Here is a 49,935-nt window from a genome sequence, read left to right on the forward strand (position 1 = left end):
GTCAGGAGTCAGGAGTCAGGAGTCAGGAGTCAGGAGTCAGGAGTCAGGAGTCAGGAGTCAGGAGTCAGGAGTCAGGATATTAAAATAAAAAACAAAACAAAGGACATTGAGTGATTTTGATAGGGAACGATAGTAAACTATCAAAATCGTACCGAAATGACCGACTCAGTTTCTTGTGCGATCTCTCCAAATATTGATGGAAGATGTTACAACTAGAAATAGAGTACTACTCTAATTTAGAGTGTTACTCTATTTTGAATATCCAATCTCAAAAAATGACACCCACTTTACCAACCGTATATATAAGGTGGGGAAACTCATTCCTATAGAAGTGGTAGACCACCTCATTAGTACCGAAGAAGGCTAGACGAGTTTTGGCAATGAAGGGATCATGACCCAACTCAAAACCTCTGGACTGTTTGAAATTGTAGGTCCTGAAAAAAAGGCATTACAAAAATGGAACATCGAAACGGAGATGAAACGTGCTCGTAAAGAAGAACGTATAGTTGTTGCTAAGAGAATGAAAAAGAAAGGCTATGATACTGCTACCATAAAAGAACTTACTAGATTGAGTGTTACTGCTATTGGGAAGTTGTAGGTTTTTAATCTAAATAAGACAATAATAATTTATGATAAAAATAAAATACCTTGTCTATTAATATGTCTAGAAAGTTTTGATTGTATTTCTGATAAAAGCTGTTGTCTTGCTCTAAACAGAGGTTTTATGTATTTAATATTATTTAAGTTTATTGATGTAAAAAAGTATCTAAAATTTAATATGATTATATATTTTTCTCCGTTCAAATCAAAAATAGGAGAAATAAATATTGCTTCAGATTTATCATCAATATAATCTAAAAATTCAGATTTAATCAACATCCCTTTTACACATCTATTATATTCATTTTTACCTTGTACATAATCGCATAATGGAGTAACTGTACAATAAATCCTTTTCCAGTTTTTTCTAATATCACCCCGAATATTTTTAGCTTTCCTATCTATTAGTTTAGAAATTTCTCGATTTGTTTTATCACTAATTTCTGCCTCGGAAAGTTCATTTTTTATATGTTTTCTATCTATCGAATTATTTAATAAATCTTTGAAAATACTTTCTGTTTTGGGATTAACATCTTCAATTATTGCTCCTGAATATTCTATAGGCTCTGATGTTCCGTTCAATAATAATTTACTATTAATTGTATATATATTATCAGAAAGAATTTTTTCACTTATGGGTAGATCTTTCGGTTCTCTAATTTCAGTTGTGTTTATAGTATGTTCTATCGTATCATTTAAAACAATATTCAAAGCATTAAAACTACTTTTAAGTTTACTTTCAGGTACTTGTTTTTTATAAGATTTACCTGAATAACTACTTCCCAATTTATTTACTATAAAATTTGCATTATCTGTCCAATCTTCAAATTCATGATAAGAGCTAAAAACCTCCTGTAAAGTCAAATCTGTAGAAAGATGAATTTGATTTTCCCATTGTAATAAATAACTATGAACAGGATCTTCATCTATTAAATGTGTTACTTTTTCAAAAAGTTTTTCAAGATTTTCTTCGGAATTTTCAGTTTCTGAACCATCATAATTAAAAAAATCTGATTTATTAGCTGAAGTAAAACCTATTGGTTTTCTATCCTTTAAATCATTATTAAAAATATCTTTTATTAAATCATCATATTCATCATCATTTCTACTCCAATAAATTATAACATAAGGGAAGTTTTTTGGTGAAATAACTCTTCGTAATACTGGTATTAATCTTGATTTTAAAACTTTATCTTGGTGTTTTGAATCATCTATTAAATTAATATCTAAAAAGAGTATTCTTATATCATTATAATTTTCACCTTCAATTGGCAAATATTTAGGATCACCAGAAAAATATGTGTGTGGTTTTTGATTTTTTGATAAAATATTGATTAATGGTTGAGCTTGATGAATCTGATCATCTATTATTGCTATTCTTCCATTTACTGGTATACTCATAAATTTTATTTTTTAAATGAAAGCACAACTGTTGCTCCATTTATATATTCTTCAGGGATAATAAAATCATTCATTTCGGGAAATAATAATTTACCTTTTTGAGCTTCCATTATTTCACTTGTTATATGGAGTCCCAATCCCATTCCTCCAGATTTTGCTGAAACAAATGGTTCTGTAATATCATCTGTTGGAATTAAAAAACCAGTTCCATTATCAGATATTAATAGATTAATAAATTTATCATCTTCTATAACATTAATATAGATTTTCTTATTAAAATCAACATCATTATCAATTGCTTTGATACATTTCTGTTCTAACCAATGAATAGAATTATCAATTAAATTCATTAGACTTCCTATTAAAAGGTTTTTTGCAATCTTAATATTCTTATTTCCGTTATAATTTTTAAATTCTTTTATTATTTCAATATTGTGTGAACTTAATCTATATTCGACATTAAATAAAGCTTGTTCAATTACTTCTATTATATTCTCTTCCGTTTTACTTGATTTCCTTATTATTTCAGCATATCCATCTATCAATGATGATAAATGCATTACTAATTTTAAAGCTCTATCAGAACCTTTTTCTTTTATAAGAACTTTTTTTACCTCATATAATATTTTCTCAACTTCATGAACAACAACAGACATGCTTAGACCTGCTCCTGCAGCTTTCAATAAGTTATCACTTACTTTTTTAAAATCAGATTCAATCTTTACTAAATATTTAACTATTCGTGTTTTTACAACTGAATCTTTTACTTTATCTTCTACATATGATTTAGCTTCACCTAAAGTACTCATTAAAGGAGCTGATTTAGGTGTAGGTCCATAAAATTCTTTTAACCTCTTTTTATCATTATATCTTAATGTCTCTATTATATCTAATGAATGAAGTATAGAATTTTTAAAAGCTCTATATGCATTATTTTCTACGAAACCTTCACGATTAGTTTTTTCTTTTAAATCATTACTATCTTTTCTATCTATATATACAGCTCCCAATATTAGATTATTACTAACCGCTTTTGTAGGTTGTTGAAATCTTCTAAAATCCAATCCTAACCAATCATTTTCTGGTTCTCCATAGTCATACACTCGTAATCCATCCCTAAACACTTTCACACCACCATTCGATTTCAAATAACTTTTAAATCCTCTCTTATCTGAAACACCAAGTTTTAAAACAAATGAATCTAAATCAAAAATATACCCTTCAAAAACGACTTTCCCAATTTCAAAATCGGATAGTGAAAAGTATTCTTCCTTATTTTTTTCATTTTTAAATCTCAATTTTTTAAGGGTTTGTACAATTTTTTCATTTTCATTAATCTCTCTGGGAAATAATTTTGTCATGGTTTCCCAAGGGGTGAAATTGTATTCAAAATTAGAAATAGCACTACCTTCAATAATTATCTTAAACTTAAAAAGTGAATAATCTTTAATATCTTTCCATTTCAATAATCCATCAAACCATCTTGGTTTGTCTAAAATATCAAATGTTGGATTAAATGAATCATCAGTTTTAAAAGGGGAAGATAAAGCTGTTATTGATCTTTTTACTTCTCTAGCAATTCCCCTTCCCCAAGTTTTTCTTAAATTACTTATTGTAATACTTGTACCTGTTTTACCATTTTTAAAAATATTAGGTTTATCCCTTTCAATAATCTTAATTGGAACATCTTCTAAATATTTATAATTATTAAAATCTGTCCAGTCTATTCTAACATAGACTTCCTGAGAATTTTCTGCCTTAGTAGTCAGTTCAATTTTATTTCCTAATTTATGTACACCAAATCTTCCAATTCCTTTTTCTCCAATAGGCAATCGATTATATTTTGGCGATGCTATTAAGTTTTCTATTTGCTTAGTTTTAAAATCACTTCCTGGTTCTAACCAAACATTTTCTACAGTATCTGCTGACATTCCAAAACCATCATCTTCTATAATAATGATTCCCTGTTCTGGATCGTCAACATTCTCCATATAAATATTTACTTTGTTTGCATCTGCATCATAAGAGTTTTTAACCAATTCAACTAAAGCTATACTCTCATTTTTTATCAATTGATCACCAAGCTGAATTAAAAGTCTAGCGCGAGGTTTAAAACTAGCAACTATTTCTGTTTTATCTGAATAATTAAATAATTCTATTTGATTTCCTTTTGTTGTCAAATTTATAGGGTTAAAAAGAATACCCTTTTGAAGAACATCTTCACTCTTTTCACCAATACTATTAAGAAAAAAATCTACCGCATCAGTATTGATTAAGCAGCCCTTATAATTTTCCTCATCGATTCTAATTAATACAAAAAGACTACTTACAATCAAATTCTTTCCTAATCTTGTAATTCGGTATTCGTTTCTACTACCCCTGCCATAGTATATCACTCTACTTTCAGAAATAGTATTATCAAACCATTCAATATTTATAAATCGCTCTTTATTATTACCTTTTACTCCGGGTGTATCAAAAAAAAACGAAATAGTGTTTTTAGGTAAATATATTCCTCCTTGATGTCCACCTGTCTCTCCAGCATCATTAGGTGAAACTATTTTTAAAAATATTTCATTAGAACTTTTAACTAAATCTATAATCTCTTGAATATTGTCCATTTTAAATTTCGTTGAGAATAACGTTATTATTGTTTTGTAACAATTGTCTATCTTCAACTAAGTTAGTTATTTTTATTGCTATTTCATTTAAAACAGGAACAGCTACAGAATTCCCAAACTGCTTATATATTTGACTATTTGAAACCGGTTGTTCTACTTCTCCGTTAAAAAACTTATAACATTCTTCAGGAAAACCTTGAATTTTACACGCTTCTAAAGGTGTGATTTTTCTTGGAATATCCCCTTCCTGTTCTATTAATATTTCTGCCCCATCTTTATGGTATCTAGCAGACATTGTTCTTGTTATTTTATTTCTGAACGGTCGTGATATCATATTAAATCCAAAACCATTACCTTTTTTCTTATGATTTTCTTTATGTCTCTTTAGGGCATTCCATGTTCCTAGTCCTAAAGTATACTTATCTCCATAAAGATCTCTTAATTCATTTTCTGGAGTAATAATATCTTCTAAATCATAAATTCGTTGTTCTGGCAATTCAGGGAATAAATCATTTATTTCTTCTCGAGTTATATTTAAATCGTTTCTAAAACCTATAATATAAATTCTTTCACGATGTTGAGGAACCCAATGAGCCGCATCTATAATCTTAGATGCAAAAGTATATCCAATCTCAGTTAAGGATTCACAAATAGTTTTAAATGTTCTCCCTTTATCATGACCTTTTAGATTTTTAACATTTTCAAGTAAAAAAGTAGCTGGTTGTTTTATCCGTAAAATCTCTTTCACTTTAAAAAACTCAGTCCCTTGTGTAGGATCATCAAAACCATGAAGTCTTCCTAAACTATTTTTTTTAGAAACTCCTGCTAATGAAAATGGTTGACAGGGAAATCCAGCTGTCAACAAATCATGATTTGGTATTTCATTCTCAATATCATTAATTTCATGAATATTACCAAAAGGAATATCACCATGAAAAGCATTATAAGTTATTTTAGAATAATTATTCCATTCGGAAGAAAAAACACAAATATTATCATCACTAGCTGCTTCAAAAGCAAACCTTATTCCTCCAATTCCAGCGTATAAATCTATAAAGTCCATATACTACGAATTTAATAATTTTAAATAATGAATAAAGAAGAATCATAGATAGTTTCTCGATAGTTATTAATAATTCTATCATAAGTTTCTCTTCTACATAACATTTCAAAGAACATTTCATTTTCAATCCAAAAGTAAACTACTTGCAATCAACATCGCTACGGAAACCCGTAAAACAAAAAAACAAATAACCATTATACCCTTTCGCGAAAGCGAACCCATAAATGTTAATCCCTCTTAAAAATTCCTTAATGCTTCTTAAAAATTTCCCATTAAATAGTACTTTGAGCAACATAAAGGAATTTAGAAACAGATCCCGCTGAAAAAGCGGGATTAGTTCAACGTACAATGTTGAATTCACCCTTCGGGCTTTTCAATATTGAGTTTCACTAATAAACCAACATTAATGAATTACAAATCACTATTCTCACTATTTGTAGTAGTTTCGATGTGCTTTACTACCCTAGCGCAAACCGACTATCGCAATGAACAGCAAGTCACCGCCACGCTGCAACGTCTTGCTTCTCAAAACTCACAAGCCAAACTCACCTCACTTACCAAAACTAACGGCGGAAAAGACATTTGGATGCTTACCCTTTCTGACGGAAATCCAGAGAGTCATCCCGGAATTGCCGTTATGGGCGGTGTACAAGGAGATCATCTATTAGGTACTGAGCTTGCACTAAACATGGCAGAAAGTATCCTTACCAACCATCCTGAGGTACTTACAAAGACAACCTTTTATATTTTTCCGAATCTAAGTCCAGATGCAACAGCGCAGTATTTTGCAGCGACCAAGTTTGCGAGACAAGGCAATGCCACAAAAACCGATGATGACCGTGATGGAAAAGTAGATGAAGATGCCTTTGAAGATCTCAATCGCGACGGCTTGATTACGATGATGCGTGTAGAAGATCCAACAGGAGATTATCGCCTACTGGAAGAAGATAATCGTATTCTGGTGAAAGCAGATCCTAATAAAGGCGAGCGCGGGAATTACAAACTATATACCGAAGGGATTGATAACGATAAGGACGGTGTTTTTAATGAAGACGGACTCGGTGGTGTGTATTTCAATAAAAACTTCACCTTTAATTTTCCGTATTTCACCAAAGGGTCTGGAGAACATCCTATCTCTCAAGTAGAGCATCGTGCCCTACTCGACTTCTTATATACGCAATGGAATCTGTATGCGATTCTTACGTTTAGTGATGCCAATAATCTTTCAAAACCTTTAAAATATAATAAAGGAGGCGCTTCTAAAAGAGTCGTGACAAGTATTCTAAAAAACGACGAAGCCATTAATCAAATGCTTTCAGAAGCGTATAATGAGTTCGTTCCTAACGAAAATGCACCCAGTGGTGCTGCACAAGGCGGCAGTGCTTTTGAGTGGAGTTATTTCCACTTTGGAAGATTGGCGATGAGTACACCGGGATGGTGGCCTAAAAAGTTTGAAGGCGATTCTATAAACAAAGCACCTGAAAATGAGAAAGCCAACTTCCTTGCGTATGCAAAAGCCGAAGGAATCAACAATGCATTTATTCCGTGGCAAGAAGTGCAACACCCTGACTTCCCAAATCACAAAGTAGAAGTCGGCGGGATCCATCCATTTGTGATGAAAAATCCGCCGTATGCTATGGTCGATAGTATTTCTAATACCCATACTGACTTTATCTTGAAAGTAGCGTCTATGCAACCTGAGTTGCAATTGGTGAACTTGCAACAAGAAAGTGTTGGTAACAATCTCACTAGAATCACGGTAGATTTACACAATAATGGGCTCTTACCTACACATACAGAAATGGGTGATAAATCCCGATGGCTTCGTAAGATTAATGTGTATCTGAAAACTTCTGGTAAGCAACAGCTTATTTCTGGAAAGTCACGACAGGTTATCGAAAAACTGGACGGTGATGGCACGCTCACCATGAGTTGGCTCATTCAAGGGTCCGGCAGTGTGACGATAGAAGCGACGGTTCCGCAAGCAGGAACGGCAACAAAAACGATCAACTTATAAACCAATCAGATGAAAAAATATATACTTACAATCGCATGTGTTCTGATGGTATACGCTTTCGCGAAAGCGCAATCAGCACAAGACATATTTCAAGCCGTAGGAACCCCTTCTAATCCAAAAGTGTCTATCGCTTTTAACCAATATTACACCGCTGAAGGATTGGCTGCCTTAGGCAAAAAAATAACCGATGCGCATCCAAATTTGGTCAAACGTATGTCTATTGGAAAATCGACACAGGGAAGAGATATTTGGCTACTAGCCATTACCGATTACAGTACAGGAGACGCCGATCGCAAACCTGGGTTTTACTTAGATGGTAATATTCACTCCAACGAGATTCAAGGAGGTGAAATCAGTACATATACCGCTTGGTATTTGACGGAAAGCTTCGGGAAAGTACCGTATATCACAGAGATGCTCAAGGATCGTGTGTTTTATATTGTTGCTACCATCAATCCTGATGCCCGTAATAACTATATGAAAGAAGCCAACACTCGAAATACACCAAGAGCTGGAATGATTCCGCTGGATGATGATAGTGATGGACTTTTTGACGAAGATGGGTTTGATGATCTGGATGGTGATGGATCTATTACACAAATGCGTCGTAAAAGTGCTACAGGTGATTTTATTTTAGATCCTAGAGATCCTAGAAAGATGATTCGTATCAGTCCTGATGATGTAATCACGGGACAACGTTATGAAATACTAGGTGCTGAAGGAATTGATAATGATAATGACGGACGTATTAATGAAGATATTCCAGGGTATTATGATCCGAATCGTGATTGGGGATGGAAATGGCAACCGGATTATGTACAGCGTGGGGCGTATAAATATCCGTTCTCTGCTCCAGAAACTAGAGCCGTAGCCGATTTTGTAAAAAACCATCCAAACATTGCTGGTGCGCAGAGTTTTCATAATAGCGGTGGTATGATTTTAAGAGGTCCTGGTGCCGAAGAAGATCTTGCTACGTATAATCGTGCAGATATTGCTATTTATGATGCGATTGGTAAAAAAGGAGAAGAGTTATTGCCAGGCTATGATTATCTAACAGTGTATAAAGATTTGTATTCTGTATTTGGTGGAGAACTAGATTGGTTTTATGGCGGTCGCGGAATTTATACGTTTACCAATGAAATCTTTACGGGTTTTGCGTATTATAAGAATAAAGAGGGAGGAGGATTAGATCAACTCTACACTGCCGATAAAGATTTATTATTAGGTGATGGATTTACACCGTATAAAGAATACAATCACCCAACGTATGGACTCGTAGAAATAGGCGGTTTTAAAAAGAATACAGGACGTGCAACGCCTGGATTTATGTTAGAGGAAGAAGCACATCGTAATATGGTATTTGTGTTTTATCATGCGTTCCATATGCCGCATTTGTCTGTAGGGGATGTGTCGGTAAAGTCTTTACCAAATGGTTTAAAAGAGGTAACGGCTACGATTGTAAATGATCGCTTAATGCCAACGCATGCGAGCCAGGATTTAAAATATAACATTGAACGTCCTGATTACATCACCCTTTCAGGAGCAAAAGTATTGGCGGGTATGATTGTAGAAGATGCCGATTTTAATGTAACCACAGAGCAAAAAAATACACCAGAAACGATTCGTGTAGCGAATATTCCTGGAAATAGCACCGTAATGGTTCGTTGGATTATAAAAGGTGGAAATAACCTCACTATCAAAGTCGATAGCGCCAAAGGCGGGGTTGTGGAGCAGCGCGTGAAGTAGCTTACTATGTCAAACTGAGCACTTCGATGAACTCAGTGTAACACCTGTCGAAGTTTTTAATCTTTTGATGATTTATAGCTCTTCGACAGGCTCAGGGTGGCAATCTAATTATTAACTTGATGTGATTCTGAAACAAGTTCAGAATGAAGTATCGCATTGTCCGTTCGAGCGCAGTCGAGAACCCTCATTAAGAGCTGGTTTCTTAGCAAACCTCTCGACTGCGCTTGAGGAGACATATGATCAATTATTTTAGAAGATTCAAAGCAAGTTGACCTAAGAAAATATTACGTAAAAAATGAATTGAAGCGAAGGAATAAGCAAAAATCGTCGCAAGGAGAAAGCATATAAGCAACTAAAAACATAATATTTATATACTAATTCTTAAAAACTCATACCCTCATTTTTGTGCCGTAGTGAAAGAAAATTTTAGTAAAAGTTTCTCAAGTCTTGATTTTTTTGATTCGTTTTTTCATCAAGGAAAAATGAATACTCTACAATAAAAACAGGTTATTAATTTGATGAGACCCTGAAACAAGTTCAGGGTGACGTATCTATTTTATCTTCCGAAACGTCATACTAATACGCCCATCAGTTACATCAGATTTTGGAATTGCATGTTTCCAGAGGTCTTGTACCTCATTGGTCATATAGATAAAAGAACCTGGCGGAAGTGCAAAATCTTTTGTGATGCTTTTGTCTTCTATGTTTCGAAATCGTAAAATTCGAGTCGCGCCTAACGAAATAATACCCACACCCGTTCCCGCTTCTAAGATGTCTGTTTGATCAGAATGAAACCCCATCGTAGACTTCCCATCTACATAATGGTTCAGTAAGCAGTTATTAGGTTTAAAATGCAATACTTCTTCAATGTCTAATGCAATACTATTTAAAATAGGTGTAAACGCTTGATGTACATAGTCCATTTGCGAGTAGTTATAGGCCTTTCCAAAACTAGCGGTTTTCCGAGCAGACATGCGTTCATCCCAAATCACTGTAGATTGCAATAGATTAAATAACCCCGAAGGATTTTCTATAAAATTTTCTATGTAGGTAATTCCATTCATAGTACTATCAATACGTAATTGCAGCTTTAATTATTTTTCCTTCTAGTTTCTCTTTTCCAGATAAGAAACTCAGTTCGATTAAGAAGTTACATTGTACTACTTCGCCTCCTAAACTTTCTATTAATTGCACAACAGCCGCCGCAGTACCTCCTGTGGCTAATACATCGTCATGTAATAAGACCTTATCACCGGGTTGTATGGCATCTTCATGAATTTCTAAGGTATCAGTTCCATATTCTAAAGCATAGCTCTGAGAAGCTGTTGTATACGGTAACTTCCCAGGTTTGCGTACGGGAACAAAACCTGCATTCAATTCTTTGGCGAGAACTCCTCCAAAAAAGAAGCCTCTAGACTCTACGCCTACTACTTTATCTATGGACTGATCGCCTACTAATGCTAGTAATTCTTGACTCGCTTTCGCGAAAGCGGACGCATCCCCAAGCAATGGAGTGATATCTTTAAAAATAATTCCTTCGGTTGGAAAATCCTGTATATCACGTATGTAATTATTTAGTTTCATTTTTTTTTAAAAAGTATTTGTTGGCAAGATAAAAAGAAATATATTTGCACCCCGAAACAAACAAACATTATTTGTTATTTCGGAAAATAAAGGCCTCGTGGCGCAACTGAATAGCGCACTTGATTACGGCTCAAGAGGTTACAGGTTTGAATCCTGTCGAGGTCACTTAAAGCGAAAAGTCTGCATGAGAATGCAGGCTTTTTTGTTTTTCAGGCTGTCAAAAGCCTATGCTTTTGTAAAGAATGAGAAACAAAAAAGTACAACGCTTTTTAACGTTGTAGACTTTTCATTTTCAGAAAGGAACTCAAAAGGATATCTAATCCTGTTAATCAAAAAAGGAGCTTTGTCAGGATCACCGCAGGTACTCCTGTTCGACAGGATGCCACCGCACCTCCTCGCTCCTCATTATATAAGATCCTCGGGATCTTATATAGTCATTCGGTCGTTGTCGAGGTCACTTAAAGCGAAAAGTCTGCATGAGAATGCAGGCTTTTTTGTTTTTCAGGCTGTCAAAAGCCTATGCTTTTGTAAAGAATGAGAAACAAAAAAGTACAACGCTTTTTAACGTTGTAGACTTTTCATTTTCAGAAAGGAACTCAAAAGGATATCTAATCCTGTTAATCAAAAAAGGAGCTTTGTCAGGATCACCGCAGGTATTCCTGTTCGACAGGATGCCACCGCACCTCCTCGCTCCTCATTATATAAGATCCTCGGGATCTTATATAGTCATTCGGTCGTTGTCAAGATCACCGAGCGTAGCGAGATCATCCTGACATAAAGAAGCATCAAACTCGCTTGATCATTTTTTAATTGAAACTATTTTCAAAGCGATGTTTTGCGGGGTATGTGATCTCTTTAAGGGTCACGAATAAAAGAAACCCTTTAAACATATTATGCTCAAAGGGTTATAATTTAATTTATCTGTTGAAGATATTACAGCTTGGCTCTAGAAGCACTGAACCCTCCTTTAGAAACATTTCCTTGTGTCCCTACAGAATTGTTTCCTCGTCCCGCTAAAATTCCTGCTACGTGTGGAGAAGCCATAGATGTTCCTGAAATTCTATTAAATCCTCCATTCAACCAAGTAGACCATACATCTCTACCAGGAGCCCAGCGATCTACACTTGATCCAAAATTAGAGAAACTAGATGGTTGCTTATTTGATCTGTCTATAGATCCTACCATCCAAGTACGTGATGTATTAATCCTTTGTGGTGAATAGAACTGTGTATTGTCATTCGAGTTTCCAGCTGCTAATGCTCCATATATTCTATCATCTAATCTTCTAAAAGCATTATCAATAGCATTTGAAGTAAAGCGGTTGCGGAAACCAACACTATAATTGAAAACGTCACCAGCAATAGCACTATTATATACATAATCCACACCAGAAAGAATACCATCGGTACTTCCTGAACCTGATGCTCCTAATACTTTTACAGCCACTAAACTAGTGCCATAAGCAACTCCAATAACACCACTACCATTATTTCTAGCGCCTAAAGTACCAGCTACATGCGTTCCGTGTCCATTAGCGTCTTGCCAAGATGGTTCTCCGTTTACAAAACTTCTTGATAAGCCAGTTACAATAGCTAAATCAGGATGTGGTGCAATTCCAGAATCAATAACCCATCCATATCTATTTGTATTTGCATTGTTAGTTCTTCCTACATATTGTACACCCCATGGAAGAAATTCTCCATTAGGAAGTTGAACATCTCTAGAATTAGGAGCAGCTGCTAAATCTAGAATATCCTTTTCTGAAACTCCTTCAGGTGTTGCTGGAATAGGAAAATCTGCAGTTAATGCTAGATTAGGTTCAATAAAAGCAATACGATTATCTGATTTTAAATTTTCTATATCGCTTTCAGTTAAGTTTTTAGCATAAAATCCTTGAAAAACTCCTGTATAAACCGTCGATAAGTTTTTAGTGTCAATACTGTTTTCACTTAATACTCGTGTAGATTTCTGTGTGTAGAATTCTTTAATACGTGATAGTTCCTGAGTTCTCCCTCTTTCTGAAGCTTGATAGTTATTAAAACTACGTTCATTACTGTCCTCTTTAAAAACAATGATGTATTCTCCAGATATAGCATCGGCTGCTGGAATCACAGTAACTTCATCTAGTGATCTACTATCTTCAACTGTTAAATTTGATTCATCTGTTAAATCGATGTTTTCTTCTGTAGAACAGGAACTTAACAATCCGAATGTAGCTATAAAAACTACGGCAATTTTAAAATTTCTCATAATTGATTAATTTTTGGTTAATGTTTGACCTAAAACTACTAAAAAATCAAAATAATTACGAATAATTTAAAACTTTAACATAAATTAACTTAAAAATTACGGTTTTCGCGTAATTTTTATTATTTTTATGATAATTCCATTTTATAAATATTTATTATTTATACAGTTGTACAGCAATTATCATTAGCACATTGACAATATTTTCTATTGTAAACATGTAATGCTATCAAAGCTAATGAAGGAATATATATCACCTCTTCTATAAGAAGTATCATCTCTAATTTTTCATTAATAATAACAAAAGAGAGTGATGCCCATCCCATCCATAGTGTGTAGCGCACCCAATTTTTGGAAGTATTTCTGGCTGACCAATACACAGCAATTAGAGAAATTAGAATAAATAAAATATCTAATAGTCCCCACCAAAATGGATGTGAGTGATGCCCTTGTACGTGCCCAGCATGTGTTACAAATAAAAACGGAGTAGCTAAACAGTGTGCTAAACATAGTATGCTAGCTGTTGAGCCGATAATATCTGATTTAGGAGTTATATTAAGTGTTTGGAACATTTATATGAATATTTAAGTTTTAAATTTCTAATAGGCTCATGTTTAATAGTAGCTTAGTTTTTATTCTTTTAATGTAATAGTGCGTGTCACTTCATTAAACATTCCAGGAATAAGATTACCTTTGGCATCTATTAGCGCTAATTGTATCGTAACTTCACCTTTGGGTAGTCCTTTGATGATCTGTGGTGCCCATTCAGTAATTATAAATTCTTTATCATTAATTGTTGCACGTACTTTATTTCCATTTTCTGATAAGGTGGTGTTTAATACAAAAAAGTCCAATAGCAAGTTTTCAGTGTCTTTGCCAGTGTATGTTCCTTTAGGACGACTATAAATGAGTGTAGGCGCTTCCATATCTAACTCATATGTGTCTCTTGCATCTGCTCCTACTTCTAGCTTTTGTACAACTACAGAGTTTTCATTTTTAACTGATTCGTGATAAGAACGACTTAAAAAAGCAACTAAGTGATGTACTCCGTCTGGAATTCCCTTTTCAAATGTTGGTTCATAATGCGCGGAGTAAGGTTCATTATTCAATATAAAATGAATGTGTTGCCCCTTATCAGAGTTTGCTAATAGTTGTGAATTAGAGCTTCCCGTTTGCGCTTTTAAGTCATAATTATGTACCGTGAAGGCAAAATTAACTTCACCACTTTCTGAAATCTTACTCGTTTTAGGAGTGTCCATCTGTAATACTGCATTTTCGTATGCTGGTGATCCTTGAAGTTTTTCAAGAGTAATCGATTCTAGAGTACTTTTGTCTACGACCTGTTTATTAGTTTCAACTTTTTCCTTTGAATTGCTCTGCTGTTGTTTGCAAGATACCATTGTAAAAGCAGTAAATACAAGTAGCATAATTAATCTAGTGGTTATCTTTTTCATTGTTGGCTATTTTAAGTTTTAAAAATTTAATGGGTATTACGTATATGTAGTTGGTTAAAATCCCAGGTCGATATCTTTCCTTTATTTGTGATGGTCAGATTTCCTAAATGGCTCACACTATCATCTGCGTTATTTAAATGACAGATTATTTGAGTTATTCTGCTATATTTTATTTCGTTAGATGGCTCAATGACGATGTTGATGTCTCCACTTTTAATGGTATATCTATCTCCATCCTGTGCTATTAATCGGCACTGTAAGTATCCAAGTTCTTGAGCAATCCGTTTAAAATCATTTGGCGTGCAAGTGAGTAGTAAGGTTTTAATACCTTGAAACAGTTTATCATCTGCATAGGAAGAGGCAAGAAAAGCCTCACGAGAATACTCTATATGTTCTTCTTCACTCAGTTCTTCTAGAAAATCAGGATTATAAAAAGCATACCAGGTGTGTAGTGCTGTACCACGACTGGGAGTATAAAATGCTTTGAACCATGTGTGTTCTTGACCATCAAGTGGCATTTTTATCGTTTCTGTAGCATATAGTAACGAATCTTTAGATTCTCTTAATTTAGGCTCAACACCCAAATGAAAATGCTCATCTTTATTTTTTAAAGAAAATCCAATACCACTTTTACCAACAGGCTCATTGTATACATTATCAGGGCCTAAAATCTCAATAGAGTGCTGATGTCCTCTCAAATAACAGGTAGAAGAGTTTTTTACTACAGGTGTAAAATCAGGTAGCCCTGTATCTAAAGCTGCATAAGTACTTTTCCAATGACTGTCTTTAGTCAAATGACTGTATGTAGCACTATCAACTACTACATATAAATGGTCTAATAGGACGTTGGAAACTTCTTTTCCAAAGGTAATATCTAGTTTTTCATGATCAATAAGGGAAGAATCATATTGTTTATGAATCTGTTCTTCACAAGAGATAAAACATATACTTATGATAATGATGGAAATGATAATGTATAATCTCATACTAAATCTGTTTTAAAATAAATTTGATATACCTGAAATGCTTAATTTTAAAATACATAAAATGGTTTCAGTGTATATTTCTATCTGCCGTGTAATTCCATATTTGGAAGTTCATTCAGATCTCTCACGTAATCGTCAAAAAAACGTTTCATCTGTCTAAATACTTCCTTTCGATACTTTCGTATACCGTGATCAGCTCCTTCAAATAATAGGTAACGTACGGGATGTTTTTCTTCATAGAGCTTACTCACTAGTTTTAGTGATTGAGATGCTGGGGTTCTCCAATCTGAACTTCCTTGTAGTATTAGTAAAGGTGTTGTTTTACACATTTCATCTGCCCAAAAAACAGCAGATCTCGCTTTAAGTTCCTTCTCTTTATTTTCTTTATAATAAGGAATGTACTCTTCAAAGACTTCTTCAAACTCTGGTCGATCTTTTAAGTGCTCGAAGGCATCTGCAAAACCAGCAATACTCACCGCGGCTTTAAACTGACAGCTTTCTTGGAGCGCTCGGTAGGTCATGAGCCCACCACGACTTGCGCCTTCCATTCCTATTCTAGTTGTATCTGCAGTATCAAATTCATTTAGGGTATGTACAAGCCCAAGTACATCATTCACGTCCTTACCACCCCAATCTTCTTTTCCTTCACCTCCGTCATTACCACGATATTGACTAGCAGCAACCACATATCCCCAACTTGCTAATCTACCTAGCCAAAAGGCAATGCCCACTTCATTCCAGCTACCAAATTCTGCAGTACCTCCACGATTTGATATAATACAAGGAAAACGACCTTCACCAACAGGCTTTACGATAAATCCTTTGACTTTTAATGAATCAGATAAGTAGGTGATGTTGAAGAATTCAACATTTTTAATAGCTTTCATTAAGTCAGGATCGGCTTTCTGAATGATTACCATTGTTGAATCGCTTATAACAAGTTGCTCTTTTTTAATAATTTTTCCATTCTGAGCTTGAGTAGAGAAAACACTAGAAAGCATTAAAAATAAAAATATAGTTATTGGATATCTCATTAGTTAGACTATTATTTGATGGTCATATTCAATTTGTTAGTTAGTTTCATATCGTGTAGATTTTACATGATTTTAAACTTGCAAATCCTATTACAAAAAATCTCACAGATAAGAAGTAAGACAAACGATGCGATTGATGACCGTTGGATTTTTTGATAGTTAAATGTTGGGAGTTTTCTACATCCGCTTTCGCGAAAGCGGTATAGTCGCCGTATTTTTTTTTGAGGTTTTCAGTTTTAATCATTGTAGTCATTTTAGTGATTTGTAGGGTCCATAGTTGGTATGGGCCAATGGTCTATTAATGGCAATTCTCCCTTTTTCCAGAGTTCTTGCTCTGATGGTGTTAAAAGGCAATCATTAAGAAGTTCATTCATTTTTTTTCTATCCAAATGTTGCGCGATAAATACTAACTCATTCTTACGATCACCAAAATCATGATGCCAATCTTTCTCAATAAAATGTTGATTATCTACAAATGCTATGTAATTGATACGTTCTGAAAAAGGCATAGAGGCCCACCACACGCCTGCGGGATCTGTTTTTAATGAGCCTCCAGCCGAACTCCATATCAAGGCTTGTGAAGAACGTGATGCTAGCCAAAATAGACCTTTACTCCGAATGATATTTGCAGGAAATCCTGATCTAGCAAATTCCCAAAAACGTTCTGTATGAAATGGTATTTTACTTCTAAAAACCATAGAGCCAATTCCATATTCTTCTGTTTCTGGGGTATGCTCGTTTTCTAATTCTTGAATCCAACCTGCTGAATTTTCGGCTTCTTCAAAATCAAACCGGTGAGTTCCAACAATTTCAGTTAATGGCACTACAGAATTTGTAGTTGGGATAATTTTTGCCTTTGGATTTAATTTTTGAAGTATACCGTACAACTGCTTGAGCTGGTCTTCTGTAATCAAGTCAGTTTTATTAAGAAGAATAACATTTGCAAACTCTACTTGATCCGTGAGTAAATTCACAATCGTACGGGTATCACCTTCTATCTCGGTTAAACTACGAGAGGTTAAGTAATCTGGACTTGAAAAATCTTTTAAGAAGTTAAATCCATCAACGACAGTTACCATGGTGTCTACATAACTAAAACGACTCAAATCTATGCTACCGTCTTCACTTTCAAAACTAAAAGTTTGTGCAACAGGAATAGGTTCAGAAATACCCGTGCTTTCTATAAGTAGATAATCAAAACGCTTTTCCTTGGCTAATTTTTCAACTTCGACCATTAGATCTTCTCGAAGTGTGCAGCAGATACAGCCGTTAGACATTTCAACAAGCCTTTCTTCTGTACGGGATAGTGTGTTTTCGTTTTGTACGAGTTGTGCGTCAATATTTACCTCGCTCATATCGTTTACGATGACAGCAACTTTTAACCCTTTTTTATTGTGTAATATATGATTGAGCAACGTAGTCTTACCCGCGCCCAAGAAACCGCTAAGTACGGTTACTGGTAATTTGTTCATTATCTATGATATTAAAATTGAATAAGTAGAATTGGAGGAAAAGTAGATTTTCCAATCCATCAATAAGAGATAATCACAAAAGAACCACTAAGCTTAAGAGCAAATGAATAATTGTATATACAAAGTATAACCTTCATTACTTGGGTTGCTATAATGTATAAAAAATGATAGTTCTTAACGGAGAGTTGCAATTACCCCAAAAGAAATATAGGTGGTGGTTTGTTATAAACAGTAGTAGGAGTGGCTATTTTTGCAAGTGGACTATGATAGATACTATATGGCACATATGCATTTGGTATATTTAAAGGGGCTTCAGTAGTGTATGAGAGAGTTCCTAAAAATAAATCTAATTCTTGAGTGTGGGATATACTATCACAGAGTTCACAAGCAATAAGATCATCATCTCCAGACAAATGATCAAATGCATGTATATCTACAATCCTTGGAATAAGGAAAGCAACCAAAAACAAAAAAGTAGTTATATGTTTTAAAAAAGGTTGTTTCATAATAGCTTTTACGCACACTATAAAATTAATCATTTTTCGTCAATCCAAAGCGAATGATGATTATAATTCTTTTTTTAAGCTACACTCTTAAAATTGAATACCTTTGTATTCTTAATCTAAAAATACTTTTACTTATGAAATACGCACTAATTTTCGCATTGCTTTTTTCTGTAATTTCCTGTAAACAAAACCCTGCTGATACTGTTGAGCATAAAGAACTTGTTGCCATGCATACAACCATGGAAACAGCTCACGAAGCGATGACTATTGAGCACGACGCTATGAAAGGAAATCATGAGAAAATGATTGAGGCTCACGAAATAATTAAAGATGATACGTTGCACCTAGCAGTAGAAAAGCAGCACAGTAATTTGCTAGCAAATCATCAAGAATTAATAAATGCGCATACAGCACTTTTAGAAAAACATTCAGAATTAGAAACAAAGCATGCAGCCGGTGAGATGACTTTAGCCGAAATGAAAGAAGAGCATGAGGCAATGAAATCTGAGCACGATAAAATGGAACAAGAACATCAAAAATTAAAAAAAGAACATGACCGTATTGCCAAAGAGGATAAGAAAATGATGATAGAGCATACAGAAACAGCTACTGAAGAATAATAAAATTTTTAATTTTAAATAAATCTTGTATCAAAAAGTCTGAACTCTCGATGCTCGGAGTCACGAATCAATTAAAATCTATCTAAAATAAATAGCTTGACCTTTTATTTTAGATAGATTTTAATTTTCAAAGCAGAGCTTTGTCAAAATCAACGAGGTACTCCTGTTCGACAGGATGCCACCGCACCTCCTCGCTCCTCATTATATAACATTCTCAAAATCTTATATAGTCATTCGGTCGTTGTCGAGGTCACTTAAATACTGTAAACCTTTTTTAACATTAGTATTTAAAAAGGTTTTTTCGTTTTAATCTCTAAATCGATTTTTTGCGATAAGTTTCTTGCAACTAATTACTTAAAAATTTACACTTTTAAGTAAAATTCATTTATACTGATCAAAATATAATGTAACTGCTGTTCTATCTTCTTTATCTAAATATTCTAAAGTATCGTACCAGAATATCCATAAAACATTTTTGAATTTGTGAGGTTCAAGGTTTTGAATTTTTTCTATAGCTTTCTCAGTGATGTAATAATGTTTGCTTATTTCTTGTTGATTTTTGTTTCTACTATCCTTTTTGCTTAGAAAATAAGTTAGATCTTCAATACTTAGATCTACTCCTATTTCTTCATAGATTTCTCTTACTAAAGAATTAATAGTGGTTTCTTTTTTCTTCTTAATTCCTCCAGCAAGAGAATACTTCTTTTTTGAACCAACTTTTTCAAGAACAAGTATTTTGTCTCCTTGAATAGCAATAAGTCTGGATTTATCGATTTTTTTCATGAATCTTCAATATTCATATCTGTTAATGTATCATTATCTGTGTCAAATTCTTTGATTGCAGAGACTAAACGTTTACTCACTTTTACCAAATATTTTGTATCCTCAGTAGTAATTTCAATGGCTTCTATTAGTTCATAGTTTGCATTCCTAAATTGAATGACATCAGAATCGCTATAACCGTCAGGGTATTTTTGTACAACTAGGGCTAAAATTTCAGGAGTTAATTTTTTAAAATCGACAATAACTCTTTTTAAGTTTGGATTATATTTTTTTTTCATAGGTTACATATTTAATAAGTAGGCAAAAATTAAGGGTGCTACAATTGTAGCATCAGATTCTATGATAAATTTTGGAGTATCTATATCTAGTTTTCCCCACGTAATTTTTTCATTAGGTACAGCGCCACTGTAAGATCCATAACTAGTGGTTGAATCACTTATTTGGCAGAAGTAACTCCAAAAAGGAGTATCTGTAAGTTCCATATCTTGATAGAGCATCGGAACTACACAAATAGGAAAATCTCCTGCGATACCTCCTCCAATTTGAAAGAAACCAATTCCCATTTTAGAATTATTCGTATACCAATCTGCGAGATATGTCATATACTCTATTCCCGATTTTACAGTACTAGCTTTCAATTCTCCCTTCATTACGTAACTAGCAAAGATGTTCCCCATGGTACTATCTTCCCAACCAGGTACTATAATGGGTAAGTTTGCTTTTGCGGCAGCGTACATCCATGAGTTTTTTATATCAATTTCATAATACTGCTCAAGCACACCAGAAAGTAATAGTTGGTACATGAACTCGTGTGGAAAATATCGTTTTCCTTGAGCTTCAGCGTCTTTCCATATTTTTACTATATGTTTCTGAATTCTTCTGAATGCTTCTTCTTCAGGAATACAAGTATCTGTAACACGATTTAAACCGCGTTCTAATAAGTCCCATTCATCTTGTGGTGTCAAATCGCGATAATTAGGAACACGTTTATAATGGCTATGTGCGACAAGATTCATAATATCTTCTTCTAGGTTTGCACCTGTACACGAGATAATATGCACTTTATTTTGTCTGATTATTTCAGCAAATATTTTACCTAACTCTGCAGTACTCATTGCTCCAGCTAAGGAAACTAACATCTTAGATCCTTTTGTAAGTTGGCTTTCATACCCTTTGGCAGCATCAACTACAGAAGCAGCATTAAAATGTAAATAATAGGTCTCTATAAACTGGGAGATGGCTCCTTTAGTCTTCATCTTGATCGTACTTTAGTTTACTAATATTCGTTTCTTTTTGGTAATCATATAGATTATCATTTTCATCATTTTCGTTTTGCTCTTGAAATTTGTAACTCAACATTTTATAATAAAGTTTTGCTGCTAAAAAATCTGAAGAAGGATCGGTTTCGTTGGGACATAATTCAACCAAATCAAATCCTACTACATTTTTTTGTTCAAAGACTTTTTTAAGAAATTCTAATGTTTCATACCAGAAAAGACCTCCAGGTTCTGGAGTGCCTGTGCTAGGCATGATAGATGGATCTAATGCATCTAAATCAAAAGTGATATACACAGTATCTCCTAATAGTTCTATAACATTATCCATCCAATAACTATCTACCGCCATTTCATGCGCAAAAAATACATTGTCTATATTCATTACTGATTTTTCAGAACTATCCATGCTACGAATGCCTACTTGCACAAGGTGTGTCATTTCGTTTGCTTCATATAAGGCGCATGCATGATTGTAGGCTGTGCCTTCATATTCTTTCCTTAGATCTGCATGTGCATCAATTTGCAATACAGTAAGGTTTTGATAACATTCATTAAAAGCTCGAATAGCTCCAATAGATACAGAGTGTTCTCCCCCAAACATCGTGACAAACTTATTTCGCTTGATGTTAGATTTAATCACTTCGTGTACAGCATTAACCATAGCTTCAGGTGAGCTTTTTTCTGTAACAGCATTTGCTAAATATATCCCTTGTTTATATACTTCTGTATCTGTTTCTATGTCGTATAACTCCATGTTTTCAGAGGCCTGTAAAAAAGCGTCAGGACCTTTGTCAGCTCCTTTTCCCCAAGTGCTGGTTTCATCATAAGTAACAGGTACTAATACTATTTTTGAAGATTCAATGCCTGCATATTTTTCTGGAATTCCAGCATACGTATTTATAGTTTTCATGATCTTTTTATAAGAGGTTATTGAATGTGGTTAATAGGAAGTCCTTATAGCTTCCTTCACTTCTTTAATGGTTGTATTTGCTTTCGCGAAAGCGGTATTAACTTTATAATCATATCCTAAGATAGATAAGAGGTCTTCAGAAGTTTGTTGATTTGAGAAGATGGAAGAGATGCTATTTCCTTCTTCATCGCGATCAATTATAATATGTTTGGGTGTCGGGATTAAGCAATGTTGTAATCCTCCAAAACCTCCTATGGTTTCTTGATAAGCTCCCGTATTAAAAAAGCCAATGTAAAGCGGTTTCTCTTCACCAAATTTTGGCAAATAAATGGCATTCATGTGTTGTTCACTATTATAGTAGTCATCACTATCGCAGGTAAGACCTCCTAATAAAACACGTTCATATTCTTTATCCCAACCAGAAATAGGGAGCATAATAAAGCGTTTATTGATAGCCCATGTATCTGGTAATGTGGTGATAAAAGAAGAATTAATCATATTCCATTTTTCTCGGTCATTTTGTTTTTTTTGATAGAGCACTTCATAAATAGCTCCTCCCGATTCTCCGACAGTAAAACTTCCAAATTCAGTAAAAATATTTGGTACGTCTACGCCTGCTTCTTCACAGTTTTGTTTGATTTGACGAACAATCTCATCTATCATATACGCATAGTCGTATTCAAATGCCAATGAGTTTTTAATTGGAAAACCACCTCCTATATTAAGACTATCTAAACTGGGGTTTTCTTTTTTCAGACTTACGTAAACTTTCATGCATTTTGATAGTTCATTCCAGTAGTATGCTGTATCACGTATACCTGTATTGATGAAAAAATGTAACATCTTAAGAGACACCTTTGGGTTATTCTTGATCTCTTGATGATAAAAAGGCAAAATATTCTTGTAACCAATACCAAGTCTAGACGTGTAAAATTCAAACTTTGGTTCTTCTTCTGATGCAATACGTATTCCGATGTTGTATGTATCTTCTATAACTTCATTAAGAAGGCGTATTTCTTCGTAATTATCTATAATAGGAATGCAATTTTTATGACCGTTATTAATAAGTCTTGCAATATTTTGGATGTATTGATCACGTTTAAAACCGTTACATATAATAAAAGTGTTGTCTTTGATTTTACCTTGTGCTTTGATATTTTCAACAATATCAATATCAAAAGCAGATGATGTTTCTATATGAACATCGTTTTTAAGTACCTCATCAAGTATGTGTTTAAAATGAGAACTCTTAGTACAATAACAATAGTTATAATTGCCAGCATACTGGTTTTCTTTTATTGCTTTATTAAACCAGTTTTTAGCCCTTCTGATATTTTCAGAAATTTTAGGTAAATAGGTAAATTTTAAGGGAGCTCCATATGTGCTTATAAGCTCCATTAAGTTAATCCCGTGGAAGTTGAGTGTATTATTTTCTAGATAAAACTCTTCTTGTGGGAAATCAAAAGTTTGATCTATAAGATCTATATATTTTGTTTTCATGATGCATATGAGAAATTAGAAAAATAGGAATGACTCAAATGAGTATTTTGATCAAGTTTTTCTATTGACTCAAATACGAAAAATAAAAACGGTAGCTGGGTCAAAGGTTCGTTGCTTTGACAAGAGGTAAATACTTTTAATTTCAGAAGTCAGCCAGAGAATTCGGTTCCTTATCCCTAAGGCAGCTTTTGGAGTAGACTTCTTTATGCTCCTAAGCCCGAATCTGAAAAAAGATTCCATTTAATAAAGGCAATGCGTTCTTTAGAGTGAACTCATTATTAAAACAAACATACTAAAAAAAATGATATAGAAAATATATTTTGATAAAGTAAATACATGAGTTTTTAGCTTTCAAAATATTGATCTAGAAAATTTTTATTTTTGTAAATCATTCATCAAAAAATTTGAACTCTAGATACTCGAGGTCACTTAAAGCAAAAAAAACTGTATGAAAATACTGCCTTTTTTGTTTTTCAGGCTATCAAAAGCGTATGCTTTTATAAAGAATGAGAAAACCAAAATTTACTATATAGTTGTAGGTTTATAAATATCCAAGAATTTTAATCATTAGAATTCCCAAGTGCTGTATACAGGGTGTTTTATAAGAAAATTTGAATACGAATGGTTTTCATGAAATGTTAAAACTTTCTTCCACTTGATACATTTACGGTCTTACTTTGGGGTAATATATTCACTTATCTAATTATTTACTAGTAAGTTATTATCTTAATTTACTTCTGTTCTACTTTTTTTTGTATAACTTTAGTTTCGTTAATATTTGATATTATCATTTAAATTATTACTAATCTTTAAATTTTATTACGATGAAAAAAAAGAAGTTGAAAAATCTAAATTTCAAAAAAGAAGTAATTTCTAAATTATCTAGTAGTTCTATTATAGGAGGTCTTGGCGTTGCTTCACAGCATAATGGTCATACTGAATGTCCTAATACAGTTATTTTTGATGAGTGTCTAACTTCGTTTGATTACGAGTGTCCTTGGTCTAATCAGACTGTAGATCCTAATGACAGTCCTAGAATACTATAATAAAACAAACCCTGTGCTAGCTAGTGCAGGGTTATTTAGTTTTTTCCAATTAAATATAATAGATTACTAAAGAGTTCTAATTTGAGTATAAAAATAATTTCTAAAGACGGATTTGATCATCAAATAGGGATTTTAATTTCTGAAATGGAATATGTCAGAAATAAGACCTATAGCTTACTAAATTCAAAAAATCTCACAGTCCATTATTTAGACTATAATTTTGATGAATATAGTAATAGTATCGGAACTTTATTACTGCATATTGTTGTTCATGAATTTAAATTTCAGTTAAATCATTTTTACAAGAGAAATATAACTAAAGATGAGTTTAAATTATATGGCAATGCTATGCCATCAACAATGGGCAAACGACTAGTTTATGGGAATGATTTAAATTTCTATATCAATGAAATGAAGAGCGTTAGAGAAAATACCTTGTCATATTTAAAAGACTTGAAAGATGAATGGTTATTTAAAGACGTACTTATGTCTAACGGTGAAAGTATAGGAAATTACTATTATCAATTGAGACATGTGATTGATGACGAAATTAACCATCAAGGTCAAATAAAAATGATTCTAAAAAGGTTGAAGGAATAAAAATATATGAGCAAAAGAAGAATAAGATAAGATACTAAGTTTATAGATTATCATTTTTTATAGAATGATGAAGTTTTGACTATAAAACATTTTCCTATAAATTTCTTAATTTCAGGTAAATCATTAATTTAAAAGTTAAAACTTTGGATACTCAGAGTCGCTTAATACAAAAAATGCTGGCCTTTATATTTTTACTTAAGAACTCATTCAGAATATATAATTCTATTAATCAACAACAGCATTTTTTTAGAAACATCTTAGGTATTCCTGTTCAATAAGATGCCACTCCAACTCCTCACATCTAATTATTTAAAGTCTTCAGGATTTTAATATAGTCATTCGGTCGTTATCGAGATTATGAACAATTCAATTTTGTATAATCCCTGGAGTACTGGAACTCGTATTTGTAAATTGATTTATGAGTCCATCTCCCAACTTATCAAAATCTTTATTAGCTACCATTTTCCTAATTTGCACAGGGTTAAAATTTCCGTTGAAATATAAAAAGGAACCATTTGTTGCATCATTTTTGTACACGAGAATTTCTTTTACCACATCACCTCGTTCTCTTATAGAGATTACATTACGTTTATTGTCATCATTATTGCGGTATACTTCTATAAAAGAACTACCCGTTATTTTTGTCATTTGCTCATTCAAATAGTTAGTACGCTCTGATGTCTTACTTGGAAATTGCATATAACGTATATCCTTAGTATTACCGATAAGTGTATTCGTTTCTGGTGAGATACTACTTAACAATGTAAACATAAATCTAGGCACACGAACTGCTTTTACTTGATTTTCATTTTTATGAGCATTATAAAAAGCGTCTATAGAATTATAGCTCCCGCAAGAAGTAAGTAAGGTAATACTAATCAATAACAGTAGTCTTTTAAACATAAAGTAATTTTTAAAATTGTTCTAAATATAAGTAAGTAAATAGACAATTTTAAAATTACCCCCTAAGTGTATTAAAATGCTTCAGCAATAGTAAAGTAGAAATAATTAGAACTTTCTCCGAACCCATAGTCAAATCGTAGGTTTAGGTTTTCAGTTTTATCCAATTTAAAACGTATCCCAGCACCATAATTGGGTCTAAAATTAGAGAGTTTAAAATCTGGTACTCTATTTGCTACATCTCCAGCCCCTACAAAGGCTACAGCACCCCATCGAGAATCTCCAAAAGACTTACGGTATTCCATTTGTCCAGCAACTAAATGTCTATCTACATATCTACCTTCTCGATACCCACGCATGATTTCGTTTCCTCCTAGTAATGCCAATTCATTAAACGGAACATCGCCGCTTGAAAAACTTCCTAACAACTGAAAACCTAAAATATCTTGTCCGTTTTCTGATAGTCCAAGGAAATGACGAACGTCAAAACGTGTTAATCCAAAAGAATGTGTTCCTCCTAACACTTTTCCATATACACCATGAGTTGCTTCTATATACCAGCCATTTTCTGCATTGAGGATGTTATTTCTACTATCATATAAGACCGCTGCTTCAACACCTGATGAAGTACTTCCATTAAACCCTGTAATAGTATCAGGTCCCACTGCGATGGCATCTTCTTGTTCAAATGCTACATTCGAAATGGTATTGTAGCGTATACCCGCTCCAATAAAAAGATATTTTGTAAACATCTGCTTTAAAAAAATAGGCTCAAATAAAAATTGATAGTAGTTATATTCAAGTTCATTTTCTTTTGGACTATCACGTCCTATCCCATAAAATAAACGGGGATAATTTTGAAATAGTAAATTCCCTTCTATTACCCATTTTTCTTGATTTGTAAATACCTCGAAACCAGAGTAAAATATAAATTGATTATTCAGTGTATATCGAATAGACATAGGAATATTTGAAGCTCTTGTCTCTTCTCCACTCCCATTGAATTTAAAAAGATATTTAGCACCAGTTCCTATAGCTAGGTTTGTTTCTGGACTATACGTCATCACTGGCGCTGCAATAAACTTCTGCAAATAGAGCGTCGAATCTTTTTGATGTTGCTTTTTGTTAGGGTAAAAAGTGAAGAACTCAGCTAATTTTTCCAAGTTTTGCGCTTGTATTAACTGACTACTAAAAATAATTAGGACGAATAAAATAGTGCTTCTTATACTGATAAACTTCATTATACATTATGATATTGGTACTGCAAGTTTAACATCTTTTCCTTTAGAATAAGACTAAATGATAAATTTTAACGTATCTCAAAGCCTTTTTAAGCTTTATTAAAACACTACTAAAATCCTTTGTAGCGCAGTAAGTCTATTTTTTTTATTAAATTGATAAAAATTTAAAATCAAACTATTATGGGTGTAGGTGGAATTCTTTTTGGAAGTCTTGCAGTTTGCTTAGTATTAGGCATCATAGCAATGATTCAAGGCGAATAATTTTTTATCAATACGTTGATATCATTTTTTAGCTTAAAATATCAAGCAATTGCTTATTGGAGCTATTTATTGATAGTTAGTGAGTGTTTACATAATACAGTAATTGGTTAGTTGTATACAATACATCTACATAATATTCACGTTACATGAGCGTACTCAAAAACTAACGTATTACAAAAAATAACAGCCTATTTTACTTGTTTTTTTCTATCGTTCGCATTCCTTTTTTAAGAATGTAAAGCGTTTCTTTAGTGGGCATTTCTTGCTGCCATTTCTTATGTATAGAATGTACCCAATCAGGTTGTGACTTACTAGCATCATTTAACCAGTTTCCAACAGAATCACGCACATATTTAGAAACATCTGATTTTAATACCTCTAAAATGGGAAGTGCGCGCGCTGGATCTTCTTGAAATTGTGGAATTTTCTTAGTCCACACGCCTACAGGTCTTAATACCTCAGCAGCATATCTACGCACATTTTCATCCGTATTTTTTGCCCATGTAGTTAATATAGTAATTGCAGTGTCTATGTCCTCTATTAAACGCTCTTTGGTTGCAAAAATAACAACCTCACGTAACCCAAAATGAGAATCGGCGGCATAGGATTGCATGGCATTAAGTAAAGTCTCTGTAGTGTCATAAAAAAGACTCTCTGTCCAACATGCCCAACATCTTACTATATCACTTGGGTGTGTGGCTAAATACGCTTTCGCGAAAGCGGAATTAGAAAGCTGCGCAAAGGTCTCCCCTATTACTTTGGTAGTACTATTTGCTGTAGGTTTCTTTTGTGCATGTACAGCTGTTGTAAACGACGGAAACCAATTCATTTTATCGAGAGGTTCCAGTACTGTTTTTAATAACACTAGTTGATCTACAGCTAGCCATTCCATTAAATTCTTGGTTTCGACTTTTCCAGCATTTAAGTATGTTAATACTTCTGGATCTAAATCTTTTAGACTTCTAGGACCTTTTCTATCTGTAATATGTGCTGGTATCATTTTTACTTACTTCCTGTTTTAAATTATAACACAATTAAAAAGTATACTTGTAACCTACACCAGCTCCAAAAAATGTATCACTATCTTCATTAAAATCTGCTCCAATTTCGGCACTAAAAATGCCTATTTTATCGATAGGTAAGATAGTCTTAAAGTAACTATATACAAAGGTATCTTTAGGGGTTCTAGGTACTGCAAAAGTTCCTAAATTTTCTACGTAAGTTAGCTTTAAAAGATAATCTAACTTCCAGAAACTTCCTGCAACTCCTAAGTGATGCGCATTACTTCTATTATTTGTATTTGGATCTACACCGTCTATATTAGGAAAAACACTTATAAACGGTAATCCTATGGTACGTCCTTCATAGGTCCATCCAGATCTATATGTTCCATTTACAAAATAATTATCTCCTCCACTTTGCTGTCCGCCAGGGTTCTCTATAGCCGTTGGACTTCCGCTTTGTGAGGTTGTCTGTATATATTCATATAAAAAAGTTTTAAAAAGCTTAGAAGATTTAGGAGAAACCGAAATCCCCCATACACCATCAGGAAAATTATTGAGTTCTAATCCTGAACGATCTTCAAATAATGATTGATAGTATATATCAAAATCAACAGCATCTGTATTTCTCTTTTTATAGGTAACACTGTAAGAACCTATATGATTTCCTAAGGTATTTGCTTGATCTACAAAATCGGCATTTTCTCCTCCTCCCTTTCCAAAAAATATTTTTGTAAAATCAGAAAAACCATCAGGTTGTTCTCCACGTAACGGTGAAGTTCCTCCCCATTGTGCGACGTGTTGTAATCCAAAACGAACACTACTACTCTCATTGAAATCCCAATTAAAATATAGGTTTTTGTAATGCACGTTTACATTATCTACAAAACGATCATCATTCAATATAAAATGTGCAATAGTTCCATCTACCGAAAAATTCTTAAACAAGGTAATTGGAGCTGCATTTTGAATACTAATACCCGGTAATGCGCGAGTATTGGAAGAAAATAAAATATTACGTCTCACCGTTGATAATTCATATGTATTATCTGTAAAGTCTTTAGATCCTATGGTAATATCGATCCATGAGTTTCTAAAACTGGCATATAACTCAGCACGTTGTACACTTGGGTCTATTCCATCACGGGCAACTCCAGATGCTTTTATCACTATAGAACTATTTGGTGATAAGGCGTAGTCCGCTTTCGCGAAAGCGTATACCAAGCCATTAGTTTCAGGCCCTAATCGTCCATATGTATTTGTGAATGTCCAAAATGGGAGTTGTTCATTCGCTACATATCCGAATGTCTCTATACCTCCACTAACGTTTATATCATCTTGCTCTTGGGACCATGTCAAGATGCTAATTCCTATAGTAAAAAGTATGGAAAGGAGCAGTTTTTGCATAAGTAGAAAATTTTTCTAAATATAGTAATACAAACTTTCAAAACAGGTTTTTTTCTCTATATTTCAAGATACCGCTTTAAAATATTACAGCGATTTTACATAAAAAATCACATAACAAATATGTATTTTTATAGTGAGATATGACTCGGGATTTTATACATATTAATGACTTTATTGTTTTGGTTGAAGAAGCCAAAGCAACCACTATAGAGGTAGATGCATGTCACTTTGAAGAGTCACTTATTGCCGTAGCCTTTTATGGCTCTGGAAATGTAGATCTTGCTGTTCAATATGGTGAAAAGAAAAAACAATTTAAACATACAAAAGGACTAGCGCTCTCTTTTTATGCAGATGATCAAGTGACATTTGAACACACTATTTCTCCTGATAAAAATTTAGAGTGTATTGTCGTGGCTACCGCTTTACGTCATCTAGATCAACTCCCTAATCAAGAAGGTGAGATTTTTAAAGAGTTATTACAAGAGTTAGTACATCCCAAAGATCATTATGTAGAAGGACCTAGTTTTTTGATGACTCCTGACATGCAACGTATTGTAGATAACATCTTTGCAAATCAATATTCAGGGAAAACAAAAATGATGTTTTTTAGAAGTCAGATGACAGCACTTCTCTCCCATTTCTTTGGTCAACTTGCTATAATACCTGAAACTTCCACGGCATCATCAAATTATTGTGATCAACTAAATAAGGTGAAAGAGATTCTTATCAATAACATAGAAAATCCTCCTTCTCTTACAGAACTTTCGCAACAAATAGGATTCAATACTACCAAACTCAAAAAGGAATTTAAAGCTGTTTTTGGAGTTCCTGTATTTAAATACCTTCAAAATGAACGTCTTTCTTTAGCGCATACACTTATCAGTAAAAAAGAAGCAACTGTACAAGAAGCTGCTTGGCAAGTTGGTTATGACAGTTTGAGTTCTTTCTCAAATGCTTTCGCTAAAAAGTTTGGCTACAGACCCAGTCAAATCAAGTAACGCACTTTTCGAACAAATCAAACTTCCGCTCGAATAAATGATTCGAGCTACATGCCTGCATCTTTGTATCATCAAAATATTAAAAATATAAGATGATGACAACACTTATAAAACTCATAATTGGACTCACCTTTTCATTAGTCCCGAGCACCACTACATCCAATACAACATCAGAAGGGATCACACCTATTATTGTTGAAAATAGTGTTCGCTCTGAAAAAACAACTGCCTACGAAATACTCAATAAGAAATGTAATGTCTGTCATGCTAGACGTAATAAGAGACGTGTCTTTACACTAGAAAACATGACTCCATGGGTAGATGATATATACACCCAAGTTTTTATCAAAAAGAGAATGCCTAAAGGGAAAAAAATCAAATTGACAACTACAGAATATCAGCAATTATTAACGTGGATCACTTCCACACAAAATCAATAGCAATGGAACTTTCTATCAAAACGTGGGTGCTTTTAGTAAGTATCCTATGTACAGGACTTACCGCAGGATTATGCTTTACGTGGTCTAATGCCATAACACCTGGTATAGGCAGGCTAGATGATCTCTCGTTTTTACAGTCATTTCAAGGCATGAATAGAGCTATCATCAATCCTAGTTTTTTAATCGTGTTCTTTAGTCCTGTAGTATTACTTTTTCTAAATGTATATTTTTTTAAAGAAGCGCATCGTGCTACATTTTGGTCATTTCTTATTGCCGCTATTCTCTTTTTTGTAGGCGTAGGATTAATTACAGTTTTCAAGAATATACCACTTAACGAAATGCTGGACAAAGCTTCTTTAGAAACCATGTCTGCTATTGAACTAAAAGAACTACGAGAAGTCTTTGAAAAACCTTGGAATCGCTGGCATATACAACGCACTATCGCCTCATTTACAGCCTTTGCATTAGTACTTTTAGGAATGATATATACAAAATAATAATACTGTATACGCTCTTGCCTGCCGGCTAGGCAGGTTTGCGAAATCGAGCTTGTGAGACCTGCTTGCCGGCAGGCAGGTTCACGACCAGAGGGAGAGCAAAGCGATAAAGCGTACTATAGGAGAATTCATCATTCACATCAAAAAACAAATAACATCAATTAATACTCATAAAAACGAACAAACAATGAAATCAGAAAACATCTTAGTCATCGGAGGAACCGGAAAAACAGGAAAAAGAATTGTACAACAACTTCAAGAACTTGGACATCACATACGTGTAGGATCAAGATCGAATCAACCGTCATTTGACTGGCATCAACCAGAAGGTTGGGCAAAAGCATTAGAAGGAATGGATAAAGTATATATCACATACCAACCAGATCTAGCAGTACCTGGTGCTTTAGCAGCCATAGAGCAATTGGTAAAAGAAGCGCAAAAAGCTCGTATTAAAAAACTTGTCCTATTATCTGGCAAAGGAGAACGTGAAGCCCAATTGTGTGAACAAGTAGTGATACATTCAGGAATTGCCTATACGATTGTACGCGCCAGTTGGTTTCACCAAAATTTTAGCGAAAGCTTCTTATTAGATCCTATTTTAGAAGGTGTCGTAGCACTTCCACAAGCAGCAGCAAAAATTCCATTTGTAGATGTACGTGATATAGCTGCCGTAGCTGTCCAAGCATTATTAGATGAAAAACATCATGGACACATTTACCAGCTCACAGGACCACGAACATTAACATTTAAAGATGCCATTAATGAAATTGCAAAAGCGAGTAATAGAACCATTACATTTATCCCCATAAGTGTATCTGAGTATAGAGAAGGGATGTATAAAGCAAACCTTCCTAAAGACTTTATATGGCTTATTGAATACCTATTTACTGAAGTGTTAGGAAATCCGAGCAACTCAGAAATCACAGGTGATATAGAAAAGATACTAGGTAGCAAACCCATCGACTTTAGCGAATATGCACAACAAACAGCAGCTACAGGTATTTGGAATAAGAAGTAATATAGTAGATGTCCCCCAAGTCTTTAATAATTTAAAATTATTAAAGACTTTTATTACTATAAGATAATATTCATTTTTTTTACGACTAATCTAAAAATCATATTTGAATATTAATACCTTTAGTGTATGCCAAAATCTTTACTTTTTATTCCTGACATTTCAGGATTTACAAAATTTGTTCAAACTACGGAGGCAGAACATAGTCAGCATGTAATTGCAGAGCTACTAGAGGTACTCATAGAAGCAAATACACAACAATTACGTCTTGCTGAAGTAGAAGGCGATGCCTTGTTTTTTTATAAAGAAGGACAAATACTTTCTCAGGAAAAACTTTTGGCACAAATTGAAACGATGTATACCGCTTTTTATAGCCACTTAAAACTACTAGAGAAAAATAGAATTTGTCCCTGTATGGCGTGTGCAAGTGCTATACATCTTGAACTTAAAATTGTAGCACACGTAGCAGATTTACAATTTATAGAAGTACAAAACAATAGAAAGCCCTTTGGAGAAGCAGTAATCAAAGCCCATCGATTACTCAAAAATTCGGTGGAGAGTGATAATTATGTACTGTTAAGTAAAGAACTGGCTACAGAAATCAAAATGCCATTAGACTATAAAAGTTCCTTATTCCGCTTTCGCGAAAGCGTAAACACTTATGATAATATTCCTGTTCATTATATTTTTTCAGAAATTGCCGTAGATAATTTAAAATTACAACCCTTTCAACAAGGACAAACCATCACACTTTTACGTCCTCCAAATTTACAAATTGAGCGTACCATTCCTGCAAATGCAGAAAAATTACTAGAGCTCATCACCAATTATAAACACAGACATTTATGGGCTGTAGGTGTCGATGAAATACACTATGATGAGCATGAAGTCACTCGGTTAAATTCTGAGCATATGTGTGTGATTGGAGGGAAACATTTTAATTTTAAAGTGGTCAGTAAAGTTCCGAAAGCAAATGAGATTGTATATGGAGAATATACCACAAGCCCTCCACCAGTAGATACATTATATCATTTTTTTAACATCAAACCTATTTCAGATACGAGTTCGCAACTTACTGTCGAGTTATTTTGGGAAGCTCGCTCTGTAATTAAAAAGTTGATGCTTGCCTTATTTGTTAAAAAAGGGTTTAAAAAGAATATCAATACATCATTAAATAAATTACAAGAAGTACTTGCAAACGATCGTATTTAGATTAAAGGTCATCATTAGATTCGCAATCATCCCATAATCTTTACGAGCAATTCTTTGAGTATATATGGTGTCGCAAAAGTACTCGCTCCTACTCCTTTGCTCTTTACATCTGCTTCTCGTAAAAGAGCAATAGCCGCACTCACGCGCTTCATAGGGTAATGACGAGCTGCTGTTGTATACTCACCTACAAAATAAGGATTAACACCTAATGCTTTGGCGACAGTACCTTTGTCTTTTTGAGGAAGTCCGTGGTATTTAAGGAGATTAGAGAAAAAACCATATAAGGATGATATCGTAAGTACTAATGGATTGTCTTTAGGGTTTTGTGTAAAATATAAACTAATGCGTTGTGCTTTTACAATATCTCGCTCTCCAACCGCTTTACGAAGTTCAAAATTATTGAAATCTTTACTGATTCCTATATTCTCTTCAATAGCTTCTGGTGTAATCTCACTTCCTTGCGGAAGGATGAGCATTAATTTTTTAATCTCATTATTTACTTTACTTAGATCAGTACCTAAATATTCTACTAAAATATGTGCTGCTTTAGGGTTGATTTGATAGCCTTTTTGAGTCACGATACCACGTAACCAATCTCCTACTTGATTTTCGTATAATTTTTTACTTTCAAAATGAACGCCCTTTTTTTTAAGGACTTTGGCTAGTGGTTTTCTACCATCTAATTTTTTGTATTTATAGCAGATCACCAATACCGTTGTGGGCTGAGGATTTTCTACATAGGAAGCAAGTTTATCTATGGTACGAGAAAGGTCTTGTGCTTCTTTTACAATGACCACTTGACGCTCTGCCATCATAGGGTATCGTTTGGCATTACTAACAATATCGTCTACGGTAACATCACGACCGTACAAAACCATTTGATTAAATCCTTTTTCGGATTCATCTAGAATATTTGCTTCTATATAACTTGCTATTTCATCAATAAAATAGGACTCTTCCCCACTTAAAAAATAGATAGGGTGTATCATTCCGTTCTGGAGATCTGATAATATTTTTTTTGCGTTTTGCACTATTGAGGTTTCCTATAAAAAAAGTAATTTGCAGTCATGCAAGCTCTCGATTTTCCAGCGTATGACTTTCGACTCAAAAATAGCGAAAACAAATCGTATATTTTTGACCCTATACGTAAAAAATTTATACTCCTTACTCCAGAAGAATGGGTACGACAACACGTATTACAATTCCTTATGAAGACCAAAGGATATCCTGCAAGTCTTATTAATGTTGAAAAGGAAATCAAAATTTACGATACTAAAAAACGATATGATATTGTCATTTTTAATTCTGATGGGAGTATTTTCTTAATTGTAGAGTGTAAAAGACCTAAAGTGGCTATTACACAAACTGCATTTGATCAGATTGCGAGGTATAACTTAAAATTACAAGCCTCTTTACTGATGGTCACAAATGGATTGCATCATTACTACTGCGCCATGAATTTTAAGCAGGAACGATATCAGTTTTTAAAAGAAATCCCTAATTATATTATAAAATGATGTTTGGTATGCTTTCGCGAAAGCAAAAACCCTTTTATTTGCAACGTGAAAACAGCAATTGTTATACTTAATTGGAATGGACGTTCATTACTAGAACGTTTTTTAGAAAGTGTAGTCACACACAGTGCACATTTGGCTACTATTTATCTAGCAGATAATGCTTCTACAGATAGTTCTGTAGCTTATTGTAAAGAACACTTTCCTGAAGATGTAAAAATCATTCAAAATAAAGAAAATGGCGGTTATGCTAAAGGATATAATGATGCTTTACGTCACGTAGATGCAGATCTTTATGTATTGCTTAATAGTGATGTAAAAGTTGAGAAAGGTTGGTTAGAACCTATGGTATCTGTTTTTGTAACTTCGGCATCTATTGCTGTAGCACAACCTAAGATTAAAGATTTAAAACGTCCTACGCTATTTGAATATGCAGGAGCCGCTGGGGGATATATAGATGCATTAGGATATCCTTATTGCAGAGGACGTATTTTTGATCATTGTGAAGAAGATACGGGACAATATAATGATACTGTTGATGTGCAATGGGCTAGCGGAGCTTGCCTATTTATAAGAGCAAAGTTATATTGGGATGCAAACGGCCTAGATGAAGATTTCTTTGCACATCAGGAAGAAATAGATCTTTGCTGGCGTATTAAAAACAAAGGATATCGTATTGTTGCTGTAGGAGATAGTGAAGTATTCCATTTAGGAGGAGCCACACTTTCTTCTGCAAACCCTCAAAAAACATTTTATAATTTTAGAAACACCTTATTTGCTGTTGTAAAAAATAGTACTGGAGTACCCTATTTATTGCTTGTCTTAATTCGACTTATCCTAGATGGAATTGCAGGGTTTAAATTTTTATTAGAAGGAAAACCAAAACATGTCTTGGCGATTATAAAGGCACATGTTAGTTTTTATAGACACTTCCCTAATTTACTCAAAAAGCGAAAGGCTCTAAAACAAAGTCATCAGTATTATCAGGTATGGTCTATTGTTTTTAAATATTTCATAAAAAATAAAAAGACATATCGCGATCTTTTATAAAAACGATAAAAAACTGTTAATCGCTATTTTAACATTTCCATTTTTGGTACTTTTGAGTATAACTTGAAATACCCAGAATATGAAACGTATCCTATTAGCAAGTTGTGCAAGTTTACTATTACTTGCCTCTTGTGTATCAAAGAAAGAATATGCTGCCCTTGAAGCAAGACAACAAGAAACTCAGGATTTATTAAATTCTGCAACAGTAAAACTAAATTCTTGTTTGGAAGAAAAAGCGAGTGCTACTACACGAGTTGCTTCTCTAGAAGAACGTATTGCTGAATTACGAAAAGATAAGAATGAATTAATTCAGAGTTCTAAAGACTTAACGGTTCTTACACAACAAGGAGCGACAAATTTAGAAAAGTCTCTTGAGAGTCTTAAAGAAAAGGACTTAAAGATAAATCGTTTACAAGACGCACTTACTAAAAAAGATAGTGTTACACTGGCATTAGTTACGAGTCTTAAAAAAGAAGTAGGCCTAGACGATCAGGACATTGAAATAAATGTAGAAAAAGGTGTCGTATTTATATCGCTTTCTGATAAAGTATTATTTAAAAGTGGAAGCTACAACATTACCAATAGAGCCAAAGAGATTCTTGGTAAAGTAGCAACGGTTATTAACGGAAAACCAGATTTTGAAGCTCTTGTAGAAGGTCATACAGATAATGTACCTTATAAGAAAGGTGTTTTATTAGATAACTGGGATTTAAGTGCAAAACGTGCTACAGCTATTGTAAGAGCTCTTGTAGATCTAGGGGCAAATCCTTCACAACTAATTGCAGCGGGTAGAAGTGAATATGTACCATTAGTACCAAATGATACTGCTGAAAACAAATCGACAAATAGACGTACCAAAATATATGTACTTCCAAAAATTGATCAATTCTATACGATGATAGAAGAAGAAATGAAAAACTTAGAAACTGGAGAAGACGGAGGAGAATAAAAGGTTTCTCAAAAAACAGTGTTAATTAAAAGACGGTTACCAAATGGTGACCGTCTTTTGTTTTATAAGCATATACCCTATTATATATTGTGAGTGATTTTATTGATTTTTTTTACTCCTAAAGAAAATATCAATAGAAAATTTAGAGTAATGAACATCTACATGCACAATGGGTTAACAGCTACTGCGTTTGAATGTTAATACAATTAGTAAACTCTTAGAAAAACACGTTATTTTATCGTTGAAATACACAAAAGCCAAGTTGAAATACAAATTTTAACACTTTTCACACGTATAATTTCTAAATTTTATCTAGATTAGCACCACCCAAATCATATATATTATATATAGTAACCCCAAATTACTTTGACTAACAACAAGTACCTACTTAAAACAACTATGAAAAAAACTACCCTTAAGCGCACTGTTCTCGCATGTGCGCTATCGCTATGTACTATTACTGGGCTTTTTGCTCAAGATGGACATGATCATGATAACCATGACAATTTATCTGGTAAGCGTATTCTATTAAAGAGTCCAACGAAAGACCAATTAGTTAATGTTGCTGAACTTGGTTTAGACTTACACTGTGGAGCAAAACCAATTGGAGATGATTTAAGACTTGACATATATGGAGATGCTTTACAAGAAATAAGTGCATTAGGACTTGATTATGAAATTATAGAAGAAGATCTTTCTACTTTCTATGCTAGAAGAGGTCAAGAAAGACTTCCATTAGCTATACAACAACTAGAAGCATTAAAAGTAAACTCACAAGGACAGAATAGATCTTTTAGTGAATTAGAAGCAGCTATAGACAACCCTATTCAATATGATGAATGTGCTGAATTTAATTGGGTACCTCAAAATTTCCAATTAGGATCAATGGGAGGATGTCTTACAGTAGATGAAGCTTTAGCAGAATTAGACAGAATGAAATTATTATTTCCAGATCTAATTTCTACAAAGGCCTCTGCATCTGCTTTAGGAATGCAAACCAATGGAAATACAACAGGAAGTGGTACGACCGCTTCTGGGATCCCTATTGATTTTGATCCTCAAGATATTTTTTATGTGCGTATTTCTGATAATCCAGAAACAGATGAAGCAAACGAGCCAGAATCTTTAATTACTGGAATGATCCATTCGCGTGAGGCGAGTAGTTTGATGAATATCATCTATTATATGTGGTATATATTAGAAAATTATGATCAAGATCCTGTCATTAAAAACATGATTGATAATCAAGAACTTTACTTTGTTCCTATTATTAATCCTGATGGTTTAAGATGGAATGAAATTGTTCAGGATGGAAATTCTGGAGGTTTTCAACGTAAAAATTTACGCCCTAATGTAAATGACAATGGAAACGTAAATAATGGAAATGTATTAAGAGGTATAGATTTAAATAGAAATTCTGACTATTACTGGGGCTTTGATAATGTAGGGTCTAGTGGTCTAACAAATCAAGATACCTATAGAGGAGATTCTCCAGGTTCTGAAAATGAAATTATGATCATGCAAGAATTTGTAGGTGATCATGAATTTGAGACAGCTATTAATCATCATGCAGGATTAAACTCGATTGTAACAACTTCGTATAATGGAGATCCAAGTGCTTCATCTGGAAGAGAAGATGAGTTTCAAAACCTTATGCAAAATGTAACTCGTTATAATAGATATGTACATGGTTCTGCCCCAAATACATTGACAAATGCCAATGGTGACATTAACGATTGGATGTTTGGAGGCCCCGTAGTAAATTATGATCCTATTGGACCACTTACAAGTAATCCATCTATAGGTTCAGGGCAAGGAATTATTACATTTTCACCTGAAAATGGAGATGAATTTTGGCCAGATCCTACCGAGTTTGTAACAATAGCTCAAAGAGCAATGCGTATAAATTTAATTACATCTCTGGCTGCTGGTAGATTTGCAAAATTATATGATCATACTGAAACGAATATTGATCAAATGAATGGTCAATTAGACTTTGCGGTTGAAAACATAGGACAAACCTATGATGATGTTCCTAACACAACAACTAACTTCACATTGCTTGTTGAAGCAGTTTCAGATAATATTATAATTACAACACCTAGTGCTACCGCATTAGATGCTATGAATGTATTAGAACAACGTTTAGTAACTGCTGCATATACATTAGACCCAAGTATTCAAGCTAATGACCCTATAGAATATAAAGTAACTCTAAGCAATGATATTCATACTATTTATGAAGCTACTTTCATAAAATATTATAACCCATCAGTACTTATAACTGCAGATGGTATTTCAAACTGGAGTACAACTAGTTGGTCAGAAGTAACGACTGGTTTTAATGGAAGTACAAATGCGATTGCATCTACAACAACGTCATATGGAAATAGTAATGAAACATTTGTAACCCTTACAAACCCTGTTGATCTAAGTGGTGTTGGTTCTGCAGTCATTCATTACAATGCTACTTGGGATATAGAGCGTAACTTTGACCTTGCTCAATTAGAAGCTAGTACAGATGGAGGTACTACATGGGTAGGACTTTGTGGAAGACATACAAGACCTGCTGCTACTAGAGCAACAAGTTTTCACTTAACAAAAAGTCAAACTGAAGAAAATTTTCAATCACTAAATGGAACTTACATCTATGATGGAGATATGTATGTAGATACTACAGATGATGCTACAAATAATCCTACTGCAAAATGGGTATTAGAAGAAGTATATCTAGATCCTACTAATAACCCTGGTATTATTGGTAATAGTAACGTACAATTTAGATTTAAATTTGCTTCTGATACTTCTAACAGAGCCGATGGATATAATGTAGAGTTTAGAGGATTTAAATTTGATAATTTCAAAATTATCAATACAAGTATAGATGATAGAACGTGTATAAATGGAGTTATTGATCAATTCCCATATAGAGAGAGTTTTGAAAATGGAACAGGTACTTTCTTTCAGGCAGGTGGTGACGATGGTGATTGGACATTGAATCTAGCTAGTCAAGGAACACCTTCAAACGGTACTGGGCCAGCCGGAGGTAATGGTGTTAAATCTATACACGAACAAAATTATGTGTATACAGAAGCATCTACAAGTGGTTTAGGGTTTAATGCTACTGTGATATTACAAAGTAATTGTATCGATTTTACTAGTGAGTATAATGATATAGACTTAGCCTTCCATTATCATAGATTTGGAACTAATTTTGGAAATAATAATGGAACACTAGATGTGCAAATAAGTGATGATGAAGGATTAACTTGGACGAATATAGTCCCTCAGATATCTGGAGCATCGGTAAATGCATGGCAAGAAGTCACTGAAGATCTAACAGCTTACTCTGGTAAAGTAGTTCTTATCCGATTTGTAGCAGAAACTGGCGATGGTTTCAGTAGTGACTTAGCGTTAGATAACATTCGTATTACAGCTTCTAAACAAGACTACATACATAGATTAGTAGGAGGTGTACCTACATGGGATCCTGCTGATCCTAGTGGAGTGGCCGGTCCTAATGATGATATTTTGGTATTATCAGGTAGCCCTACACTTACAGCTAACACCACAGCAAATGATATTTTAATTAATGATGGTGCGACACTAAACTTAGGGGCAAATACATTAAATACTACAGGAAATATTACCAATAATGGAACTTTAACAGCAAACAATGCTACAATTGTTGCTCAGGGATCATTCTCTCATTCCTTTTCTGGAAATGCATTTGAAGTAGCACAATTAACAATGAATGCTGCTAGTACATCACTTACTTTAGATACTGGAGTTACAGTGAATCAACTCTTAACATTATCTAATGGAGAATTAGTTACAAATAACAATCTTACACTATCAAGCAATGCCACACAATCAGCAATGATAGACCAGGTAACATCTGGAACGATAACGGGTAATGTAACTATAGAACGTTTTGTTCCTGCAAGAAGAGCTTTCCGATTTGTATCTAGTCCAGTGACCACAACAACAAGTATATTGGAAAACTGGCAAGAAAATGGAGCTTCTGCTGCTGGCTTTGGAACTCATATTACGGGATCTACTACTGGTGCAAACGGATTTGATGCAACACCATCTGGAAATCCGTCATTATTTACATATGATAACAGTGCTGCAACTCCAGCTTTAACTCCTATTTCAGATACCAATATAAATACCCTTACTGCTGGTGAGGCTTACCTCCTATTTGTTAGAGGAGATCGTACTATAGATGTTACTTCTAATAGTGCCACTCCAACTGATACGAGAATAAGAGCCGAAGGAACTATCGTCACAGGTAGCACTACATTAACTGGGGCTGCTATGAATCATAATGCCGATGGTTTCAATCTTATTGGTAACCCATACCAAGCAACGGTAGAGATGAATGGTATTGTTACTGCTGCAACCAATGTTAATACCAACCAGTATTATGTTTGGGATGCAACATTAGGAGCACGTGGAGCTTATGTAACCGTACTTCTTACAGGAACAGGTTCATCAAATGGTGCTGGATCTGATGCAAATCATTTCTTACAACCATGGCAATCTGCTTTTGTAACTACAGCCACAACGGTTGGTGACAATTCAACGTCTATAAGTTTTAACGAAAGTGACAAAATGGTAGGCGAAGACACTACTATCTTTCTACTAGAAGATGATCCTATTGCAAATAATGCACACATTATTGGTCAATTATATAGAACAGAAGCCTTCAATGCAGGAGAAAAATTACAAGATAATTTTGTAGTATTATTCGCTCCAGAATTTAGTAATCAAATCACATTAGAAGATGCAGCAAAATTCTTTAACATTGATGAAAATATGGCAATCTCTAATGGAGACAACACACTAAGTGTAGAACGTAGAGCACTTCCTACATTAGATGAAGAAATTCAATTATTTAATAATGCCTACAGAACAGATGCATATACACTTCGTGTAGAACAGAATGGACTTGAAGATGTAACAGCTTTCTTAGAAGACATATATACAGGAGAATTATATGAACTAGAAGACGAAGAAAACTTTATTGAATTTACTGTAGACGCTTCGATAGAGGAAAGCATTGCTACAGATAGATTTAGAATCATCTTTGAAGAAAATTCTTTAGGTACTGAAGATAATTTTATAGACGATATCGTTATGTTCCCTAATCCACTTGAAGGAGATCAATTATTGATTACTTCTACGTTATTACAAGGGCAAGAAGTAACAGTAAAAATCAATAACATATTAGGACAAGTTGTGTATGACAGAACACGTAGTTTTAATGGTAATAACTTAGAAATATCTTCATTAGCAACACTTACAGACGGTATGTATTTTGTAACTATTACAACAACAACAGGTAGTATCACTAAGCGTCTCATTAAAAAATAAAAAGCAATTATAATCATGAAAAATAAATATAGTATCAAATATCTTTGCTTTCTTGTACTTTTAGTAAGCACACTTAGCATCACCACAGCTAACGCTCAGATTGTATTTCCTGACGATGTAGATGATGAAACTCCTGCAGCTCCTATAGATGGATTTGTTGGATTAGGAATAGCGGCTGGAATTTATTTTGGCATTCGAAAAAGAACGAGCCATAAAGAGTAGCATATTTAACATTTAACGTATTTAAAAAGAGGGAGTTCAAATAGAGTTCCCTCTTTTTTTGCTTTCGCGAAAGCGTATACAGTCAAAATAGGCGTAAGATGTTAACTTTCCATTGTTAATAACTTCAAAAACATCGATGAAATACACAAATCATAGTCAAAAAACACAATTTTAACATTTTTTCTATTGTAGGGTTAAGAATTTTAGTAATTTAGTAATCCCAAATCACTATAGAGTCCCCAAAACTTTATAGCAACAAAACCTACAAAATGAAAAAAATTACTTCTTGCAGTACTTTATGTGCTTTTATTTTAGTTGTTTTATTTTCAATTCAACCCTTATTTTCAAATAATACGAACCCAAATGTATCTACAGATACTTCTGAAGATGAAATTTTCACTTGTTTTGCAGGTGTTTCTATTGCTACCTTCCCATATACAGAAAGTTTTGAGGGTGGTTTAGGTAATTGGACTCAGCCTGGCGGTGATGATGGAGACTGGACTAGAAGATCTGGTACAACTCCATCTAATAATACAGGACCATTCCAAGCAAGTGAAGGTTCTTTTTACTATTTTACAGAAGCTTCTAGTAGTGGGAGTCCTGGACCTAACGCTACAGTTTACCTAAGAAGTCCTTGTATTGATCTTAGTGCTGAATCTAGTGCTTACTTCTCATTTGACTACCATATGTATGGAAGTAGAATGGGAACACTTAGTTTAGAAGTAAGTGATGATGCTGGTGGTTCTTGGACGTCCGTATTTTCTAGAACAGGACAACAACAAGATGATGAGACAAGGCCTTGGAGAAAAGAAATTGTTGATCTTTCTGCATATGCTGGTTCCACTATTAACGTAAGATTTGTAGGTGATACTGGAATTAATTTTGATAGTGATATGGCTGTAGATAATATTGTAGTCACTACAGATCCCCAGTATTGTGGATCTATGTCAATTGTTGGTTTTAACTCAGGTATTACAAGAGTAAATTTAAACACTATAGATAATAGTACTGGAACTGCGACAACTGGTTATTCTGATTTTACTTCTCTATCTACAGATTTAACAATTGGCGACAATTATGCTATAACTACTGAGGTAAGCACAGCAGGTAACAATGCATTTGTTACTAATGTATGGATCGATTGGAACGGAGATTACGATTTTGATGACGCAGGAGAATCATATGATATGGGGACATCTGTTAATCTTGCAGGTGCAGCTACTTCAAATTCTCCATTAAATTTTATTGTACCTGCTGGAGCAACTACAGGAATTACAAGAATGCGTGTATCACATAGATTTGGAACAACTACACCAGGTTCTTGTGATGAAGACAATAATTTCTTTGGAGAAGTAGAAGATTATTCAATAAACATAATTTCAAATATTCCTCAACCTGAAATGAATATTACTGGGATAGGAAATAATATATTAAATGGTGATACAACTCCTACTATAACAGATGATACTGACTTTGGAAGTGTGGTGGCTGGAAGTAGTAACCCAAACACATTCACGATTGAAAACTTAGGAAATTTAGACCTAAATCTTACTGGAGCGTCTCCTTATGTAACTATCACTGGTGCTGGAGCTACTTATTATTCTGTAACAACAATTCCTAGTAATACTATAGGAGCAGGTGCTTCTACTACATTTGCAATTACCTATAGTCCTACTGTAGGAGGAACTCATAATGCTACTGTTTCTATTGCCAATGATGATGCAGATGAAAACCCTTATACATTTAATATCAGAGGTACTGGTGTAGGCCCCGAACCTGAGATGGCAATTACAGGTATGAGTAATAATATTCTAGATGGTGATGTAACACCTAGTACAGTAGATGGAACTGATTTTGGGTTTTTACTTCCTGGAAGTTCAACGTTTAGTGACTTTATTATTAGTAATTCAGGAACTGCAGATTTATTATTAACAGATCCTTCTCCATATGTAACTATTACAGGAGCTGGAGCTGGTGAATTTACACTTACAACCATCCCAAATCCAACCATAACTACCAGTGGTGGATCAACTACCTTTAGAATAACATACAACCCAGCTGCAGTAGGGACACATACAGCAACAGTATCTATAGTAAATAACGATAGTGATGAAAATCCATATAATTTTGATATTTTAGGTGAGGCATCTGCCTCTTTAATTCCAGAAATAGATATTACAGGATTAACTAATCCAATTGCTGATGGGGATACAACACCTGATCTTACAGATGGTACTGATTACGGAACTATAGATGTAGGTACTATTAATACTAATGATTTTGTAATTGAAAATAATGGTTCTGGATTATTGACACTTACTGGACCTTCTCCATATTTTACGATTACAGGTCCTGATGCTGCTCAATTTTCTGTAGCCTCAATTCCAAACAATACGATTAATACATCAGATAATACGACTTTTCAAATAAGCTATTCACCTTCTGTTGCTGGAACGCATAATGCGACAATTACTGTACTAAGTGATGATAGTAATGAAGGGACATATACTTTTGACATCCAAGGAACTGCTGTGATAAATACAGACCCATTGACTACTATTTATTATGAAAACTTTGATGTAAATGATGGAGGATGGACTGCTACAAATCCTGGAGGAAACAGTGTTTGGACCTATGGTACAAATACAACAGAGACAGGTACAGAAGGTAACTACTGGTATACTAGTAATTACAACAACTATGCTCCAAACTCAAATACCATAGTCACAAGTCCATCAATAAGTACATCTGGGTATAATAACCTTAGAATACAATTAGATATACGCCATATCACTGAGTTTGATACACAGGATGGATTTCATATGGAATACTCTTTTAATAATGGTGCTACTTGGACACTTTTAGGAGCATACTCTGCAACACCTGTAGATAATTGGTATAATGTAGATGATGTTACAGCTCTAGGCTCTGGGGCAGATGGATGGGCTGGTCGTAATAATGATACAGGATCTTCTGCAACACAATCTTCATTTGTAGAGGCAGCCATTGCGCTTCCATCACTATTAAACAATAGACCTAATATAAGGTTTAGATTGACCTTTGCTTCTGATAGTGATTTTACGACTGATGTTGGAGCAGGTTTTGATAACATATTCATTTTTGGAGATCCTACTAGTGCTCCAGGTGACCCAGCGATTGGTCCTGGTGATGTAACTTCAAATCTTAAACTTTGGTTGAAATCTAATGTAGGTATAGGAGAAACAGATGGGAATACGGTAAGTGCTTGGACAGACGAAGCTTTTGATAATGATGCTAGAGTTGCGAATCAAACAGCACCAACCTATTATGATAATAATACAGAAAACATTAATCATAATCCTGTATTAGATTTTAATACCACAAATGATACAGAATTAAAAGGAAAAGGAGGGCTTTATACAGATGAGTACTGGATTGTAATGCAAGCAGACGGAAACATCAATAGTACCTCTACACTAGAAGGTGTGATATCAGGACGAGTTACTCCTCAAGATTTTGCCGAAGATGGAACAGGTTTTTGGATTAATCCAGGTTCTATACGATTTAATGGTGTTGATAATATTGTAAGTCACATGATTGGATCTACTCCTTCGGATCTTGCTAATGTTGATGGATTTAATTATGGACGAGCACATACCAGTAGTACTGATAATTACAATAATGAAGTCATCATTTTTAATGTAAAGTATGATCCTATTCTAGATCAATCTGAAATTTATAAAAATGGAATTAGGATAGATGATTATACTGGACGTACGTTTAATCAAACAACGGGTATTTCTGATGGAGAACTTCCATATGGAACTGTAAGAAATAATCCTTATACCATAGGTGTAGGTCGTATAACAGTAGCTGGTACACCATTTGATTCTCACTATAATGGAAAGATAACAGAGATTATTAGTTATGCAGCTCCAAATTCTATTACAGATCAATTAAAAATACAATCGTATTTAGCTATTAAAAATGGTATTACGTTACACGATATTAATAGTACCACTGCAAATGACCTTGGAGATGAAAATTATATAGATTCTGATAATAATGTCATTTGGGATGTGGTAACACATACAGGTTTTAATTATGATATTGCTGGGATAGGTAGAGATGATGATTCAGGATTGAATCAAAAACAATCTACGTCGGTAAATCCAGATGCTTTAGTAACCATGGGACTGACAGATATCTATACTACTAATAATGAAAATATTACTGCAAATACAAATGCATTTACAAATCAGAACTTCTTACTATGGGGGAATGATAATGCACCGCTAGCAGCTGCTACTCCAATTACAGTAGACATGAGTGCTGGTGTATCTGGATTGAACTCTGTGGTAGACTTTGTATCCATAGAACGTATTTGGAAAGTAGTAGAAACAGGTTCTGTGGGTAGTGTAAAAGTAACTATACCAGAGGTTTCTTTATCTTCTACTCTAAATCCACCAGGAGATTACTTAATGTTTGTCTCTGACACACCAACATTTAGTCCTACTTCAGAATATCGTATCATGAGTCTTAATGGTATAAATCTAGAAGCAGAATATGATTTTAATGGGGTAAAGTATATCACGTTTGGATATGCTCCTGAATATGTATTCCAACGTTCTATTAGTTTTGATGGAACACAAGATTACTTGGACGCTGGTGATGAAGATGATCTTGAACTTGCAGGCGCTTTTACAGTATCTGCATGGATTAAAAGAATCAATAGTGATTACACGATTATTTCTAAGCGCGACGCTGCTTTCTCTGAAGGATATGACATTAGCGTAATTCCATCTGGAGAAGTAGAAATGTCTTGGTTTAATGGTTCAGGAACTGAAGAAAACATACGTTCAACTACTCAAGTTACAGAAAATGAATGGCACCAATTTGCCTTTACTTATGACGGTTCTGATACGGCTAGAGTATATATAGATGGTGTATTAGATACTACAGAAACTGGATTAGCTGTTCCTGCAGGAACAACACAATCATTCCTAATTGCCGCAGCAGATGGAACAAACCCTGCAGATTTCTTTGAAGGAACAATAGATGAAGTTCGTGTATGGGATATGGAATTAACTGTAGATCAGATTCGTTTTATCATGAATCAAGAGATAGAAGAAAATACAAGTCTTAATACGGTGACAGGTAGAATTATACCATCTGGTATTTCTAAAGATCCATTTACGACTACAGATTGGTCACAGGTAGCGGCGTATTTTCCGATGAACATCTATACATTTACCAATGTAAAAGATGAATCTAACAATAACCTTATTGCTGCAATACGTAATCTAGATACTGTAGATTTCCAAACGGCTCCTCTTCCTTATGTATCTGATGCAGACGGAGACTGGACTGACCAAGCTGCTTGGGAAAATGGAACAGGATTCCAAGTTCCATTTAGCACATCTATAGCTGATAATACAGTTGATGTTGCTTGGAACATTGTACAAATAGGCCATAATGTTACTACAGCTAGAAATAATACTGTACTTGCATTAGATATACAATCTGATGAGCTTTCTATAGAGAATGATAGTAAGATCGAAGTGTCACATTATCTGAAATTAGATGGTGTTCTGGATCTTGTAGGAGAATCTCAATTGATACAGACAGAAAATAGTGATCTTGATGTAACCAGTTCTGGATCTTTAGAAAAAGACCAGCAAGGAACAGCAGATACCTATTCTTATAATATCTGGTCATCTCCAGTAAGTACGATCAATAGTACTCAAAATAATACGGCCTATAGCTTAAGTAGTATGATGAGAGATGGTACCGATCCAGATAATCCACTTTCAATCAGTTTTAGTGGAGGATTAAATGGAGCACCTACAAGTCCTATTACCATCAGTGCATACTGGATGTTCAAGTATGGAAACGGTATGGAACAATTTCAATATGTAGGACCATCTGGTAGTATAAGTGTAGGTGAAGGGTATACGATGAAAGGACCGGGATCGGGAGCAATTACAGACCCTCAGAACTATGTGTTTGTTGGTAAACCTAACAATAGTACTGATGCGCAAGAAATTGTGATTCCTGCTCTTGCAGATAGAGATTATATGGTAGGAAACCCATTCCCATCTGCTTTAGATGCTAATGATTTTATTAATGATAATCCACATTTAGATGGTACATTATACCTGTGGGAGCATTATGGAGGTGGAAATCATATTCAGGCAGATTATCAAGCTGGATATGCTTTATATACCCTTTCTGGAGGAACTCCTGCAGTAAGTCATCCAGATGTATCTAATATAGGTAGTGGTACCAAAACACCAGAACGTTATATCGCAGTAGGACAAGGATTCTTTGTGGCTGCCGATAGTGATGGTGATATCGTATTTAATAACTCACAACGTAATTTCGTAAGAGAGACGGGAGCTTC

The 49,935-nt window shown here is 34.1% G+C and carries 41 protein-coding genes and 1 tRNA gene; 19 read left to right on the plus strand and 23 right to left on the minus strand.

Annotated features, from left to right (window positions below; translation table 11 throughout):
- Positions 1-241: 241 nt before the first annotated feature.
- Together Q1A01_RS23920 and Q1A01_RS21010 are read left to right on the plus strand one after the other, a co-directional pair.
- Positions 242-367 carry a JAB domain-containing protein gene (locus tag Q1A01_RS23920; RefSeq protein ID WP_366520121.1) on the plus strand — a complete coding sequence of 42 codons (126 nt, stop codon included), beginning with the start codon at positions 242-244 and terminating at the stop codon, positions 365-367.
- A gap of 24 nt (positions 368-391) precedes the next feature.
- A complete protein-coding gene (locus tag Q1A01_RS21010; RefSeq protein WP_299684807.1) occupies positions 392-598 on the plus strand; it encodes a hypothetical protein in 207 nt (68 codons plus the stop codon).
- A gap of 29 nt (positions 599-627) precedes the next feature.
- On the opposite strand, the gene Q1A01_RS21015 is transcribed toward Q1A01_RS21010, so the two are convergent.
- From Q1A01_RS21015 to dcm, 3 genes are read right to left on the minus strand one after another with little or no spacing between them, the layout of a single operon-like run.
- Positions 628-2,001, minus strand: a complete 1,374-nt coding sequence (locus tag Q1A01_RS21015; RefSeq protein ID WP_299684808.1) for a hypothetical protein — start codon at positions 1,999-2,001, stop codon at positions 628-630.
- Positions 2,002-2,006: 5 nt separating this feature from the next.
- Entirely contained in the window at positions 2,007-4,622 is a 2,616-nt protein-coding gene (locus Q1A01_RS21020; RefSeq protein ID WP_299684810.1) for an ATP-binding protein, read from the minus strand.
- Position 4,623: 1 nt separating this feature from the next.
- Complete coding sequence (dcm, locus tag Q1A01_RS21025) at positions 4,624-5,685, minus strand: DNA (cytosine-5-)-methyltransferase (protein ID WP_299684812.1); 1,062 nt, start codon at positions 5,683-5,685, stop codon at positions 4,624-4,626.
- A gap of 406 nt (positions 5,686-6,091) precedes the next feature.
- Between dcm and Q1A01_RS21030 the strand changes: the two genes are divergently transcribed.
- Positions 6,092-7,702 (plus strand): M14 family metallopeptidase, encoded by a 1,611-nt coding sequence (locus Q1A01_RS21030; protein WP_299684814.1) that lies wholly within the window; start codon positions 6,092-6,094, stop codon positions 7,700-7,702.
- Between the two features lie 9 nt (positions 7,703-7,711).
- A complete protein-coding gene (locus Q1A01_RS21035) occupies positions 7,712-9,448 on the plus strand; it encodes a M14 family metallopeptidase (protein ID WP_299684816.1) in 1,737 nt (578 codons plus the stop codon).
- A 551-nt stretch (positions 9,449-9,999) separates the two neighbouring features.
- On the opposite strand, the gene Q1A01_RS21040 is transcribed toward Q1A01_RS21035, so the two are convergent.
- A complete protein-coding gene (locus Q1A01_RS21040) occupies positions 10,000-10,512 on the minus strand; it encodes an alpha-ketoglutarate-dependent dioxygenase AlkB (RefSeq protein ID WP_299684818.1) in 513 nt (170 codons plus the stop codon).
- 7 nt (positions 10,513-10,519) lie between these two features.
- Entirely contained in the window at positions 10,520-11,032 is a 513-nt protein-coding gene (locus Q1A01_RS21045; protein WP_299684820.1) for an adenine phosphoribosyltransferase, read from the minus strand.
- Between the two features lie 91 nt (positions 11,033-11,123).
- Here Q1A01_RS21045 and Q1A01_RS21050 point away from each other — a divergent pair.
- A tRNA-Arg gene (locus Q1A01_RS21050) sits at positions 11,124-11,197 on the plus strand.
- A 768-nt stretch (positions 11,198-11,965) separates the two neighbouring features.
- Here the strand turns inward: Q1A01_RS21050 and Q1A01_RS21055 are convergent.
- The 8 genes from Q1A01_RS21055 to Q1A01_RS21090 form a co-directional block, all read right to left on the minus strand.
- Positions 11,966-13,282 carry a S8 family serine peptidase gene (locus Q1A01_RS21055; RefSeq protein WP_299684822.1) on the minus strand — a complete coding sequence of 439 codons (1,317 nt, stop codon included), beginning with the start codon at positions 13,280-13,282 and terminating at the stop codon, positions 11,966-11,968.
- 158 nt (positions 13,283-13,440) lie between these two features.
- Complete coding sequence (locus Q1A01_RS21060) at positions 13,441-13,851, minus strand: MerC domain-containing protein (RefSeq protein ID WP_299684824.1); 411 nt, start codon at positions 13,849-13,851, stop codon at positions 13,441-13,443.
- A 60-nt stretch (positions 13,852-13,911) separates the two neighbouring features.
- Positions 13,912-14,733 carry a hypothetical protein gene (locus tag Q1A01_RS21065; protein ID WP_299684826.1) on the minus strand — a complete coding sequence of 274 codons (822 nt, stop codon included), beginning with the start codon at positions 14,731-14,733 and terminating at the stop codon, positions 13,912-13,914.
- Between the two features lie 26 nt (positions 14,734-14,759).
- Complete coding sequence (locus tag Q1A01_RS21070) at positions 14,760-15,719, minus strand: DUF5829 family protein (protein WP_299684828.1); 960 nt, start codon at positions 15,717-15,719, stop codon at positions 14,760-14,762.
- Positions 15,720-15,799: 80 nt separating this feature from the next.
- Positions 15,800-16,753 carry a prolyl oligopeptidase family serine peptidase gene (locus Q1A01_RS21075; protein WP_299684830.1) on the minus strand — a complete coding sequence of 318 codons (954 nt, stop codon included), beginning with the start codon at positions 16,751-16,753 and terminating at the stop codon, positions 15,800-15,802.
- A gap of 46 nt (positions 16,754-16,799) precedes the next feature.
- Positions 16,800-16,997 (minus strand): hypothetical protein, encoded by a 198-nt coding sequence (locus tag Q1A01_RS21080; RefSeq protein ID WP_299684832.1) that lies wholly within the window; start codon positions 16,995-16,997, stop codon positions 16,800-16,802.
- Between the two features lie 10 nt (positions 16,998-17,007).
- On the minus strand, positions 17,008-18,225 hold the full coding sequence (locus tag Q1A01_RS21085) for a GTP-binding protein (RefSeq protein WP_299684834.1): 1,218 nt from the start codon (positions 18,223-18,225) through the stop codon (positions 17,008-17,010).
- A 191-nt stretch (positions 18,226-18,416) separates the two neighbouring features.
- Entirely contained in the window at positions 18,417-18,731 is a 315-nt protein-coding gene (locus tag Q1A01_RS21090) for a hypothetical protein (protein ID WP_299684836.1), read from the minus strand.
- A 134-nt stretch (positions 18,732-18,865) separates the two neighbouring features.
- Between Q1A01_RS21090 and Q1A01_RS21095 the strand changes: the two genes are divergently transcribed.
- The gene (locus Q1A01_RS21095) at positions 18,866-19,351 is read left to right on the plus strand and encodes a hypothetical protein (protein ID WP_299684838.1); all 486 of its coding nucleotides are present in this window, start codon (positions 18,866-18,868) and stop codon (positions 19,349-19,351) included.
- Positions 19,352-19,732: 381 nt separating this feature from the next.
- Here the strand turns inward: Q1A01_RS21095 and Q1A01_RS21100 are convergent, their stop codons facing one another.
- From Q1A01_RS21100 to Q1A01_RS21120, 5 genes are read right to left on the minus strand one after another with little or no spacing between them, the layout of a single operon-like run.
- Entirely contained in the window at positions 19,733-20,134 is a 402-nt protein-coding gene (locus tag Q1A01_RS21100) for an NUDIX domain-containing protein (protein WP_299684840.1), read from the minus strand.
- The gene (locus Q1A01_RS21105; RefSeq protein ID WP_299684842.1) at positions 20,131-20,412 is read right to left on the minus strand and encodes a hypothetical protein; all 282 of its coding nucleotides are present in this window, start codon (positions 20,410-20,412) and stop codon (positions 20,131-20,133) included. Before Q1A01_RS21105 ends, Q1A01_RS21100 begins: the two co-directional genes overlap by 4 nt.
- Before the next feature lie 3 nt (positions 20,413-20,415).
- Positions 20,416-21,390 (minus strand): deoxyhypusine synthase family protein, encoded by a 975-nt coding sequence (locus Q1A01_RS21110; RefSeq protein ID WP_299684844.1) that lies wholly within the window; start codon positions 21,388-21,390, stop codon positions 20,416-20,418.
- Positions 21,380-22,321 carry an agmatinase gene (gene speB, locus Q1A01_RS21115; RefSeq protein WP_299684846.1) on the minus strand — a complete coding sequence of 314 codons (942 nt, stop codon included), beginning with the start codon at positions 22,319-22,321 and terminating at the stop codon, positions 21,380-21,382. Before speB ends, Q1A01_RS21110 begins: the two co-directional genes overlap by 11 nt.
- 30 nt (positions 22,322-22,351) lie before the next feature.
- A complete protein-coding gene (locus Q1A01_RS21120) occupies positions 22,352-23,821 on the minus strand; it encodes an arginine decarboxylase (protein ID WP_299684848.1) in 1,470 nt (489 codons plus the stop codon).
- Positions 23,822-24,645: 824 nt separating this feature from the next.
- Between Q1A01_RS21120 and Q1A01_RS21125 the strand changes: the two genes are divergently transcribed.
- Positions 24,646-24,867 carry a hypothetical protein gene (locus Q1A01_RS21125; RefSeq protein WP_299684850.1) on the plus strand — a complete coding sequence of 74 codons (222 nt, stop codon included), beginning with the start codon at positions 24,646-24,648 and terminating at the stop codon, positions 24,865-24,867.
- Between the two features lie 81 nt (positions 24,868-24,948).
- Entirely contained in the window at positions 24,949-25,467 is a 519-nt protein-coding gene (locus Q1A01_RS21130) for a hypothetical protein (protein ID WP_299684851.1), read from the plus strand.
- A gap of 366 nt (positions 25,468-25,833) precedes the next feature.
- Here Q1A01_RS21130 and Q1A01_RS21135 read toward each other — a convergent pair whose 3' ends face one another.
- From Q1A01_RS21135 to Q1A01_RS21150, 4 genes are all read right to left on the minus strand, one after another.
- Positions 25,834-26,370, minus strand: coding sequence for a DUF4252 domain-containing protein (locus tag Q1A01_RS21135; protein ID WP_299684853.1), 537 nt, complete (start codon positions 26,368-26,370; stop codon positions 25,834-25,836).
- Between the two features lie 71 nt (positions 26,371-26,441).
- On the minus strand, positions 26,442-27,530 hold the full coding sequence (locus tag Q1A01_RS21140; protein ID WP_299684855.1) for a BamA/TamA family outer membrane protein: 1,089 nt from the start codon (positions 27,528-27,530) through the stop codon (positions 26,442-26,444).
- Between the two features lie 532 nt (positions 27,531-28,062).
- Positions 28,063-28,869: a DNA alkylation repair protein gene (locus Q1A01_RS21145; protein ID WP_299684857.1), complete on the minus strand. Its 807-nt coding sequence runs from the start codon at positions 28,867-28,869 to the stop codon at positions 28,063-28,065.
- A 34-nt stretch (positions 28,870-28,903) separates the two neighbouring features.
- Positions 28,904-30,277, minus strand: coding sequence for a capsule assembly Wzi family protein (locus Q1A01_RS21150; protein ID WP_299684859.1), 1,374 nt, complete (start codon positions 30,275-30,277; stop codon positions 28,904-28,906).
- A gap of 140 nt (positions 30,278-30,417) precedes the next feature.
- Between Q1A01_RS21150 and Q1A01_RS21155 the strand changes: the two genes are divergently transcribed.
- The 5 genes from Q1A01_RS21155 (at position 30,418) to Q1A01_RS21175 (ending at position 34,439) form a co-directional block, all read left to right on the plus strand.
- Positions 30,418-31,275 carry an AraC family transcriptional regulator gene (locus Q1A01_RS21155; protein WP_299684861.1) on the plus strand — a complete coding sequence of 286 codons (858 nt, stop codon included), beginning with the start codon at positions 30,418-30,420 and terminating at the stop codon, positions 31,273-31,275.
- 92 nt (positions 31,276-31,367) lie between these two features.
- Positions 31,368-31,715, plus strand: coding sequence for a hypothetical protein (locus Q1A01_RS21160; protein ID WP_299684863.1), 348 nt, complete (start codon positions 31,368-31,370; stop codon positions 31,713-31,715).
- A 2-nt stretch (positions 31,716-31,717) separates the two neighbouring features.
- Positions 31,718-32,212 carry a DUF1772 domain-containing protein gene (locus tag Q1A01_RS21165; RefSeq protein ID WP_299684865.1) on the plus strand — a complete coding sequence of 165 codons (495 nt, stop codon included), beginning with the start codon at positions 31,718-31,720 and terminating at the stop codon, positions 32,210-32,212.
- Positions 32,213-32,399: 187 nt separating this feature from the next.
- The gene (locus Q1A01_RS21170; RefSeq protein WP_299684867.1) at positions 32,400-33,230 is read left to right on the plus strand and encodes an NmrA family NAD(P)-binding protein; all 831 of its coding nucleotides are present in this window, start codon (positions 32,400-32,402) and stop codon (positions 33,228-33,230) included.
- A gap of 126 nt (positions 33,231-33,356) precedes the next feature.
- Positions 33,357-34,439: a DUF2652 domain-containing protein gene (locus Q1A01_RS21175; RefSeq protein ID WP_299684869.1), complete on the plus strand. Its 1,083-nt coding sequence runs from the start codon at positions 33,357-33,359 to the stop codon at positions 34,437-34,439.
- A 26-nt stretch (positions 34,440-34,465) separates the two neighbouring features.
- Here Q1A01_RS21175 and holA read toward each other — a convergent pair whose 3' ends face one another.
- Positions 34,466-35,470, minus strand: a complete 1,005-nt coding sequence (holA, locus tag Q1A01_RS21180; RefSeq protein ID WP_299684871.1) for a DNA polymerase III subunit delta — start codon at positions 35,468-35,470, stop codon at positions 34,466-34,468.
- 36 nt (positions 35,471-35,506) lie between these two features.
- Between holA and Q1A01_RS21185 the strand changes: the two genes are divergently transcribed.
- The 6 genes from Q1A01_RS21185 to Q1A01_RS21210 all read left to right on the plus strand — a co-directional run.
- Complete coding sequence (locus Q1A01_RS21185; protein WP_299684873.1) at positions 35,507-35,956, plus strand: type I restriction enzyme HsdR N-terminal domain-containing protein; 450 nt, start codon at positions 35,507-35,509, stop codon at positions 35,954-35,956.
- A gap of 45 nt (positions 35,957-36,001) precedes the next feature.
- Positions 36,002-37,003: a glycosyltransferase family 2 protein gene (locus Q1A01_RS21190; protein ID WP_299684874.1), complete on the plus strand. Its 1,002-nt coding sequence runs from the start codon at positions 36,002-36,004 to the stop codon at positions 37,001-37,003.
- Between the two features lie 79 nt (positions 37,004-37,082).
- Entirely contained in the window at positions 37,083-37,952 is an 870-nt protein-coding gene (locus Q1A01_RS21195; protein ID WP_299684876.1) for an OmpA family protein, read from the plus strand.
- A gap of 399 nt (positions 37,953-38,351) precedes the next feature.
- Positions 38,352-43,331 carry a M14 family zinc carboxypeptidase gene (locus Q1A01_RS21200; RefSeq protein ID WP_299684878.1) on the plus strand — a complete coding sequence of 1,660 codons (4,980 nt, stop codon included), beginning with the start codon at positions 38,352-38,354 and terminating at the stop codon, positions 43,329-43,331.
- Positions 43,332-43,346: 15 nt separating this feature from the next.
- Entirely contained in the window at positions 43,347-43,553 is a 207-nt protein-coding gene (locus Q1A01_RS21205) for a PID-CTERM protein-sorting domain-containing protein (RefSeq protein ID WP_299684880.1), read from the plus strand.
- 269 nt (positions 43,554-43,822) lie between these two features.
- Positions 43,823-49,935 (plus strand): choice-of-anchor D domain-containing protein (locus Q1A01_RS21210; protein ID WP_299684882.1); only part of this gene is annotated, 6,113 nt, incomplete at its 3' end.

It is taken from the genome of uncultured Dokdonia sp. (genome assembly GCF_947492815.1).
In the GTDB taxonomy this organism is placed as follows: Bacteria; Bacteroidota; Bacteroidia; order Flavobacteriales; family Flavobacteriaceae; genus Dokdonia.

Coding starts and splice junctions, on each gene's coding strand:
- Q1A01_RS21205 (WP_299684880.1), top strand. CDS start 43,347: ATGAAAAATAAATATAGTATCAAATATCTTTGCTTTCTTGTACTTTTA.
- Q1A01_RS21045 (WP_299684820.1), bottom strand. CDS start 11,032: ATGAAACTAAATAATTACATACGTGATATACAGGATTTTCCAACCGAA.
- Q1A01_RS21075 (WP_299684830.1), bottom strand. CDS start 16,753: ATGAGATATCCAATAACTATATTTTTATTTTTAATGCTTTCTAGTGTT.
- Q1A01_RS21040 (WP_299684818.1), bottom strand. CDS start 10,512: ATGAATGGAATTACCTACATAGAAAATTTTATAGAAAATCCTTCGGGG.
- Q1A01_RS21010 (WP_299684807.1), top strand. CDS start 392: ATGACCCAACTCAAAACCTCTGGACTGTTTGAAATTGTAGGTCCTGAA.
- Q1A01_RS21015 (WP_299684808.1), bottom strand. CDS start 2,001: ATGAGTATACCAGTAAATGGAAGAATAGCAATAATAGATGATCAGATT.
- Q1A01_RS21060 (WP_299684824.1), bottom strand. CDS start 13,851: ATGTTCCAAACACTTAATATAACTCCTAAATCAGATATTATCGGCTCA.
- speB (WP_299684846.1), bottom strand. CDS start 22,321: ATGAAAACTATAAATACGTATGCTGGAATTCCAGAAAAATATGCAGGC.
- Q1A01_RS21110 (WP_299684844.1), bottom strand. CDS start 21,390: ATGAAGACTAAAGGAGCCATCTCCCAGTTTATAGAGACCTATTATTTA.
- Q1A01_RS21175 (WP_299684869.1), top strand. CDS start 33,357: ATGCCAAAATCTTTACTTTTTATTCCTGACATTTCAGGATTTACAAAA.
- Q1A01_RS21080 (WP_299684832.1), bottom strand. CDS start 16,997: ATGATTAAAACTGAAAACCTCAAAAAAAAATACGGCGACTATACCGCT.
- Q1A01_RS21195 (WP_299684876.1), top strand. CDS start 37,083: ATGAAACGTATCCTATTAGCAAGTTGTGCAAGTTTACTATTACTTGCC.
- Q1A01_RS21100 (WP_299684840.1), bottom strand. CDS start 20,134: ATGAAAAAAATCGATAAATCCAGACTTATTGCTATTCAAGGAGACAAA.
- Q1A01_RS21185 (WP_299684873.1), top strand. CDS start 35,507: ATGCAAGCTCTCGATTTTCCAGCGTATGACTTTCGACTCAAAAATAGC.
- Q1A01_RS21155 (WP_299684861.1), top strand. CDS start 30,418: ATGACTCGGGATTTTATACATATTAATGACTTTATTGTTTTGGTTGAA.
- Q1A01_RS21090 (WP_299684836.1), bottom strand. CDS start 18,731: ATGAAACAACCTTTTTTAAAACATATAACTACTTTTTTGTTTTTGGTT.
- Q1A01_RS21020 (WP_299684810.1), bottom strand. CDS start 4,622: ATGGACAATATTCAAGAGATTATAGATTTAGTTAAAAGTTCTAATGAA.
- Q1A01_RS21150 (WP_299684859.1), bottom strand. CDS start 30,277: ATGCAAAAACTGCTCCTTTCCATACTTTTTACTATAGGAATTAGCATC.
- Q1A01_RS21070 (WP_299684828.1), bottom strand. CDS start 15,719: ATGAGATTATACATTATCATTTCCATCATTATCATAAGTATATGTTTT.
- Q1A01_RS21160 (WP_299684863.1), top strand. CDS start 31,368: ATGATGACAACACTTATAAAACTCATAATTGGACTCACCTTTTCATTA.
- Q1A01_RS21165 (WP_299684865.1), top strand. CDS start 31,718: ATGGAACTTTCTATCAAAACGTGGGTGCTTTTAGTAAGTATCCTATGT.
- Q1A01_RS21125 (WP_299684850.1), top strand. CDS start 24,646: ATGAAAAAAAAGAAGTTGAAAAATCTAAATTTCAAAAAAGAAGTAATT.
- Q1A01_RS21030 (WP_299684814.1), top strand. CDS start 6,092: ATGAATTACAAATCACTATTCTCACTATTTGTAGTAGTTTCGATGTGC.
- Q1A01_RS21120 (WP_299684848.1), bottom strand. CDS start 23,821: ATGAAAACAAAATATATAGATCTTATAGATCAAACTTTTGATTTCCCA.
- Q1A01_RS21065 (WP_299684826.1), bottom strand. CDS start 14,733: ATGAAAAAGATAACCACTAGATTAATTATGCTACTTGTATTTACTGCT.
- Q1A01_RS21135 (WP_299684853.1), bottom strand. CDS start 26,370: ATGTTTAAAAGACTACTGTTATTGATTAGTATTACCTTACTTACTTCT.
- dcm (WP_299684812.1), bottom strand. CDS start 5,685: ATGGACTTTATAGATTTATACGCTGGAATTGGAGGAATAAGGTTTGCT.
- Q1A01_RS21085 (WP_299684834.1), bottom strand. CDS start 18,225: ATGAACAAATTACCAGTAACCGTACTTAGCGGTTTCTTGGGCGCGGGT.
- Q1A01_RS21145 (WP_299684857.1), bottom strand. CDS start 28,869: ATGATACCAGCACATATTACAGATAGAAAAGGTCCTAGAAGTCTAAAA.
- Q1A01_RS21055 (WP_299684822.1), bottom strand. CDS start 13,282: ATGAGAAATTTTAAAATTGCCGTAGTTTTTATAGCTACATTCGGATTG.
- Q1A01_RS21035 (WP_299684816.1), top strand. CDS start 7,712: ATGAAAAAATATATACTTACAATCGCATGTGTTCTGATGGTATACGCT.
- Q1A01_RS21170 (WP_299684867.1), top strand. CDS start 32,400: ATGAAATCAGAAAACATCTTAGTCATCGGAGGAACCGGAAAAACAGGA.
- Q1A01_RS21200 (WP_299684878.1), top strand. CDS start 38,352: ATGAAAAAAACTACCCTTAAGCGCACTGTTCTCGCATGTGCGCTATCG.
- Q1A01_RS21095 (WP_299684838.1), top strand. CDS start 18,866: ATGAAATACGCACTAATTTTCGCATTGCTTTTTTCTGTAATTTCCTGT.
- Q1A01_RS21105 (WP_299684842.1), bottom strand. CDS start 20,412: ATGAAAAAAAAATATAATCCAAACTTAAAAAGAGTTATTGTCGATTTT.